The organism is Streptomyces anulatus (genome assembly GCF_014650675.1).
Lineage (GTDB): Bacteria > Actinomycetota > Actinomycetes > Streptomycetales > Streptomycetaceae > Streptomyces > Streptomyces anulatus.
Window position 1 is genome coordinate 1 of the sequence record NZ_BMVK01000023.1, and the last position, 57,671, is coordinate 57,671.

The 57,671-nt window shown below is 69.7% G+C and carries 38 protein-coding genes and 2 pseudogenes (1 of these 40 running past the window's edge); 28 read left to right on the forward strand and 12 right to left on the reverse strand.

All coding sequences use genetic code 11. The features are described from left to right. Nucleotides 1-54 precede the first annotated feature (54 nt). Nucleotides 55-363, reverse strand: a complete 309-nt coding sequence (locus IE272_RS35150; protein WP_190009695.1) for a hypothetical protein — start codon at nt 361-363, stop codon at nt 55-57. A gap of 168 nt (nt 364-531) precedes the next feature. Here IE272_RS35150 and IE272_RS38945 point away from each other — a divergent pair, with 168 nt between their 5' ends. Further along, nucleotides 532-822 (forward strand): hypothetical protein, encoded by a 291-nt coding sequence (locus tag IE272_RS38945; RefSeq protein ID WP_229897948.1) that lies wholly within the window; start codon nt 532-534, stop codon nt 820-822. A gap of 101 nt (nt 823-923) precedes the next feature. Continuing rightward, nucleotides 924-1,787 carry an NsdA family TPR-like regulatory protein gene (locus IE272_RS35155; RefSeq protein WP_229897949.1) on the forward strand — a complete coding sequence of 288 codons (864 nt, stop codon included), beginning with the start codon at nt 924-926 and terminating at the stop codon, nt 1,785-1,787. Here IE272_RS35155 and IE272_RS35160 read toward each other — a convergent pair. Together IE272_RS35160 and IE272_RS35165 are read right to left on the reverse strand one after the other, a co-directional pair. Then, nucleotides 1,776-2,651 carry a hypothetical protein gene (locus IE272_RS35160; RefSeq protein ID WP_190009697.1) on the reverse strand — a complete coding sequence of 292 codons (876 nt, stop codon included), beginning with the start codon at nt 2,649-2,651 and terminating at the stop codon, nt 1,776-1,778. The two genes, IE272_RS35155 and IE272_RS35160, sit on opposite strands and share 12 nt — an antisense overlap. Before the next feature lie 91 nt (nt 2,652-2,742). Further along, nucleotides 2,743-3,125 (reverse strand): annotated as a pseudogene (locus IE272_RS35165) (transposase); the annotation flags it as partial. 61 nt (nt 3,126-3,186) lie between these two features. Here IE272_RS35165 and IE272_RS35170 point away from each other — a divergent pair. Then, nucleotides 3,187-3,546 carry a hypothetical protein gene (locus IE272_RS35170; protein ID WP_190009699.1) on the forward strand — a complete coding sequence of 120 codons (360 nt, stop codon included), beginning with the start codon at nt 3,187-3,189 and terminating at the stop codon, nt 3,544-3,546. 446 nt (nt 3,547-3,992) lie between these two features. On the opposite strand, the gene IE272_RS35175 is transcribed toward IE272_RS35170, so the two are convergent. Further along, nucleotides 3,993-4,157, reverse strand: coding sequence for a hypothetical protein (locus tag IE272_RS35175; RefSeq protein WP_190009701.1), 165 nt, complete (start codon nt 4,155-4,157; stop codon nt 3,993-3,995). Between the two features lie 642 nt (nt 4,158-4,799). Between IE272_RS35175 and IE272_RS35180 the strand changes: the two genes are divergently transcribed. The 5 genes from IE272_RS35180 (at nt 4,800) to IE272_RS35200 (ending at nt 8,868) form a co-directional block, all read left to right on the forward strand. Then, a complete protein-coding gene (locus tag IE272_RS35180) occupies nt 4,800-5,216 on the forward strand; it encodes a hypothetical protein (RefSeq protein ID WP_143674075.1) in 417 nt (138 codons plus the stop codon). 66 nt (nt 5,217-5,282) lie between these two features. Further along, nucleotides 5,283-6,032, forward strand: a complete 750-nt coding sequence (locus IE272_RS35185; protein ID WP_190009703.1) for an ATP-binding cassette domain-containing protein — start codon at nt 5,283-5,285, stop codon at nt 6,030-6,032. A gap of 62 nt (nt 6,033-6,094) precedes the next feature. Beyond that, nucleotides 6,095-7,264, forward strand: a complete 1,170-nt coding sequence (locus IE272_RS35190) for a DUF7224 domain-containing protein (protein ID WP_190009705.1) — start codon at nt 6,095-6,097, stop codon at nt 7,262-7,264. After that, nucleotides 7,261-7,839 carry a hypothetical protein gene (locus tag IE272_RS35195; protein ID WP_190009707.1) on the forward strand — a complete coding sequence of 193 codons (579 nt, stop codon included), beginning with the start codon at nt 7,261-7,263 and terminating at the stop codon, nt 7,837-7,839. The genes IE272_RS35190 and IE272_RS35195 overlap by 4 nt, the downstream gene beginning before the upstream one ends. Nucleotides 7,840-7,988: 149 nt before the next feature. Next, a protein-coding gene (locus tag IE272_RS35200; protein WP_373304231.1) for an IS5 family transposase occupies nt 7,989-8,868 on the forward strand; the annotation gives its coding sequence in 2 pieces (ribosomal slippage) (nt 7,989-8,329 and nt 8,328-8,868; 882 coding nt in all). A gap of 20 nt (nt 8,869-8,888) precedes the next feature. On the opposite strand, the gene IE272_RS35205 is transcribed toward IE272_RS35200, so the two are convergent. Next, the gene (locus tag IE272_RS35205) at nt 8,889-9,533 is read right to left on the reverse strand and encodes a hypothetical protein (RefSeq protein WP_190009709.1); all 645 of its coding nucleotides are present in this window, start codon (nt 9,531-9,533) and stop codon (nt 8,889-8,891) included. A gap of 777 nt (nt 9,534-10,310) precedes the next feature. On the opposite strand from IE272_RS35205, the gene IE272_RS35210 reads away from it, so the two are divergent. Beyond that, a complete protein-coding gene (locus IE272_RS35210) occupies nt 10,311-10,493 on the forward strand; it encodes a hypothetical protein (protein WP_190009710.1) in 183 nt (60 codons plus the stop codon). Between the two features lie 71 nt (nt 10,494-10,564). Here the strand turns inward: IE272_RS35210 and IE272_RS35215 are convergent, their stop codons facing one another. The 5 genes from IE272_RS35215 to IE272_RS35230 form a co-directional block, all read right to left on the reverse strand. After that, nucleotides 10,565-11,062 carry a hypothetical protein gene (locus IE272_RS35215; RefSeq protein WP_190009712.1) on the reverse strand — a complete coding sequence of 166 codons (498 nt, stop codon included), beginning with the start codon at nt 11,060-11,062 and terminating at the stop codon, nt 10,565-10,567. A 25-nt stretch (nt 11,063-11,087) separates the two neighbouring features. Next, entirely contained in the window at nt 11,088-11,600 is a 513-nt protein-coding gene (locus tag IE272_RS35220; protein ID WP_190009714.1) for a DNA polymerase thumb domain-containing protein, read from the reverse strand. A gap of 135 nt (nt 11,601-11,735) precedes the next feature. Continuing rightward, a complete protein-coding gene (locus IE272_RS35225) occupies nt 11,736-12,269 on the reverse strand; it encodes an Imm1 family immunity protein (RefSeq protein WP_229897951.1) in 534 nt (177 codons plus the stop codon). Then, nucleotides 12,199-12,408, reverse strand: a complete 210-nt coding sequence (locus tag IE272_RS38950; protein ID WP_229897953.1) for a recombinase family protein — start codon at nt 12,406-12,408, stop codon at nt 12,199-12,201. The genes IE272_RS35225 and IE272_RS38950 overlap by 71 nt, the downstream gene beginning before the upstream one ends. Beyond that, nucleotides 12,351-12,539, reverse strand: a complete 189-nt coding sequence (locus IE272_RS35230) for a recombinase family protein (RefSeq protein ID WP_229897971.1) — start codon at nt 12,537-12,539, stop codon at nt 12,351-12,353. The genes IE272_RS38950 and IE272_RS35230 overlap by 58 nt, the downstream gene beginning before the upstream one ends. Before the next feature lie 125 nt (nt 12,540-12,664). On the opposite strand from IE272_RS35230, the gene IE272_RS35235 reads away from it, so the two are divergent. The 4 genes from IE272_RS35235 to IE272_RS35250 all read left to right on the forward strand — a co-directional run bounded on the left by IE272_RS35235 (nt 12,665) and on the right by IE272_RS35250 (nt 17,284). Further along, entirely contained in the window at nt 12,665-14,029 is a 1,365-nt protein-coding gene (locus tag IE272_RS35235) for a tetratricopeptide repeat protein (RefSeq protein WP_190009717.1), read from the forward strand. A 393-nt stretch (nt 14,030-14,422) separates the two neighbouring features. After that, the gene (locus IE272_RS35240) at nt 14,423-14,704 is read left to right on the forward strand and encodes a site-specific integrase (protein WP_190009719.1); all 282 of its coding nucleotides are present in this window, start codon (nt 14,423-14,425) and stop codon (nt 14,702-14,704) included. Nucleotides 14,705-14,826: 122 nt separating this feature from the next. Next, nucleotides 14,827-15,282 (forward strand): hypothetical protein, encoded by a 456-nt coding sequence (locus tag IE272_RS35245; protein WP_190009721.1) that lies wholly within the window; start codon nt 14,827-14,829, stop codon nt 15,280-15,282. 1,199 nt (nt 15,283-16,481) lie between these two features. Further along, nucleotides 16,482-17,284, forward strand: a protein-coding gene (locus IE272_RS35250; RefSeq protein WP_190009804.1) for an IS5 family transposase whose coding sequence is annotated in 2 segments (ribosomal slippage) — nt 16,482-16,830 and nt 16,830-17,284 — 804 coding nt in all. Because the reading frame shifts where the segments join, the coding sequence is not laid out codon by codon here. Nucleotides 17,285-17,326: 42 nt separating this feature from the next. Here IE272_RS35250 and IE272_RS35255 read toward each other — a convergent pair. After that, a complete protein-coding gene (locus IE272_RS35255; RefSeq protein ID WP_229897955.1) occupies nt 17,327-17,899 on the reverse strand; it encodes a hypothetical protein in 573 nt (190 codons plus the stop codon). 258 nt (nt 17,900-18,157) lie between these two features. On the opposite strand from IE272_RS35255, the gene IE272_RS35260 reads away from it, so the two are divergent. The 4 genes and pseudogenes from IE272_RS35260 (at nt 18,158) to IE272_RS35270 (ending at nt 22,665) form a co-directional block, all read left to right on the forward strand. Next, complete coding sequence (locus tag IE272_RS35260) at nt 18,158-19,384, forward strand: tetratricopeptide repeat protein (protein WP_190009723.1); 1,227 nt, start codon at nt 18,158-18,160, stop codon at nt 19,382-19,384. A 263-nt stretch (nt 19,385-19,647) separates the two neighbouring features. Continuing rightward, a pseudogene (locus tag IE272_RS39250) lies at nt 19,648-19,814 on the forward strand (HNH endonuclease); the annotation flags it as partial. A 1,405-nt stretch (nt 19,815-21,219) separates the two neighbouring features. Beyond that, on the forward strand, nt 21,220-21,750 hold the full coding sequence (locus IE272_RS35265; protein WP_190009725.1) for a hypothetical protein: 531 nt from the start codon (nt 21,220-21,222) through the stop codon (nt 21,748-21,750). A 111-nt stretch (nt 21,751-21,861) separates the two neighbouring features. After that, nucleotides 21,862-22,665 carry an alpha/beta fold hydrolase gene (locus IE272_RS35270; protein ID WP_229897957.1) on the forward strand — a complete coding sequence of 268 codons (804 nt, stop codon included), beginning with the start codon at nt 21,862-21,864 and terminating at the stop codon, nt 22,663-22,665. Nucleotides 22,666-22,692: 27 nt separating this feature from the next. Here the strand turns inward: IE272_RS35270 and IE272_RS35275 are convergent, their stop codons facing one another. Further along, nucleotides 22,693-23,175: a GbsR/MarR family transcriptional regulator gene (locus IE272_RS35275; protein ID WP_229897959.1), complete on the reverse strand. Its 483-nt coding sequence runs from the start codon at nt 23,173-23,175 to the stop codon at nt 22,693-22,695. A 94-nt stretch (nt 23,176-23,269) separates the two neighbouring features. Here IE272_RS35275 and IE272_RS35280 point away from each other — a divergent pair, with 94 nt between their 5' ends. The 11 genes from IE272_RS35280 to IE272_RS35330 form a co-directional block, all read left to right on the forward strand. Beyond that, a complete protein-coding gene (locus IE272_RS35280; protein ID WP_190009728.1) occupies nt 23,270-24,199 on the forward strand; it encodes an ABC transporter ATP-binding protein in 930 nt (309 codons plus the stop codon). A 50-nt stretch (nt 24,200-24,249) separates the two neighbouring features. Then, nucleotides 24,250-25,023 carry an ABC transporter permease subunit gene (locus IE272_RS35285; RefSeq protein WP_190009730.1) on the forward strand — a complete coding sequence of 258 codons (774 nt, stop codon included), beginning with the start codon at nt 24,250-24,252 and terminating at the stop codon, nt 25,021-25,023. 129 nt (nt 25,024-25,152) lie between these two features. Then, a complete protein-coding gene (locus IE272_RS35290) occupies nt 25,153-26,343 on the forward strand; it encodes a cytochrome P450 (RefSeq protein WP_190009732.1) in 1,191 nt (396 codons plus the stop codon). A 220-nt stretch (nt 26,344-26,563) separates the two neighbouring features. Continuing rightward, a complete protein-coding gene (locus tag IE272_RS35295) occupies nt 26,564-29,380 on the forward strand; it encodes an ATP-binding protein (RefSeq protein ID WP_190009734.1) in 2,817 nt (938 codons plus the stop codon). Nucleotides 29,381-29,543: 163 nt separating this feature from the next. Further along, nucleotides 29,544-30,044, forward strand: a complete 501-nt coding sequence (locus IE272_RS35300) for a hypothetical protein (protein WP_190009736.1) — start codon at nt 29,544-29,546, stop codon at nt 30,042-30,044. A 31-nt stretch (nt 30,045-30,075) separates the two neighbouring features. Beyond that, nucleotides 30,076-30,588, forward strand: a complete 513-nt coding sequence (locus tag IE272_RS35305; protein WP_190009738.1) for a hypothetical protein — start codon at nt 30,076-30,078, stop codon at nt 30,586-30,588. A 41-nt stretch (nt 30,589-30,629) separates the two neighbouring features. After that, nucleotides 30,630-32,057: a PfaD family polyunsaturated fatty acid/polyketide biosynthesis protein gene (locus IE272_RS35310; protein ID WP_215101266.1), complete on the forward strand. Its 1,428-nt coding sequence runs from the start codon at nt 30,630-30,632 to the stop codon at nt 32,055-32,057. Continuing rightward, nucleotides 32,054-32,917 (forward strand): ACP S-malonyltransferase, encoded by an 864-nt coding sequence (fabD, locus tag IE272_RS35315; RefSeq protein ID WP_229897960.1) that lies wholly within the window; start codon nt 32,054-32,056, stop codon nt 32,915-32,917. Before IE272_RS35310 ends, fabD begins: the two co-directional genes overlap by 4 nt. A gap of 54 nt (nt 32,918-32,971) precedes the next feature. Beyond that, nucleotides 32,972-45,295: an SDR family NAD(P)-dependent oxidoreductase gene (locus tag IE272_RS35320; protein ID WP_190009740.1), complete on the forward strand. Its 12,324-nt coding sequence runs from the start codon at nt 32,972-32,974 to the stop codon at nt 45,293-45,295. A gap of 2 nt (nt 45,296-45,297) precedes the next feature. Further along, the gene (locus IE272_RS35325; protein ID WP_190009742.1) at nt 45,298-55,515 is read left to right on the forward strand and encodes an SDR family NAD(P)-dependent oxidoreductase; all 10,218 of its coding nucleotides are present in this window, start codon (nt 45,298-45,300) and stop codon (nt 55,513-55,515) included. An 8-nt stretch (nt 55,516-55,523) separates the two neighbouring features. Continuing rightward, nucleotides 55,524-57,671 carry the 5' portion of an SDR family NAD(P)-dependent oxidoreductase gene (locus IE272_RS35330; RefSeq protein ID WP_190009745.1) on the forward strand. 11,772 nt of this gene lie beyond the right edge of the window, so only the first 2,148 of its 13,920 coding nucleotides appear in the window; the start codon lies at nt 55,524-55,526; its stop codon lies beyond the right edge, outside the window.

Consider the following 57,671-nt stretch of genomic DNA (forward strand, 5'->3'; position numbering starts at 1 on the left):
TGCCCAACGGCCGCGGGGTGGTGTAGTACTTCCAGCACCGCCCCCACCCGCCGTTCACGCAGGGATGCACGGCCCGCAGGGATGCACGGCCCGGGAGCCGCACCTCCAGGTGTCCAGGGCGCGGTAGCCGGAGACGACGCGCAAGTCGCCGGTCTTCTCGATGACGTAGGCGGGGAGGTTGTCGGAGCGGGTCCACTGCGTGTCGTTCCGGATGGCGTAAGCGGAGCGGCCGGTGTGCCAGGCGGGGGTGATGCCGTTGCTGATGGCCTTCTGGGCGCGGGCTCGAATGCTGCGTGGCCCTTCGCGGCCCGCGGTCGAGAGCTGGATCTCCCAGCCGATGCGGAGGTCGCCGGCCCTCTGCACGAGGCCGAGACCGTTCCGGCGGCGAGCCGAGGGGTCGGCGGCGTTCGCCCATTGAACTGCCGGGGAACACAAGGAATGAGGGGCCACGAAGGGGTGCGTTTCCCGGCGGGGCCGCTCCGGGGGGGCCAGGATGAGGGCCGCACCCGACGGCGACGGAGGGAAAGTGTCATGGTGGCCCCGGACGGCATCGGCGCCTTACTTCGATCGATCCGCGAACACGCTGGACGCACCCGAGATCAGCAGGCCAAGGTCGTTCAACAGACCCAGGGCGGACGGTGGTTCGACTGGGAGAACATCAAGCGGTGGGAACTGGAGAAGCGGCTGCCGATCCCGGACTGGCACGAGACGATCGCCCACGCATACGGGCTGAGCGCCACGGACGTGCAGCGGGCAGTCGCCGCATCGCGACAGCACCGACGCAGCCAGCACAGGGGAGAAAGAGGACGTGAAGCGACGTAATTTCTTCGGGGTGGCGGCCGCCGTCGTAGGTACGACCGCGTTGCCGGGCATCGCGCAGGCGCGCGAGGGCATCGACGGGGCCCTCACAGGCTCCAGAGCCGGTGACCTGGCTTACCTGGAGTCGGCCATTCGAGCGGCACCGGGGCGGCTACCACGGCCGGGCGCCCGACGACGTGTTGAGCGAAATGCAGGCGGACCTCGATCTCCTCGGTCAGGTCCTCAACCAGCCCCACCCCGCCGGCGCACGTGCTGATCTCGCCCGTACCGCTGCAGGCATTGCCGGTCTCGTCGCCATCGTCCAGCACGATCGCGGCGACAAAGGGGACGCCTTCCGATGGTTCGCGACGGCGGAGAAGGCGGCTCACGAGTCCGGTGACCGCAGGATGACCGCCTGGGTGCTGGCACGGCACGCGATGGTGCCGCTGAACTACGGCGCCCCCGAGGCGGCCGTACGGATCGCCTCCCGAGCTCGCAGGGCCGCCGGTCGGACGCCCACCGCCGCCGGCGCGCTGGCGGCGGCGGTCACGGCCCGCTCCCTGGCCGCCATCGGTGACCTTCGGGGCGCCCGGATGGCGGTCACAGATGTACGGAACCTCGTGGAACACCTCGACGGGCAGGAAACAGCAGACACCTGGTTCGGCTATCCGGGACAGAAGCACTTCGTCCACCTCTCCCAGGCGTACACCCTCCTCGGGGACACGGAGGCTGCCTACGCGGCCCAGGACAATGCCCTCGACCTCACCGACTCCCCATCAGTGATGACCCGGGCCCTGATCGCGATGGACACCGCTGCCTGTCTGCGCCTCGGCGGCGACCTTTCAGCCTCTGCCGAAATGGCGACAGGCATCTTCGACCGTCTCCCTGTCCCCTACCGTGACGGTCTGATCCGATCTCGGGCCGAGGCCCTGCACCAAGCACTTCACGGCCGCCCCCGAGACCTCCTCGGCCAGGCCCTAATGACCTGAGTCAGAGGTTGGGGGGGGCGGGGAGGCCGTCTTCGTGGTCCGGGGTGCGCCGACGGATGCAAGGAGCACGGGGTACGGGCTGCCGGGATCACTGTCGGCTTCGCCGTCGGACGTCCGGATCCGCAGCAGGGGGTGGGGTTCGGGGCGGGCTGCGGCTGCTGTCTGCTCGTGAGGTTCGGCGAGTTGCCAGGTTCCGGCGGCGGGCTCGGCCGGCTCCTCGGCGACCTGGAGCGCGTGGAGGTACTGCCGGTACTGCTCGTCGGTCAGCCGCTGCAGCTGCACCGGCTCCTCACCGAGCTGGGGGAGCATCACCGGGGTGCCGGGCGCGGTGGCGATGTTCTCGGCGGCCGGGAACGCGGCGCGGGTGGCGTCGTTGGCGGGCAGGACGATCGCGATGGGCAGGTCCCGGGCGGCCGAAACGGCGTCGGCGAGCTGCCAGGCCTGCTCGGCGTCGACGTCTCCGGCGCAGACCAGGATCCACGGCAGCGGTTCGGGCATGTCCGTGTCGCCGGTCTGCTGGTGGACTTCCAGGAGCAGCGCTCCGAGGTCGGCGACGACGGCGGACACATGGGGCAGCGGCCGGACCCGGCCGCGGGGCAGCAGCGTCGCGAGGCGGGTCCCGAGCCCGACGGTCATGATCTCGGTGTGGTCGGTCCACTCGCACGTTCCGGCTTCCAGGGCCATCGCCCTGCCGACGGCGAGGACGTCGTCGGCGGTGCCGTCGAGGAGCAGTGCCCCGGTGTGCAGGAAGTCGGCGAGCAGCAGGTCCCCGTTTTCCGTCGCTCCGAGGGTGACGAGCCCCGGGGTAGGGGGCGGTGGGGATGTCCGCCGTGGTTTCGAGGTCGAGGAGCGTGGCCTTCGCATCGAGGACCCACCGCCCGGCGCGGGGGACCATCCCCGCACGCGCGGGGATGGTCCCGGGGCACCGGGGTCGTCGACGATCACCGCGTCCTGCTCCCCGCGCCCGCGGGGATGGTCCCCTCATCCTGAAACGATCAGTAAGGCCCTGACGTGGGAACCGTCGATCGCGCAGTCGTCCATGTCCAGCAAGTCGGCACGTCGCAGCTCGACAAGCAGCGCTTCGTGCAGTCGGGCCCACACCCCAGCCTCGGTCCAGTCCCGCAACCGCCGCCAGGAGGTGACCCCGGAGCAGCCGATCCGTTCGGCAGGGACGTCCGCCCACGAGACGCCCTTGCGCAGGACATACACGATCCCGGCCAGCGCGGTGCGGTCGTCGGCCGGTTTCCGTCCGGGAAACCGGTGCCGCCGCGGTGGCCGGGGCGGGATCAGCGGGGCTATCCGCTCCCACAGGTCATCGGGCACAAGATCACTGTCCACGCCGGAAGCGTGCCAGAACAAAGCAGTTGAGGAGGGGCGATCGGCCCGGCACACTCACCCGATGAGCCACAGCACACCATCTGGCAGCTGGGATGAACCCTATTACCGCGTCCACACCGAGCACTTTGAAGCTGCGTTCCTGCCGGACGCCGACGAGGACCTCGACGCGGTGACCGACATAGACGTTGAGGTGCAGCTGCGGGACGGATCTCGGTGGAGCGCAAGCATGTGCACGGTTGGTCACGTTGAAACGCTGATGGAGCGGTGGGCGGCGAGCGGCGAAGCTCTGGGAGGACGCTACTTCTGGTGCTCGGACGGGCTCATCGTGCGCGACGCCGGCATCAGCAACATGATCCAGGTCCTCACCGGCCTGGTCGAGAACGGCGAGTTCACGCAGATCCTGCAACGCCTCGAGGACTGACCCCGCTCAGCCCGCCCCTCTCATTCTGAAACGATCAGTAATAAGCCTGTAAGGCACCGGGCCTGTCCCACACACTCCATGTCGGTGCGGTCTGAGGATGAGCGTATTCGTCGTCGGATCTTCAGCGCAGGCGTTCGAGAGCGAACGCAGAAGGGTCCAGCCCGGCATTTGCAGAAAGCTGGGTGACCAGGCACCGAGAACCGTGCTGCGGCATACGGGTGACTGTGCTGCACCGTATGCCGGCTGCGGTCTCACGGCATCGCATACTCGTAGCGGGAAGACTTCTCCAGCCGATAGCCATTCGGGGGGCCTCTCCCCTCGGTGCGGCGGCCGACCTCTTCTGATGACCCCAGCTCGGCCGCCGCATCAGCTCTCGTGGCCATCGGCGTACGGGACCAGGCCCGCCGCCGTACGCCGATGGCCACGCCGGGCACTGGCCGGAGGTCTCAGGCCGCACCGCTGCGAGGCCGGCCCTGCTTGGCGTTGTCGACGCGGCGTCCGAGGAGGAGAGCCGTGTACTCGATCTCCTGCTCGGTGGTGGTGGAGTAGTCGATGCGGCCGGTGCGGTGGCCGGGCTCCCGGTACAGGCAGCGGGCCAGGCCCCGGCACACGAGATGACGGCGCCGGTTGGGGGTTGTGGTGCCGGCGGGGACGATGATCGCGGTGCCGCCGCGGGCCGGGACTCCAGCGCCCCGTTGATGATGCTGTCGTTCTCCGTGGTCACCACGGTGATGGAGTAGCGCAGGCGCTCCTCGAACACGGCGACCAGGTTCCCGAGCGGGTCCGTGACGGATCTGTCGGCGTTGATCACCGCGGACGCCTGGGGTGCTGACTCTCACTTCAGCGCAGGAGTACGTTCCCGCCCCGGAGTCTGAGACATCGGGCTCTGAGCGGCGCTTTCTCAGCCCGAGGTGAGACGACGGTCGACGCCTCGCGGGAGGGCACCCGCCCAGCGGCACGAGAGTCAGCACTTGAGTGCGGTCCGTTCGCCACGTTGGGGCGCGCGAGGGTGCCGGCGAGGTGAGAGCCAGGGCCTGGGGATTTCGCTGTATTCCAAGCCATGACCAAAAGTGACCGTTGATCAATTTTGCCTATCAACTTACGATCTCACCGTTTGGCATGTGACAGGAGCATGGCGCTCTTGTCGGGGCGGGCATGCCTTTCCGGGGGAGGGGGACATTCCTCTTTCGCGTGCCCGGATTCGACCCGCGAACGAATGGGATGAACCTGTGAGATCTCTCCACACGCGTGTCATGGCTCTGCGAGCCTCGGTCCGTCGGGCAGCCGTAGTGCTGCTCAGCGCCGTCACGATCGTCGGCATCTTCGCCTCGCCGGCTCAGGCGGGGAGCTGGGACAGCAGCCTGACCGGCGTCGGCCCGGGCTTCGAGTCCCGCCGGTGGTACCAGCCGAGCTCCTCCACCGGCACCACGATCAAGTTCACCGGGTGCACGGGAGGGAACACCGTTGTAAACGTCACGCTGTACAAGGTCGTCAACAACTTCCCTGACACGGACTACACCAAGGCAGCGTTCACGAAGTGCTTCGAGAGCCCCACGTCGACCTCCACGGGAAACTGGAACGACCATGGAGCCGGGGACTACTACTTCGTCGTCAATGACGGTGGCGTCGGATCCACCGTTTCGGTCCGGTACCTGGTCGTTTCCTACTAATCACACTGTCCCCGGCCCCGCGTTCACCGCGGGGCCGGGGGCGAGTTCCGTCGATGAGGTTGACTCATGCCGTTGCACTACCAGTCCTGCACGTTCCGCTACAGCCGCAGGACACGTCCTGTCATCGACAGACTCGACCTGAGTTTCTCGCCGGGCAACACCGTCCTTCTGGGTCCGAACGGAGCGGGTAAGAGCACGCTGCTCGCGCTCGGAGCGAGCGCGCACGCTCCATTGGAAGGAAAGGTCCGCTTCGGCGACTTGCGGTCCACCAACAGCAGGACTCTGCGGTCTTACCGGCGCAAGGTCTCCTGGTTGCCCCAGCGTGCCAGCTTCCTTCCGAGAATGACTTGCCGGGAGCACGTTGCCTACGTCGGCTGGCTCAAGGGGATGCGGGAACGCGACGCATGGCGTGCCGCTCCCGCAGCGATCGAGCGTGTCGGACTGACGACGAAGATCAAGGACAAGGTTGGGACCCTATCGGGAGGGCAACAGCAACGGCTGGCCATTGCCCAGGCCTTGGTGCATGACGCGGAACTCTTGCTTCTCGACGAACCCACGGTCGGCCTGGACCCTGCCCAGCGACGCCGGTTCCATGATCTGCTCGTCGAACTGCGAGGCAGCGTGCACGTCATCGTGTCCACACATGACATTGCCGACCTGGATCAAGCCTTCGACCAGGTTGTGGTCCTGGAGAACGGGGCCCCAAGGTTTCAGGGCGGAGTAGCGGAATTCGCCGACTATGCCGATCCGCAGAGTGTTCCAGGGCGACGACTTGAGAGCGCCTATTCAGCTCTGCTGGGATCGGTGGAACAGTGATTTCTCTCGGGAATCTTCGTGCGTCCTCCGTTCCCTGGTTGATCCTCCCGGCGCTTTTCTACTTGAACAGCTTCGTCACGGCGGAGAACTTCTGGGGAGTTCACGGCTACGGTCTGGCGTCGGGCGAGTTCGCCTCGTGGGGCATCACAGCGATCGCTCCGGCAGTGGCCGGTGCTGCCGCCTGGGAAGCCGGTCGCCAGCGGCACGTGGAAGACCTGCGAAGGGTCAGCTCTCGGGGTCCTGTGCGCCAGTGGTTGTGGGCGTCCCGACCGGTCTTCGCACTGCACCTTGTTCTTGTCGCTGGCGCACTGATCATGACCAGGATGACCGTAGGGGTCTGGCCGAGCACTCCTGGTCTGCTTGCCGTCGGGCACCTGTTGGTAATCCCGTGCGCCTGGATAGTCATCGGCTGGGTGGTGGGGCTGCTGTGTCCACGTGCTGTCGCCGCGTTGATCGCTGCGGTCGGTAGCTGGGTTTGGCTCGCCATTCCGCAGTCCATGAGTGCCCCGGCATGGCGACACCTGAATGGCTTCATTACCGAGAACTCGACCCTCACCGACACCCTGGACGCACTCGTCTATCTTGTTCCCTGGCTGGTCACCGCAGGACTCACTGTGGCTGTCGTGCTCATCGTGGGCGTCCGCCGCAGGCCCTGGCTGGTTGTGGTAAGCGTGGCCGTTCTGGCAGCGACGATCCTCACAGGCAGGATTCTTGTATCGGACTGGGGGCACAGCCCGCTTGCGAATGCACGTGTCGGCCACACCGTATGCGTCGGCAAGTCGCCGACGCTCTGCCTCCCCGAAGAGTACGCGGAGAAGGCATCCAGTCTGCGCAAAAGCTCTCTGCCTGCCCTGGAAAAACTGCACGCCTCTGGAGTGCCCCTGCCACGGACGCTACGACTGGCCTCCGATGAACTCGATCTCGAACCGGGTACCTGGCCCCTGTACTGGTCTCCGGAAAACAGCACCGAGCAACTCCGCGTCGATCTCGCACGATCGGCCGTTGCCGGCGTCGCCGCCCTCCATGGCATACGCGACTGCCGCCAGCCGTACCTGGCTGACACATGGGCGCTGCTGGTCGTAGGCATAGACGAAGAAGACGTGCGGGCGAGCGTCCCTGAGCAGGACTGGAAACAGGTCCAGCGCATCCGTCAGCTTCCGGCCGAGCAGCAGGCCCAGTGGTTCAGCAAGGCCGCCCAGGACCAGACCCACTGTGTGGGGGGGACGACGTGAAGCTCTACTTCTCCGTCGTGCGACGCTGGTGGACCGTACCCTTGGCCCTCCTGCTGCTGGCAGCGATCTGCTGGATACTCGGCGGGACGGAAGTCCCCGTACCAGCGTTTCTGGGCGGCATGGTCAGTACGCGTGTCCAGTACTTCACGCCGCTCCTCGTTATCGGGGCCGTCCTTTACTGCCTTGAGCGTCGCCTGGACGCTCCCGAGAGGACAGCAGTCGTGCGCGTTGACCGCTGGGACCTCGGGGCCGTCACGGCCGCTGTGACGTTGTCTCATCTACTGGGCTTCATCCTGGGCATGGACATCCCGCGCAACCTCATGCTGCTCCTCGCTGTGGCTCTGGTCGTACGACGAGTCAGTAACGAGGCTGCAGCCGGCGCGGTCTGCCTTCTGCTCCTGTTGATCAGCGCCAGTCTCGGCCGCGCGTTCCACCCTTCCGGGAAGCCAGCAGCTGAGTGGTGGGCTCTCACGCTCTATCCATCCGAGAGTCTGCCCGCGTGGACTGCCGCTCTTGTTCTGTTCGCATTGGGACTACTGGCATCCAGTCGGCGTCAGTCAGCAGCCCGTAGCTGACTCGCCACCATGCACAAACTAATACCTCAGCCGTAGATCGTGACCTTGCTTGCGAACGGGGCCCAGGCCCGCTCGGCCACCCCGGCGAACAGTGCCCCCGGCTAGGGCCTGTTGCGAAAGTGGATCTTGTTCGTTGATGATCACTCGTTGTGGGACGTGGGGATCTGACGAACGACCAGTGGGCCCGGCTTGAGCCGCTGCTGCCACAGGGCATCAAGCTGGGCAGGCCGCAGGTATGGACACGGCGGCAGTTGATGGATGGGATTCGGTGGCGGACCCGGACGGGCGCCCCGTGGCGGGATGTGCCGGAACGGTATGGGCCGTGGGACCGGGTCTATGACCTATTCCGGCGTTGGCAGCGGGACGGGACCTGGGCCAGGATCCTCACCCAGCTTCAGGCCGAGGCGGATGCGAAGGGTCTGATCACCTGGGAGGTGAACGTCGACTCGACCGTCTGCCGGGCCCACCAGCACGCCCCGCCGGAGCGGTAAAAAGGGGGATCTACAGAAGGAGCCGCCCGGCGGAGTCTGTGCCGAGCCGGCCGACCACGGCCTTGGACGTTCCCGGGGCGGCCTGACCAGCAAGATCCACCTTGCCGTCGAGCAGGGGCAGAAGCCCTTGTCGGTAGTGATCACGGCCGGGCACCGGGGTGACTCTCCGCAGTTCGAGCCAGTCCTGGAAGCGATCCGGGTGCCCCGGCTCGGGCTCGGCAGGCCACGCAAGCGGCCGGACCGGGTGCGGGCAGACAAGGCGTACGACTCCCGCAGTAACCGTTCCTACCTGCGTAGACGCGGGATTAGGGCCACGATCCCGGTCCCGGCGGACCGGGTCCGCAACCGCCTGGGTCGCGGATCACGCGGAGGTCGGCCGCCAAAGTTCGACAAGGACGACTACAAGCAGCGGCACGCTGTGGAGTGCGGGATCAACCGGCTCAAGCGCCACCGGGCTGTCGCCACTCGTTACGACAAACTCGCCGTCCGCTTCGAAGCGACCGTGCTGGTCGCCGCCATCAACGAATGGCTTTGTTGACCACCACTTCCACGCGGGTCCTAATCGTACGGCGGGCCGATGACCGCCTGGCCGATCTGCTCGGCTAGCCAGGCGGCGTAGCTCTGTGAGACCTCGGTCTTGTGGACGTCGACGCATACAGTGTGGGTCCCGATTTGTCGGGTGGTTCCTGCGTCGTCGCAGTTGAACACGAGGGTGACCCCGTCGTGATTGACTCGCCCGTCGTACCCGCGCTCTGGCACCGCTGGCCAGATCACCTGGTCCCAGCGGATCGATCCGTATCTCGCACCAACCAACGCGGTGAAGGCGTCCTCGACACTGCCGACCGGCTGGTCCAGCATCGACGCCCAGAGCGGGAGCAGGAGAACGAGGCCATCCGCATCCTCAGAAAGCTCGGCCGCGTGCCAGTCGCACCGCAAGCCCGCCTGCGCATCAAACTCCCTCGCCCAGAACTCTTCGTTCTCCGTGCGGAACCAGGCGTCCGGCAGCACCTGACGCAGTTCCAACACCTCCGCGACCGTGCAGAGCTCCACGTCCACCGATACCTGGGCATAGTCCCGATCGCCCAGCGCGAGGAGCCGGCGCCCCGTGGCGAGGGCCGCTGCCGGGTCGGACGTACGGAAGACGGGATAGGAGACGCCGTTGGACATGTGAGCACCCTGCCACACATCAATGTTGGCCAGCATCTGCGTTTCAAATGCCTGTGACCAGCACTTTCGCACCAGGCCCTAGCAGAGCGTAGGCCAACCGTGGGGCAGCGGAAGCCCGGCCCGGGGCTGTTCTCAGTGGTTTGCCGGGCGTACGCCCGGGCCATGACCACCACGCCGAACCCGCGCACCGCCCGACAGGACCAGGACCCCGGATGGGGCGTCACCGCCTCCTGAACGACCGCCGCCGTGCCTCGGAGCTCTTCTCCGGGGCGCGGCGCGACCCGCGTCCTGCTCTACCGCCTCACCTACCGCGTCGACGACCAGGCTCCTCGCCCTCGGCCCCAGCCCCGACCCCGAAGACGAACACCGCCACCAGTGGTGGGAGGAACTGACCACCGAACTCCGCCCCTGGTAACCCGCACTACCAGCAGACACCCACGCCGGGCGCCGTCGTCGGCCTCCCAGTGCTCCGTTGATGATGCTGTCGTTCTCGGGTCACCTGACCGGGGCTTCCCCGGCCGCCCGGGAGCGAATACCCGTACCGGTGAACAACCGTCGGCGGGGCTGGCCCGCCTACCCCGTGGCGAAGTACGACGTTGCCTGTCGAACGGTGCGGGCCCCGGCCCGGTGCCCGGGCAGAGGTACGCGGTGGAGATGCGGACGGCCCCGCCCGGCGTGAGGATCAAAGGTGCGGGCAGCAACCCGGGGCGCACCTCACCCCGACGGGTGGCCTCCCCTTCCGGTGTTTCCGGTCCGCTTCCCCTCCGACACCGCCGTGGGGCCTGGAGGTAAAAGAGATACCGCGAGTTCCGCATGGCCTCCACCTATGAGGGCGCGGCGCGCGCGCAGTTCGAAGGAACGGAGTACACGGATGCATTCTCCGTTCGTTACATGGATCGGATCGAGAACCAGGAGGCTGGGCGCCGCCTGAATGCCTGGTACGACAACGACCGGATCTTGAATCACGATCCCTTCATTCTCGTTATCGGCGACTGACGGCACGGCACACCAGTAAGCTAATGGACTGTGGGGCCGAAGCAGTTCGGCCCCACAGTCCATCATTCCCTCTATGTATAGGCAAGTGTGCGCCACATCTGCACAAGGCAGTACTGATCTTTACCTTTCAATTCTCTCTCCTGGCCTGGCGGGACAGGCAACGCGCGCGCTCCCCCGATCGGCGACAGGAAAGGCCCTCGATCCCCATTGAACATCCACTGCCACCGCATCTCGTACAGCCCAGCTGAGGGAAGAATTAAAGGGATGTCCTGAACCCCGCCATCAATGGTGTGAATTCCGATCTCCCCGGTGGGAAGTTCTACTTCCACTTCTTCCCGGCCGAACCATTTGGCCCGACTTTCCGGGGGTTTGCTGGACCAGCTCTCCAGACGCACGGCCGACTCAATAACTGCTGATGGCACTTGGAGATAGACCAGCCCAGGGACGGAGAGAAGCCAATGCGTATCATCTGGGTCCAGCCCGTACGGCTCAATACTCATGTCCATCAATCCAAATAAGCGATAGCTGGGACTGACTACCATTTCGTGCGTGTCCAAAATTCTGCTCAAAGTACACCTCTTTGATAGCTCGACCTCATGCTCCGACAGTGACTCGACCGTACAAGGCGCCGACAGGGTCCCTTCCCCGGAAAGCCAGGCGGGTGAAGCGGTGCTCGGCGCTCGTGGAGCGGGCGACGGGTTCGGTGACGACGGGCCGGTGGTCGTGTCCGTGGGCGCGGTCGTGGAGGGTGCGTCCGGTGCGCGCGCCGAGGAGGCGCTGGACGGTGGCGAGGGGGAGGCAGGCGAGGTCGCCGACGGTGTGGACGCCGTGCTGGATGAGGAGGCGGGCGGTGGTGGGGCCGACGCCGGGCAGCTCCCGGACCCGCCGGGGCCGCAGGAACGCGCTCACCCCGGCGGGTTCCACGGCGAGGAGGCGTCCGGGGGGTGTGAGGGCGCAGGCCATGGCGGCGACCATCCGGCTCGGCCCGGCAGCGGCGGCGGCCCGGACACCGAGGAGCTGTTCGGCCCGCTGCTCACGGTCGTGGACGGGATCAGCTCCCGCATCGAGCCTCCTCCCCGCCGACTGCCCCGCGTACGTTGACCTCACCAGCGCCCCGCGGAGGCAGCAGCGCGCGGACCACTTTTACGGGAAAGCACTGCCGGGCGTTCGCCCCAAGAAACGACTGTGCTGTGGCCACCCATGGAAAGGATGACCACAGCACAATTCTGGCAACTTCGGCTTCTACGTCTCAGTCACCTCTGTGTCAAGCTCGCCGGTGTAGTGCCCCTTCGCCCATTGCACCTTCGCAGGACGAAAACCGGTTCCCGCCTGAAAATACTCTTCCACCACAGCGCGAATTACCGGCAACGGAACAGCGCTAATCCGATCGAAGAAGGTAGGACACGATGGATCAGACAATACCCTGGGATCACGATGTGGAGGATCGGGATTCAAGGATACCCAAGGGTGGTACGCAACGTCCTGACCGAACTCTGCGGACACTTGACGAGAAAGGCTTCCGTCGCAGTACCAGATGAGCCCCCCGTACCCCGCAGCAAAGTTAATCCCGACTGAGAGCATGTTGTCGGGAGCCGGCGCGTACACCCTATCGCCTGCTACGTCCTTGACGATTTGGAAAGCGAGATCCGCGTGTGAGCTACTGCGAGATTCTCCCGCGAAAACCTCATCGAGATAGCCATCGACCTCACTTTGGCTTTCCAGATACAGCGGTATGCTCCCCAGGACTTTCAGCGTCATTTTGGTCTTGCTCCCCACAGAGTCTTCTTGCCTCCAGGATCCGGTCCAGCGACGGCACGACGAGAGAGTCCCCGGCCTCGAGGAAGGCGTGGCACGCCTTCAGCTCCGGCCGGGCGTCGTTCTTGCCCGACTTCTTCTCCTTGAAATCCGCCGGCACCGCGCGAGGGTGAGCGCGTCGACTTGCCGGTCCAGGTTCTGCCCGCCGGTCGACACCCGCGCGTAGCCGATGCGGATCTCACTCGGCCGCGCGGGGAAGGCGGCCAAGAGGTCGTCGTCCATGTCGAACACATCGGTCAGAGTAGTCACGCACGGCAGTGGGCCCTCAAGTAGCCATGGTTTTTTGACGTCTACCCTCACATGCGATGGCTCCAACGTGCGGGCCGTGTGGGTGGAGAGGGCTAAGGTGCGCTGTCGTGGACGCTGCTGATCTTGACTGCCGCACCCGAACGCTGACGGGCTGCATTCCTCCGCTGCTGGTGTCGCGGCTTCTCGAACTCGGCCATGAGCGGGAAGTGGAGTTCCAGGCCGGTCGCGGGGAGTGGTTCTGCGCGCTGGAGTGGGCACGGCTGCTCGGCCATCGGGGCCGGCACGAAGAGGCATTGGAGGTGCTCGCTCCGTACATCGCCACGAACTGGTGGCCGGCGGCCCGAGCCCGGGCGGAGCTGTTGGAGGGCTGGGGCCGGGTGGAGGAGGCGATCGCGCTGTCCCGCCCGTACGCGGAGGCCGGTGACCGGCTGGCGCTGGTCTTCTTCGCGCGCCTGCTGGCCCGCCACGACCGTGGCGGTGAGGCATTCATGCTGCTGCGTGACGGGATCCAGGACTGGTTCCTCGCCCAGTGCCTGGTCGACATCGCCGAAGCGGCCGACATGGATGAGGAAGCGGCGGCCCTGTTGGAGGTCCGGATAGAAGGGGCGGTCCCCGCTTGCAACGACCCCGACTGCAACAACCTCCGGATGGAACCGTCCAACGCAGTCGACCTGCTCGCCACGATCAGGGAACGCCAGGGCCAGATCAAGGAGGCAATCACCCTGCTGCACACCCGCGAGACCACTTCTGTCAACGGCCGTGACCAACTGGCGGACATGCTGGCTAGGCACGACCGGATCACGGAGCTGCGTGCGTACGCAGCGTCCGAGCACCACGGGCACGCCGCACAGCGCCTTGCCGAAGTGCTGGAGGAACGCGGTGACGTGCAAGGCGCGATCGCCGCCTACCGCACCTTCGGTGCTACGCCGGATGGAATGTGGCATGTGGCTGTACCGCTGTCCGAGCTCCTGGTGCGGCTCGGACGGGGCGACGAGGCGATCGAGGTGATGCGCGCGCTCGCCGAACGGCCCGGCGGCGCCGAGGACTGGGTCGTCCACACTCTTTGCACCCTGTACGCCGACCATGACCGGCCCCAGGACGGCCTGGCCTACCTTGATGCTCTCAGGGGTCGCCGCGGCGGCAAGGAGGACTGGGACTTCTTCCGGATGCGGCTTCCGCTCATGGCCGACTGCGGCCTGCTCGATGAAGCGATCGAGCATGCGCGGTCTCACCCCGAGGGCGACACCTGGTACGCGGCCTGGGTCCTGTCCGACGTGCTTGCTGAAGCTGGCCGCACTGAGGAAGCCGCCGCAGTCCTCGAACGGCACCCGACAGTCGGCGGCTCTCTCCGTGCCGAGCGTCTCATCGACCTCGGCCGCATCGAAGACGCTGTACGAGTCCTCCAGCAGCCGATGAGCAAACCGACCACACCCGCCTGGGACGGCGACTACTTCACCGAACCACCGTTCTGACAGCTCGGGCTGGTATGTGCCACGTCTCCACTGTACGTAGCGGGCCCGTTCAGTTGGACGCGGGCAGGCGGTCGGCGCCGACGTCGACGGCCTGCGCGCCATCGTCCGCGCCTGCCCCGACACCCTCACCGGCGACCGGGACAAGGCCCTGGTCCTGAGCGGCTTCCACTACGCCTCGCGCAGCCAGGACCCGGCCGGGCTGCTGACCGGCGATGTCACCCTGCACCCGCGCGGCCTGGTCGTCGCCGTGCTCACCGGCAAGACCAAGCACTCCGTACGCAACGCGAGATCCGCTACGCCGACGACCCCGAGCTCTGCCCGGTACGGGCCTGGATCGCCTACCGCACCCGCCTGGTCGCCGAACACGGCGAGCAGTGGGCCGACCCGTCGACGATGGCGTTCGTCGGCATCGACAAGTGGGGCCACGTCACCGGCGGGATGGTGCCCGACTCCGTCACACGCGCCATCAAGCGGATCTCGGAGCGGGCCGGGGTGCCGATCCACTGGACCGGGCACTCCCTGCGCATCGGCCTCGCCTCCGTCGGCCGCCGCAACGGCAAGGACGGCATCGCCATCGCCGACCAGGGCGGCTGGGCCCGCCACTCCCGCTCGATGCTCGGCTACATGCAGCGCGACGACGGCTGGGACGACAACGCCTCCGCCGGCCTCACCTGACCACGCACGGCTCAGCCCCGGTCAGACCCGTTAGAGCTAGACCACGGTCACCGCGAGTCAGTCGCCGCCGGGGGTCCCGAAACCCATTGCCCTGGCGTCCGCAGGGCGGGCACGCTTCCAGCATGCGATTCCCCGCCGAAGCCCGCCGCGACGTCCACGTCCGCTACACACGGCCCAGCTGCATGGGCGGCTTCGCGGTGTTCACCGTGGACTTCGAGCCGCTCCCGGAGGGGCGGCTCGGCTTCGAGTTCGTCAACCCGCTCGGCCCCGACGACATCGACGCCGAGTGCGCGCAGGAGGTGAGCAACGGGATACTGCTGTGGCTGATCGGAGCAGGACCGCAGAACGTCTACTTCGACCGCCCGCTGCTCCCCACGGCGAAGGAGCTCGCTGCGGGAGTACCCGTCCGCCCGGACGCCGGGCCGGGGCTCATCGCCCTGCGCGCGGTCCTCCGGCATTCACGCCTGCACCCCATCGACTCCCTGCCCTGGACCCATACTTGCGCCGGGTGGCGAGCCGCCGACAAGACCTGGCGGGGCGAGGAGGCAACCGGCGACCCGATGGACCTCGCACCGTAGAACCGTGCGGTCGTTCGGGGACTCCCACGAAGTCGCTCCGGCTTTGTTCGTCGAATGCAACGACCTCAACGGTTCTGTTCGCGTCGCAGAGCAGCGTCTCGACCTCATCTGCAGGCCACGGGATGCTGCTGTGACGCCCAGCGGTGGGCGGGCTGGAGCCGGTGGTGCCGATCCGGTTCGGGCAGTGTCCGTTCTCGCCCTCGGCTCCGGCCCGGATCGTGGAGTATGAGGTCGGAAGTGCGCGCGGAAATGGGGGAGGGTGCGGAGTGGGAGGGAAAGTGCCGGGGACAAGTAACAGGATCTCCGGCGGCCGGCAGGAAAACGTGGTCATGGCTGGGACCATCACTGGTCCTGTCACCTTCACCACTGCGGGCAAGCATGTCCCCGTGTATCTGCAGGATCCTCTCCGGTGGCCGCTGGCCGGCGGCTGGGATGCGCTCGCGGCGGGTACTCACCGCTCACGGCCTGACGACTTCGGCGACGCGGTGCCCCCCTACGTCCCCCGGGACCAGGACGCGGTCATCCGCACCAGGCTCACGCGCGCCGCGCACGAGGGCGGCCTGGTCCTGGTGGTCGGGGACTCCACCGCGGGCAAAACACGGGCCTGCTTCGAAGCGCTCCGTGCAGAGCTTCCGGAGTACCGGGTGGTGGCTCCTGCCGGTGGCGCGGACCTGCTGACCGCGGTGGAGGTGATCGACCGCACCGCGGTCCGGTGCGTCGTATGGCTGGACGACCTGGAATCGTGCCTCGGCCCCGACGGACTGGAACCCGGGCTGCTCGCCGAGCTCATCCGTCTGCGTATCCCGGTGCTGGCCACGATGCGACACCAGCAGTTCGAAATCTTCGCCGCCCCGGAGACCACCTCCGAGATGGGAACGGAGCACGCCCGGACTGCGACCGCAGGAGCACGCGTGCTACGGCAACTGGATCCCGTGGAACTCAACCGAATCTGGACACCCGGCGAACTGGAACGGGCCGGAGAGGGAGAGGACGACCGGATCGCCGACGCACTGGCCCACCACGGAACTTACGGAATCGCCGAGTACCTCGCCGCCGGCCCCGCGCTGCTCCAGGAATGGCGCCGCGCCCACCGCCCCGGCGGACACCCCCGTGCCGCAGCCCTCATCGCAGCAGCCGTCGACCTCGCCCGCACCGGCCTTAGACGGTGTCTCGATTGGTGCTGGATCGTTGCTCCCGGCATGGACATAGTTCTGCGTCTGGTGCCGGACAGGCTGTGGGAGATCTTTCAGGATGTGGTGCCGGAGCCTCCGGTACGCGCCCAAGGCGGAGGCCGCCGGAGATGTGACGATCGTGCAGTGCTGGCCGCGATCATCTTCGTCGCCACGTCGGGCTGCACCTGGCGGCAAGTGCCACCAGTCTTCGGAGCTTCCTGGCAGACGGTCCACCGCCGCTTCACCGATTGGTCCACTGCGAGGGTCTGGGCAAAGTTGCACCGTGTGGTCCTTGACCAGCTCGGCAGGAACGGTGAGCTGGACTGGTCGCGCTGCGCGATCGACTCGGCCAGCGTCCGAGCGGTCAAAGGGGGCCTCTGACCGGACCGAATCCGACCGATCGCGGCAAGCTCGGATCGAAGATGCACGTCGTCTGTGACCGCAACGGGCTGCCGATCTCGGTGGGTATCTCCGGCGCCAACGTCCATGACAGCCAGGCGTTGGTCCCGCTGATGCGCGGTATCCCGCCGATCCGCTCCCGCTTCGGGCCGCGGCGTCGCCGCCCGGCCAAGCTCCATGCTGACAAGGGGTACGACTTCGACCACCTACGCGGATGGCTTCGGCGTCGGCAGATCGTGCCGCGCATTGCCCGCCGCGGCATCGAACCCTCCGACCGTCTCGGCCGGCACCGCTGGGTGGTCGAGAGGACGATGTCCTGGCTGAACGGCTGCCGCCGCCTGCACCGACGCTACGAGCGCAAGGCCGAGCATTTCCTAGCCTTCGTTGGCATAGCCAGCACCCTCATCTGCTTCCGCCGACTCATCCGATGAGATTGGCCGCCTTCCGCGGCTCGGCGCTGGAAGCTCAGCGGCCTACTGGTGACGCCAGACTTCCGCAGGAGTGATGTCCCAAGAGGTACCGGCGATCTCTCCTGTGTTGAAGAACGATGCCCAGCTCACGACCGCATCGCCCGCACGCTGCCCGCCTCGATCGAACTCGAAGCCGGGCCAGCAAAGGTCACCAGAGAGGCAATACATGATGCCGAGGCCACGTTCGACAGCGCACGCTTCCATCTCCGAGTCCAGCTCCGACGGCACGCGGCCGATCAGGCGGATCCCCTCGCAGGTGACTTGGGGACCGCGGATCCCATCAACAAGCACGCAAGTCAATCCCACGCCCTCGACGAAGTAGGACTTCACTGCAGGTCGATGCTTGTCCGACCCCATCCTGCCGAACTCCACGCGCCACTGAGCCCTCTGCGGACTCCACCGGTCAATCTCGCGCTCTTCGGCAGCGAAGCCATGTCCCGCCATGACCGCCACCGCTTCACGTCGATCGACTCCGAAGGCCAGGGGGCCAACCAACTGACGCGGAACATAACCCCACTGCTCTCGCTTCGAGTCCTCGAGCACCGCCCAACCGTTCATGTCCATGTCCATGCCCATTGGCTCATGATCGTCTACCCGGCGCCGCCGACACAATCCGGCCGAGAATCAAGGAAGCACACGGGTTCGTCCTCCCCACTCCCGTCTCGTCTCAGCCAATCAAGACGACGTCTTAGACCCCCCTACTCACACGACATCCTCACGTCCGCCCACGAGCCCTACCTCACCGCCGCCGGCGGACCCCTCCTGCGCCCCGAACCACTCGACCTCGCCCTGGAATGGGCGACCCGGCGCCGCCACGGCGTTACCAGCATGCTCGTGCCCACCCAGGACCCGAACGCCTGGGACGTCTTCGACTACCTCACCGACCACACCCACACCTCCGTCCCCGACATCACCTGGCACACGGCCCTCCAGCACACAACAGACCCTGACGAACTGACGACCCTTGGGTACCACGCCCACGAAGCGGCCCCGGTCATCGCCGAGGTCTTCTACCGCCAGGCCGTCGACGCCGGGAACGTCATCGCTGGGTTCAACCTTGGTCTGCTGTTGGCTGAGGCGGGCCGTGCGGACGAAGCCGAGGGCTTCTACCGCCGGGCCGCCGAAGCCGGCCACTGCGGCGCCATGGTCAACCTCGGCAACCTGCTGGCTGACGTGGGCCTTGCGGACGAGGCCGAGAGCTTCTACCGCCAGGCAGCCGACGCCGGAGATGCCATCGCTATGTACGGTCTCGGCGTGCTGTTGGCTGAGGCGGGCCGTACGGACGAGGCCGAGGGCTTCTACCGCCAGGCCGTCGATGCCGGGTATAGCGGCGCCGTGGTCAACCTCGGCCTGCTGCTGGAGAGAGCGGGTCGTGCGGACGAGGCCGAGAGCCTCTACTGCCAGGCCGTCGACGCCGGAGATGCCACTGCTATGTACGGTCTCGGCGTGCTGTTGGCTGAGGCGGGCCGTACGGACGAGGCCGAGGGCTTCTACCAGCAGGCGGTCGACGCCGGACACAGAAGCAGCATGGTCAACCTCGGCAACCTGCTGGTTGGGATGGGGCGTGAGGACGAGGCCGAGACCCTCTATCGACAGGCGGTCGACGCCGGACACAGCAGGGCCATGTTCAATCTCGGCCTGCTGCTGGAGAGGACGAGCCGCACGGACGAGGCCGAGAGCCTCTACCGACAGGCGGTCGACGCCGGACACAGAAGCAGCATGGTCAACCTCGGCGTGCTGCTGAGCGAGGCGGGTCGCACGGACGAGGCCGAGGGCTTCTACCGACAGGCCGCCGAAGCCGGACACAGCAGCGGCATGTTCAACCTCGGCAACCGGCTGGCTGAGGCGGGTCGCACGGACGAGGCCGAGAGCTTCTACCGACAGGCCGCCGAAGCCGGACACAGCAGCAGCATGTTCAACCTCGGCGTGCTGCTGGAGAGAGCGGGCCGTACAGACGAAGCCGAAAGCCTCTACCGCCGTGCAGCCGATGCGGGAAACTCCGACGCCATGGTCAATCTCGGAAACCTGGTGGCTGAGGCGGACCGTACAGACGAGGCCTAGATCCTTCTTCCGTCAGCCCGTCGATGCCGTCCGCAGAGGCACGGGGGACTGACTGTACATACGTGGCTCGGATCGACTACCCACGGCAGGGCAGGATTTGGGTACTGAACCTTGACGGGCCATGCCCACCTGTCTGGCCAGGCCCGGTGCTCATGAGGCCGGGTGCGGGCAGAGGAAGCGTTCCTGTGGTGAACCTTCTCCCCCGCGCGGGTGACAGCCGGAGCCCTGGGCTTCGCGGCGGGCCGGAGTGCCGGTAGAACGCGATGGTGATCAAGAACCTGGTGCGTGGCTTCAGCGTACTTTCCCTCACCCTTGTGCCCTTCTCTCCGCGCCCGCCGTTCAGGCCGCTCCGGCTGCTGAGGTGACAACCTTGGCCGACGCGGTCGGCTTGGTACAGGTCACCGAAGAGGACCGCACCGGCTACACCCGCCACGGGCGACCCCGAACTACCGTGGGCCAACCGCGATGACTGCCAGTACGACGGCGAGACCTGGCCATGCGAAGACCTGCTCGACCTCGTGTCACCTTACGGCGATCACCCTGACTACCCCCGACGCCCCTGAGACCGAGATCGTTTACGGGACAGCCCTTAGCTAACGCTGCCGCGATCATGGTGCCCATCGACCGCCGGGCGGCGATCATCATGACGACTCCCCGAGATGGAGACGGCCTATTTCCAGCCAACACCAAGGTAGCGAGGGAGCTGAACCATCGCTTCGCGTGGAACTCGCGCTCAGAGCTGTTCCATCACCCGGATGACGATCCTGTTGCCGGAATCAAGTTGCCACCCGTCCGCGATTGTGAGGCCGAGTTCAGCCAGACCGCCGAGCGCTTCCTCATGCCTGAGGGCCCGTCGGAGGCGTTCAAGTCCGTCACGTTCGATGGGCCTCCCGCTCACGCCAGAGCACCTCGACGCGGTCCGGGTTCCAGACGTTGAAGGGCCGGGGCGTGGCGTGGAAGGATCTCCTTGATCAGGCCGTGGTACGTCAACTGCTTCCAGGCGACGGAGTAGTTTACCCGCTCGCCGAGAAGCGAGCGAAGCACAGCGCGGATTTCGACACAGCCGACCTGTGTTGGTCCACCGTGAACGTCGTCCTCAATGACCTGGCGGCCAGTCGCGTCTGACTACCTCCCCAAAAGCCTGGCTGCGCCTCGGCGCTGCCGCGCAGCCCGCCACCAGGGCGCAGCCAGGCAGTGTTCAGGTTCAGTTCGTAGTGGTCACCTTCGTGTCCGGAGGGAGCCAGGCCACTTCTGGGAGCGGGTCCGCCGATCGATCCGTGGGGACGTGACCAGGTAGCGTGACGGTTGCCTTAACGGAGATTGGTGGACACAAACACGAGCAATACCAACCGTCAGGTTCGGTTGAGCTTCTTCGGCGGGTGAGCCGATCTGGTTGCACGATAGGCGGTAAGTCCGGCCGCACCAACCGGATGCTCGGGCCGTGCCCGAACCTGTCACGCAGGCCTGCTTGAGCTCTCTCCGTGCAATCTGGTTGGTCACTAAACTTCGCCACCGGCTCTCGGTAAGGTGCCCGTAAAGACATGCGGAGCGGTTCTTGAGCACGTAACCACGAGCGGCTCTGGCGTTTGACCCTCGCGTGTCTCATCGCCCACACGGCTGATGTCGGCGCCCGCGGGCACCGAGCCATCCTGTCCCGCGCATCGCACGACCGCCCAGGAGCCTGCTGGCATGGAACGCTGGACTCCGTCTGGAGCGTGAGTTCGTCGAGTACGGCGTGGGCCTGCCATCAGGCATCTGTCAGAATCCGGCGTGAGCGCGTATGACTTACGTATGGGGGTGCCGCGCCCTTCCCGGTGTTCCCTAACGTGACCGGGATGCACGATCCAACTCCCGCGCCCGCAGGGGCCGACGGGCACGAGGACGTTCTGTGGCGTCCGGAAGCGCGCCCGGCCGTCGTCATCGGAACGGCTTTCCTCGTGGCCGCTCTGCTCATCGACGCGGTCGGCCCCGGTGTGACCATGGCCCCTACGGCGTGCTGGGGCTGTCTGGCGGCGGTGCTGCTCCTGGTTCTCTTCCCGCCGAGGATCAGTCTGGCCCCCGGACGACTGCTCGTCCGGGGGCTGTTCACCACGAGAGTCGTCCACACGGACCGGCTGTCCGCTCTCCAATGGCCTGCCGACGTGTCCGAGCGCGTGGTCCTGACCGATGTCCGCGGCACCCGGGCCCAACTGGACTTCTGCCTGCTGCGCGCCAACCCGTCTCTCTGGCTCCAACTGGAGGCCGATGCCCGCGAGTCACGCCGGTGTGGCAGCCTCGTACGGGGTACGGCCTGTCTCGACCGGCTCGCCCGCCGGATGGACGAGGAAGCGGCGCGGTCGGTCTTCCGGTCGTCCGGGATCGATTAGGGGCTCACGGTGGCTGTACGAGGCGACGGTACGACTGCGGATCTTCCGACGAACGTCATCAGGACCTCATCCGGTTCCCTGGAATACCGGTGGGAGCCACGTGATGGTCCGGTGATCGTCGTGCTGCACGGGGGCCATATGCGGGCCGGGCTGTCACTGGGGGAGAAGGTCTACCGTGCGGCGGGATACTCGCTGCTGGTTCCCTCGCGGCCCGGCTACGGCGCCACGGACCTGTCGGTCGGGGCGGCTCCTGAGGACTTCGCCGACGCCGTGGCCGCCCTCTGCGGGCTTCTGGGGATCGATCAGGTCGAGGCGTGCGCCGGGGTGTCGGCGGGGGGTCCGACCGCCGTGGCCCTGGCTGCCCGGCATCCCGACCTGGTCCGCCGGCTGGTCCTGGAATCCGCTGTCGGACCGCTCTCCTGGCCGGGAGCGGGAACGAGAAGGCTCGGACGTGTCGTGTTCTCGCCCCGGTCCGAAGGCGCGGTCTGGCGGCTGACCCGGTGGTTGCTCGAGCGACGCCCGGAGGCAGCGTTGCGCATGTTGCTCGCGGAGCTGACCACGGGGCGCCCCCAGGATGTCCTCGACCAGCTGTCCGGGGAGCACCGGGCCGAAGTGACCGCGCTGCTGTCGTCGATGCGTTCCGGCCGAGGATTCGTGAACGACCTGGCTCAGCTCGGTGGGGGACGGAAGTCCTGGGAGGGGCGCGTCGCGCAGCCGGCGCTCGTCATCGCATCGAGGCGCGATGGTTCCGTTGCTTACGGCCATGCGGTCGAACTCGCGCGGATCCTACCCCGGGCCGAGCTGGTGGACAGCGAGGCGGCCGGTCATTTCGTGTGGTTCGGCCCCGATCGGAACCGCATCGAACAGCTGATCACCGCGTTCCTGGCGCAAGGCGCCACGGCAGGCGGAGGGTGAGACGGGCGGGTGGGGTGACTGCGGAGGTCAGGCCTGGCCGCCGTCGTACTGTTCCCGCCAACGGTCGATCAGCGCCGCCATCTCCCGCTGCATGAAACCGTAGAAGTCCTGCATCTCGTCCAGGCGCAGACCCACGACGCTTTCCCTGCCCGCGATCTTGATGCCGCCCGCAGCGGCGTCCCACATGCTGGCCAGCAGCGTGTTCTGGTTGCCCATCAGGGTCGACCAGGCGTGCTTGCGGAAGCGGTAGTGATCGCGACGGCTCCCGGGGGCGGGTACGCGCTCGATCATGCCGGTCGGAATCAGCTGGTTCACCGCCCCTGACACTGCACCCGAACTGATGCGCAGCGACTCGCAGAGTTCGCCGGCGGTCATGGTCTCGTGCCGGCTGAACAGCAGTGCCGTCATCACCCGTGCCGTGGTCTTCTGCATGCCGCCTTGGGAGAGGGTCAGCGCCAGCTTCTCTGCGTGTTCGCGCAGTTCCTGGTCCACGTCCTCCGTGTCATGCATGCCGAGCCTCCTCCTGAGCCGGATCCCCAGGATACATACAAACCTTAACGCTCTGAGCGTTCAAAGATCTCTGAAACTAGGCTATGTTTCGGGTATGGAAAACGTGATTGAGCTCCGCGACCTCACCAAGACGTACGGCACGCGGCGCGGTCTCACCGGCCTCACCCTCGATGTGGTCCAGGGTGAGGTGTTCGGCTTCCTCGGTCCGAACGGCGCGGGGAAGTCCACCACGATCCGGCTGCTGCTGGACCTCATCCGGCCCACGGCCGGCCGGGCTACCGTCCTCGGGCTCGACCCGCGGGGCGACGGCGTCCAGTTGCGCCGTCGTGTCGGATATTTGGCCGGTGACTTCGTGTGCGACGGGCGCCAGAACGTCCGGGCCTACCTGCGGTTCCTGGCGGAGTTGCGGGGAGGTGTCCCGCAGACCCGTATCGACGCTCTGGCCGACCGGCTCGGCCTGGACCAGTCGACGAAGATCAAGAAGCTGTCGAAGGGCAACCGGCAGAAGGTCGGACTCGTGCAGGCGTTCATGCACACCCCGGAACTGCTCATCCTCGACGAGCCGAGCTCCGGACTTGACCCACTGGTCCAGCAGGCGTTCCTCGACATGGTGACGGAGGCCGCCGCGGGCGGCCAGACGGTGTTCATGTCCAGTCACATCATGAGCGAGGTGGAGGCCGTCGCCGACCGGGTCGGCATCATCCGCGACGGGAGCCTGGTCGCCCTGGACACCGTGGCGAACCTCCGCACCGGAGCGATCTGTGATGTCGAGATCACCTTCGAGGCAAGCGTCCCGGTGAGCGCCTTCGAGGGGCTGCCCGGTGTGGGCCGACTCCACCTCGACGAGGCGGGCACGCGGCTCACCGGTCAGATCTCGGGGCCGCCGGACGCCTTCATCAAGGCTCTGGCCCACTTCTCCGTCACCGGCCTGCGCGCCACCGAGCCCGCTCTCGACGAGGTCTTCCACGCGTACTACGACGGGGCCGAAGCGGCGCCGCGCACCGACTCGACCACTCTCGCCTGACTCGGCACTCTCGCAGCTCCACCACACCGGTACGGAAAGGATCCACCCCCATGAGCGCCGCCGCAATCCTCACCAAGACGCTGTCGGACAGCCGTCGAGGTCTGATCGGCTGGTCTGTCGGCACAGCACTGGTGGGGATGGTGTACGCCAGCACCTACCCCTCCCAGCGCGAGAACGTGGACAGCATCCCCGAGGCCCTTCGTCAGAGCCTCAACGTCGACGGCACGGCTGCCGGCTATCTGCAGGCCTCCGTGTTCGGCATCATTGTCCCGCTCCTCGCGATGATCTACGGCGTGACCATGGGGGCGAGGGCCATCGCCGGAGATGAGGAATCAGGGCAGCTCGATCTGCTGCTCGCGCACCCCATCACACGGACCCAGCTGGTCCTTCAGCGGTTCGGCGCTCTGGTGGCCGGAGCGCTGGGCATCTCCGCCCTAGTCTGGCTCGCGGTCCTAGCCGTGCGCGGCAGCGCCGAGCTGACCAGCGTCAGCCCCCTCCAGTTCCTGGCCCAGTGCTTCAACCTGGCTCTCCTGGCGATCACCTTCGGTGCTCTCGCCGTCGGGGTCGGAGCCGCTGTGGGCCGACGCGCGGTGGCCCTGGTCGTCGTGGCCATCGTGGGGGTGCTCTCGTACACCGCCAGCACCTTCGCCACGCAGATCGGCGCCGACTGGATCGCCCACCTGTCACCCTTCCACTACTACATCGGTGGAGAGCCGCTGCGGAACGGTTTCCAATGGGGTGATGCCGCTGTGCTCGTCATCGCCTCGGCGATCTTCGTCGCGGCCGGTCTCGCTCGTTTCAACCGTCGAGACATCAACAGCTGAGGCTCCGCCGCAAGGGCACTCCCACCATTGCTGGGGTCGACTCTGGGGGGCACCCTGATGCACTGATCGATGGGTGGGAGCCAGACTTTCCGGCAACGACCCGACTTATCGGAGTGGGAAGGTGATGGGGTGTCCACCGTCGACAGCGGGATTGCGCCGCAACCCAACGTGAACGATCCGGCGATCTACGACTGGTATCGCATGATGCGGGACAACCATCCGGTGCACCAGGATCCGGGTACCGGATGGTGGGTGGTCTACCGTTACGCCGACGCGCGCAATGTCCTGACCAATCCGGGCACGTTCTCTTCCGAAATGCATCGGATGGGGTTCCCCGAGTCGGGGCTGGAGAGTCTTCCGCAGATGGATCCGCCCCGGCACACGCGCGTCCGGAGGATTCTTGGTACCACTTTCACGCCCAGTTCCATCGCGGCGTACGAGCCCCAGATCGTTCGGATCACCAACGAGATACTCGACGACCTCTCCGACCGGGATGAAATCGACCTCGTCGCTGATCTGGCGTACACCGTGCCCATCGCGGTCATTCTGGAGATCCTCGGCCTGCCGGCCGAGGACCGCCATCTCTTCTACAACTGGGCTCGCAAGGTCATGAGCGTAACGCCCGAGGAGATGGCGCAGGAGGGATACCTGGAGGCCCTGGGCGAGCTGCAGCAGGAAGCGATCACCTACCTTCGGGAGAAGGTCCGCTCACGCAAGAACAAGACCGGCGACGACATGCTGACGCGGCTCGCCAACGCCGAACTCGACGGTGATCGACTCACCGAGGACGAAACGGTCAACTTCGCGAACGTGATGTTCGCCGGCGGCCACATCAGTACGACGATGACCATCGCCAACTCGGTGGATCTTCTTGATCTGAACCCGCAGGCGCAGGCCGACGTGCGGGCTGACCGGAAGCTGATAGGCCCGGCGGTCGAGGAGGTGCTCCGACATCGGCCTCCGATCACGACCGGGCTGCGTGCATCGACCAAGGATGTCGAGGTTGCCGGCGTCACGATCCCGGCACACCAGCATGTCGCTGCCAGCTTCTGCTCCGCCAACCGGGACGAACGACAATTCCCCGATCCGGAAACGTACGACATCCACCGGAACAGCGAGGGGCGCCACTTCGGGTTCGGCTTCGGGACGCACCATTGCATTGGCAATGCTCTGGGTAGGCTTGAGGCGAGGCTGGTCCTCGGCGTGCTCTTCGATCGTTTCAAAGAAATCACGGTCGAACGTGACGGCGACCTCGTCTGGGCCATCCCGCCGCAGATGGTCGGCTTCGAGAAGCTGCCGGTCACGCTGCGCAGAGCCTGACAGGCTCGCATGAGGGTGCTCGGAGGCATGACAGCTCCGAGCGCCCCCATGCTGTCGGGTGGTGAGTCGGGGAGGCGCGGGGTGCAGCCGGCAGCGACAAGCCTGCGTTAATTTTGGCTGCGTTCCTTTTCTTCCGGCGTCAATCGCCCATAGCTTCCCCCTGTTCGTTCGTCGGCAGGTTCTGGAGCCTTACCGGGTTCCTCTTCAGGGGGTGTGGCGAATGTGGCGTGACTGCGGGCTTCTGGAGCGCGAACGTGAGATCGATCTGCTGGATGACTCCTTGCGTCGAGCGCGGGAGGGCAAGGGCCGTCTGGTCCTTATAGAGGGTGAACAAGGTTCTGGCAAGACAAGTCTCTTGCACGCTCTGCGCACTGCGGCGGAGGAAAGAGGATTTCGCGTGCTTCGCGCATGCGGAAGTGAGTTCGAGAGCGATTTTTCCTGGGCTGTTCTGAGGCAGCTCTTCTGTGATGCGGCTGATGGGGAGCGGTCAGAAGGGGCATACCGGAATTCCGGGGCGGCCTCGATCGAGAAGGTTCTCTCCGGCTGCGGGGCGGGAGAGGGTGCGACGGGGCCCGTCGCGACAGATCTCCACCCCGCTTTTCGGAGCATGTTCGGTACATGTCGCGAGATATCTGCCGCTGAGCCGTTGCTACTCATCATCGACGAGGCCCAGTGGGGTGACGTCGAATCCATGCGTTTCCTTGCATACCTGGCGAACCGCATCGAGGACTACGGCATACTGATCGTTCTCACGGCGACCTGTGCGAAACGCGGACCGATTTCGGATCTGCTTATGACGGCGAGCGCCTCGGCGTCGGCGTCCTACCACCGGCTGTCGCCGCTGACCAGGGAAGGCGCACGGCGACAGATCGTGGAACGGGTCGGCCGCGAGGTGCCCGAGAGTGTCCTGCGAACCTGCTTCGAACTCACGGAGGGCAACCCGCTCCACCTGGCCGAGCTCCTCGACGAGATTGTCGGGCAGGGGCTGGAGCCCGATGAGGCGGCGGTTGCGGTGATCTCCCTGATCACTCCCGTACGCATCTCGTGGAATGTCGGGAGCCGGCTCCGGAAACTTCCCGCCAACGCGACCGTGTTGGCGGAGGCCATCGCCGTGCTCGACGACCAGGCCGAGCCGCGGCACTGCGTCGGAGTGACCGGGCTGGGCGAGGCGGAGCTGCTCGACGCGGCAGGATGCCTCAGAGACGCCGACGTGCTCAGACCGGGAACACCGTACAGATTCCGGCACCCTGTGGTCAGGCAGGTCACCTACACACAGATGTCTCCGCGGGATCGCGGCAGCGTCCACCGCAGATCGGCTCGAACGCTCCAAGCCGCAGGAGCCTCGGCGCGTGAGGTCGCGGAGCATCTGGTCCGCACCGATCCGCTCGGTGACACGTGGAGCGTGTCCGTGCTGCACTCCGCTTCCTCCGGGGCGATGAAGGAGGGCGACCCGAACGCGGCGATCCGCTATCTCCGGCACGCCCTCGCGGAGCCTCTCTCTGAGGAGCGTGAACTGGCCACGCTGGCGCGGCTCGGTTCTGCGGAACTGCGTGCCCACGACCCGTCGGCCATAGAGCGTCTGCGGGAGGTGAAGACACGCGGGGGGGAGCCGGAGGGGCGGAGATTAGTCCGTACCGAACTGGGCGTTGCACTCGCCGCTTCGGCCCGGTACGAGGAGGCTCTGATCCTTCTCGGCCAGGACCGGGAGCAGATGCCCGAGGACACACGCGCGTTCGCGGCGGTGCTGTCCCGGCTTGCCCCGTCGATGTCCGAGCGTACGCACCCCTCCTTCGTGCCCAGCGGGGGAACGCGGTCTCGCGCCGCTGTCGAGGCTCTCCTGCGGTGCGCCCCGCTGCGGCGCGTCCGCCGACTGGCCTCCGCCGCGCTGTCGGCCGGTGAGCGAGAGGCCTTGCACGACACCGGCCTCACCCCGGGCTCCATCGCCGCGTGGGCGCTCTCCGAATGCGACGAACTGGACGGCGCGGAAAGGGCGCTGGACGATCAGCTGCGCCGGGCGACGCGGGCGGGACAGCTCCTGACCGTGGACACGGTCAGGAGTTTGCGGGCCCGGGTCCTCTACAGCAGCGGACGACTTGCCGAGGCCGAAGCCGCCGCACGTTCCGTACTCCGGCATCAGCGCGCGACTTCCCTGCGCCCCCTGTCCGTGCCCCTGGCGGCCGCCGTCCTTGTGCACTGCCTGGTCGACACCTGCCGGCCCGATGAGGCCGAGGCCTTCCTGGGGAAGACGGGGTTGAGCGGGGAGCTGCCCGAAGCCGCCATGTTCCTTCCCCTGCGCGCCGCCCGGGGCCGGTTGCGGATCAGACTCGACCGCTTCGACGACGGTCTCGCCGACATTCGCAGTTATCGTGAACTCGCCGCCCGGCATGGGTGGTGGCACCCCTCCGCCGTCTGCGACTACCTGTCTGACGGCGTTCGCGCCGTGGTCCGCTCCGACGGATCGGAGCAGGCGATCGACCTGGTCACCGACGAACTGGCCCGAGCACGGGCCTTCGGTGCCGCCAGGCCTCTCGCTGTGACCCTGCGTACCTATGGGGAGCTGCAGGGCGGAGCGGGAGGCCTCGCCCTCATCGAACAGGCCCAGAGCATGCTGGCCGGGCTCCCCGACACCCTCGAACACGCCCGCACGTTGATAGCGCTGGGAGCCGCGAGGCGTCGCGCCGGACAGCGCAGCGAGGCCCGCCGACGGCTCACCGCTGGCATGAACCTGGCCGGGAGCATCGGGGCCGTGGATCTCGAGAACGAGGCCCGACAGGAGCTGCGGCTCGCGGGATCACGATCCGTTCGCGGTGAGGTGTCCGCCCCTGTTCCCCTGACTCCGGCAGAGGAACGCGTCGCCTGGCAGGCGGCCAAGGGGCTGAGCAACCGCGAAATCGCCCAGGCGCTCTTCGTCACCGTCAAGACCGTCGAATGGCACCTGAGCCAGACCTACGCCAAGCTCGGCATCGGCAGACGGTCCGAGCTGCCGGACGTGCTGGACCCGGCCTCCGACGCCGAAAACACCGCCAGGTCCGCCTGATTCCGTCCCCCGGCTCTCATGGACTCCGCGGACTGGGGTCTCTGCTGGGGCTGTACCTGGGGCGGAGACGGCGCTGCTCGGCGAGGCTTGCCGACAGTTCACCGGGGGTGAGCGAACACCGCTCGCCCCCGGAACCTCTTCCCTCGACGGAAAGGCGGGATCAGTGCACAGCACTGGCGAGAAGCGGCACGAGGAACTGTCCGACGCCGAGCGTTCCTTCGTCGACGCGGTCGCGCGGCATTACCACGAGGCACACGGGGTGACGTGGGAGAAAGGCCGCGTCATGGCCTGGATGATCATCAGTGATCCGGTCGAGCAGACCCTGCCCCAGATCTGCGCGGCCGTCGACGCCACCCCCGACCAGATCGAGCAGCTCATCGAGCAACTCGTTCTGGCAGGCCTGTATCAGCGCATCGAGACTCAGGGAGCGGAGACGCGCTACCGGCTCGTCGACGACGGATACCCGAAGGCGGTGTCCGACACCTTCGCGAGCTGGCCGGAGTACCGGGGCATCTTCCAGTACGGACTGGAGGCGCTGAAGGATGCCAGCGCGGAACGCCGCAGGCGCATAGCGGAGATCGAGGAGCTCTTCGGGCACATCGTCGGCGACCTCGCCGACATGTCGCGGCGCTGGGAGCAGCACCGCGAGAACGCCTCCGTCTGACCCCCGACCCGCGCAACGAGGAGACCCCGCCATGGCCACGGAAACCGCCCCCACCGCTCTCACGGAGAGCGAGAAGATCTTCGTGGAGAAGGTCGCGCAGTACTACTACGAGAACGACGGCATGCCCCATGAACGAGGCCGTGTCGTCGGCTACATGATGATCTGTGATCCGGCGGCACAGACCGCGGACGAGATCGCCCTGATGCTCGGCGTGGAGCGTGCGGCGATCGACCGTATCGTCGACCAGCTCACCCCCGAGAACGACCCGGTGAGCGTCTTCGAACGAACCGGCGCTCTCAGCGAGAACTACACGCTGCGCCTGCGCGAGAACAGCTGGGCGCCGAAGGTACGGGGCATCTTCTCGGAGTTCCCCGACTTCCACCGGATCGCGGCCACCGGCCTGCGAGAGCTGCGCGCGGAGGGCGCGTCCGACGAGCGGCTGCGGCGGCTGGCCAACATGGAGCGCTTCCTCGGATTCGTCAGCTCGGAGATGCCCGTGATCCTCGAACGCTACGAGAAGAACCGGTCGTCCGGGAACGCCTGATCCGCGACAGAGGCGCGCCGAGGAGCGGAAAGGAGACGACGGTGTCGGTGACGGAGATCGGGCCCGTGAGTCAGCGCCGCAGAGCAGCCGTGGACATCCCCCCGGAGGCTCTGGGAAGCGAGGAGTTCCGAGCGGACCACCAGGTGCGCTACGCCTACGTGGCCGGCTCCATGTACAAGGCCGTCGCGTCGGAGGACATGGTCGTCCGCATGGGCAGGGCCGGACTCCTGTCGTACTTCGGTGCGGGAGGGCTGAACCAGGAGCGGACCGCCGCCGCGGTACGGCGCTTCCAGCGGGAACTGGGTGACGGCCCCTGGGGACTGAACCTGCTCGCGAGCCTGGAGAACCCGGCGAAGGAGGAGGAGCAGGTCGACCTGCTCCTCCGCCACCGGGTTCGCCGGGTGGAGGCCGCCTCCTTCCTGCGTCCGACCGCCGATCTGGTCCGGTACCGGCTCTCCGGGGTGAGCCAGGGGCGCGACGGCAGGGTGTGCGTCCCCAGCCGGGTCATGGCGAAGGTGTCCAGGCCCGAGGTCGCCGACGGCTTCCTCGGACCCGCGCCCAGGGAACTCGTCGACGGGCTCCTGGCGGAAGGGCGCATCACCGCGGCGGAGGCCGAACTCGCCGACCGGGTGCCTCTCGCGGACGACATCGTCGCCGAGGCCGATTCGGGAGGCCACACCGACCAGCGCCAACTGGTCATCCTGCTCCCCGAACTCATCGCCCTGCGGGACCGGACAGCCCGGAGGTTTCCCGCCGCCGCCCGGATCCGGGTCGGCGCGGCAGGAGGTATCGGGGTTCCCCGCGCGGCCGCCGCGGCGTTCGTGCTCGGTGCCGACTTCGTGCTCACCGGCAGCATCAACCAGTGCACGGCGGAGTGCGGCACCAGCGATCGCGTCAAGGACATGCTCCAGCGGGCCGAGGCCCACGACATGGCGATCGTGCCCGCCGGCGACATGCTGGAGACCGGTGCGCGCGCCCAGGTACTCCGGCGCGGTCTGTTCTATCCGGCCCGGGCCAACAAGCTGTACGAGCTCTACCGGCGCCACGACTCCCTGGAGGACCTGGACCCGCGGACCGCCGAGCAGCTGCAACGCCGTTACTTCCGGAGGAGTTTCGACGAGGTCTGGGAGGAGACGCGCACCTACTACCGGCGCGCCAACCCCAAGGCCCTCGCCCTGGCGGAGAGTGACCCGAAGCACAAGATGCTCCTGGTCTTCAAGGCCTACTTCGTGCAGTCCATCCGGCTGGCCATGAGCGGCTCCGAAGCCCACCAGGTGGACTACCAGATCAACTGCGGACCGGCGCTCGGAGCCTTCAACGAGCTCGTGCGCGGCACGGACCGCGAGAACTGGCGCGACCGGCACGTGGACGACCTAGGAGAGATGATCATGCGGGGCGCCGCCTCGATACTCAGCGAACGGTTCGAAGCTCTGACGTCCGCGAACATCCATCGGGGGCAGCGCCCGTGACACTCATCCACCTCTTCGCCGGTCAGGGCTCCCAACGCGTCGGCATGGGAAGGGATCTGCTCGCCGCCTATCCCAACCTCGTCCGGCAGGCGGACTCCGTCCTGGGGTACTCGGTCGCCGAACTCTGCCTCGATGGACCCGCCGAGCGCCTCGCGGACACGCGCTACACACAGTGCGCGGTGTATGTCGTCGACGCTTTGGCGTACATCGATTCCGTGCGGACCAGCGGCCGGATCCCGGAGGCGCTGGCCGGGCACAGCCTCGGGGAGTACGCGGCACTCTTCGCCGCCGGCGTCTTCGACTTCCGTACCGGTCTTGAGATCGTCGCCAAGCGCGCGGAGTTGATGGCGGACGCGGGCCCCGGCGCGATGTCGGCCGTCATCGGGCTGGGCGAGGACCGCGTCCGGGCCCTCCTGGACTCCTCCGGGCTCCCCGTCGACATCGCCAACCTCAACGCTCCGGACCAGATCGTGGTCTCGGGGCCGCGTGAAGCCGTGGGGGAGGTGCCGGCCCTGATGTCCGGGCACGCCCAGACCGTCGTTCCGCTCCGGGTCAGCGGCGCCTTCCACTCCCGCTCCATGGCACCGGCCACCCGTGAGTTCGCGTCGTTCCTCGACGGCTACGTGCTGGCCCGGCTGAAGATTCCCGTCATCGCGAACACCACCGGGCGCCCTTACGACGACGACATCGCGGGCACCCTGTGCCGCCAGCTCCACCTGCCTGTCCGCTGGAGCGACACGGTCGTCCACCTGCTCGGGCTGCCCGACCCGGAGTTCCGTGAGATCGGGCCCGGCAACACGCTCACCGGGTTGACCCGGCGCATCCAGGCGTCACTGCGTGCATCGGTCGTCACCGCTTAGCCGCGTCCGGCCGCAAGGGCCCCGCGCCTCCGTGGAGAGGAACAACGGCGAATCATGGACTCCACGTCCGCCACCGGAAGTCTGCATGTCACCCCCCAGGAGGTCCTGGCCTTTGCCGAGGCCACCGGCGACCGCAGCCCGCTGCACCTGGACACCGCATACGCTCGGCGCACGCCTTTCGGTGAGCCCGTGGCCCACGGACTGCTGTGCCTGCTGAAAGTGCTGACGCGGGCTCGCGTGCCACAGGGCCGGACGCTGGCCGCTCTGCGCTCCCGGTTCGCGGCTCCGGTGCTTCCCGGGCAGGACTACCGGTGCACAGCACGGGAGACCGTCTCGGACGACGGCGACGTGCGAGTCGACTTCCAGGTGCTCGACGGCGACAGGACCGTCATCGAAGGGGAAGCCACCTTCACCGGCGGCGAGGTGCGGCCGGCTCCGGCGCGCGCCGCCCGCCCCAGAGCTGCGGCCCGGGCCACGGTGGCCGCTTTCGAGGACATCTCCCCGGGAGATCTGGCGGGCGGCGACTACCGCCCGGACTGGAAGGCGCTGGAGGCGCTGGTGTCCGGTCTCCGCTTGCCGGACCACGGTGTCGGAGTCGAACACACTGCCGTCCTGGGCTGGGTCAGCCACGTCGCGGGCATGGAGGTGCCAGGGCGCGCGGCCATGATCAGCGGTCTGGACCTGGTCTTCCTGGAGGCTCCGAAACCACGGGGGTTCAGGGGACAGGCGGAGGTCACCGACCTCGACGACCGTTTCCGCACGGTCCGGCTGACCGGGGAGGCGAACGCCGGACGGACCGCGGCCGAGGTCGAGGTGCGTGTCGTCGTGCGGCGTGAGGCTGCGGCGCCGTCGGCCGAGGACGTACGCCGAGAGGTGGCGGATCTGGTCGAAGGGCGGCAGCTGGCAGGCCGGTCCGCCCTCGTCACGGGCGGAAGCCGAGGGCTCGGCGCCGCCCTGGTCCAGGCTCTGGCCGTCGCGGGCTGCACGGTCCACGCGATGTTCCGCGAGAGCAGGACCGAGGCGGAGGCCCTCGTCACGGCTCTCGGGCGGGACGGTGAGAGGGTCCGCCTGCACCAGGGGGACGCGGCCGACGCCGACTGGTGCCTGCGGACAGGGCGGGCCATCGAGTCGGAGTACGGCCCCGTCGACTACGTCTTCCTGAACGCGGGACCGGCAGCGAACTCGCTCGGCCTCCATCCGGCGACGGCCGCCCGTGCACGCGACCATGTCAGCAACGGCATGCAGCTCGCCCAGGCCCCGCTCAGCGCCTTCGCGGAGGGCCTGGCTCACCGGCAGGGCCGGGTGATCGCCGTGTCGTCGTCCTACGTCACCTCCCCACGTCGCGGCTTCGGTCACTACGTGGCGGCGAAGAGCGCCTGGGAAGGGCTCGTGCGGGCGAGCGCCGTGGAGTGCCCCGGCCTCGGGGTCTCCATCGTCAGGCCGCCCAGACTGGCCACCACCTTCGCCGACAGCGTCACCGGGGCGGAGGAGGCGCTGTCCGTCGAACCAGTCGCCGGCGCGATCCTGCGGCATGTGGCCGGGTGCGCACCGGGCTCCGTGGAGGTGCTGGAGGAGTTCGCCGGCCTCGGCCCGTCGCCCGCCGGGGCCCCCGGGCCGGACGCCTCCGCCGTATCCCGGGCGGACGGACTCCTGGTCGTGGCCGCGACGTTCACGACGGATCCGCTGCGACCGGTGCTGTCCCACTGGGTCGAGCGCCTGGGGCTCGACCTCGATGTGCATCTCGAGTCCTACAACCAGGTTTTCCAGGAGCTCCTCGATCCCCGGAGCTCCTTCGCCTCGAACCGCCGTGGGTGCAACGTCGCGTTGATCCGGCTGGAGGACTGGCCTTCGGGTGCGGCGGGGCGGCGTACCGTCGACGAGTTCGGTGAGGCGGCGTCCGAGGCCGCCGCACGGGGGGCCGTTCCGCTGGTCGTCGCCCTGTGCCCGCCCTCTCCGGGAGCTCGGGCGCTTCGCGGTCCCGAACTGGCGGAGTGGGAGGACCGGCTGTCCGCTGTGCTGGGTGACCGCGCGGGACTCCACCTCATCCCCAGTGCCGAGTGGAGCGGGGCCTACCCGGTGGTGGACCACCACGACGCCGCACGGGAGGAGCACGCCCACATTCCCTACACCCCGGCCGCCTGGACAGCGCTCGGCACGTCGGTCGTCCGCACGGTCCACGCGCTTGTCTCCCCGCCGTACAAAGTGCTGGTCCTGGACTGCGACAACACCCTCTGGAGCGGAGTCTGCGGGGAGGACGGGGCGCGCGGGATCACCATCGGGCCCGCGCGACGACGGCTCCAGGAATGGGCGCTGACCCAGCACGACAACGGTGTGCTCATCTGCCTGGCCAGCAAGAACGAGGAGGAGGACGTCGACGCCGTCTTCCGGCAGCGTGACGACCTGCTCCTGAGGCCGGAACACATCACCGCGCGCCGTGTGAACTGGGACCCGAAGCCGGACAACCTCCGGGAGCTCGCACGCGAACTCGGGCTCGGCCTCGACAGCATGGTCTTCCTGGACGACAACCCCGTCGAGACCGCCGCCGTCCGGGCGGCCTGCCCCGGCGTGCTCGCCCTGACCCTGCCGGCGGACGAGCAGGACCTTCCCGGCTTTCTCGACCGGTTGTGGGCCTTCGACCGGGGCCGGGTCACCGACGAGGACCGCCGGCGCGGCGCGATGTACCGCGAGGGGAGGTCCAGGGAGACGTTGCGCGCCTCCACCACGACCCTCGCGGAGTTCGTGGCCGGACTGGAGCTGCGGATCGACGTACACGAAGCCCGTCCGGACGAGCTTGCCCGCGTCGCCCAGCTCACCCAGCGCACGAACCAGTTCAACCTCAGTACGGTGCGTCGGTCCGAGCCCGCTCTGCGCGAACTGCTGGACGCCGGGGCACGCTGCCGCGTGGTCGAGGTCAGCGACCGCTTCGGAGAGTACGGGCTCGTCGGCGCGGCCATCACACGGCCGGGCGCGCAGGTGGTGAACCTGGACACCTTCCTGCTCAGCTGCCGTGTCCTGGGACGCGGCGTCGAACACGCGTTTCTGGCCGCGGTCGCCGCCGAGGAAGCGGGGGAGGGGAAGGCGACCACGCTGGAGGCCGTGCAGCGGCCGACGGCGAAGAATCGTCCGGCCCGGATGTTCTTCGACCAGGCGATGGGAGCGGGAACATCCCGGCCCGGGGCCGTCGACGGGGAGATCGTCCACCGGGCGGATCTCGGCGTGCTCACCGGACTCACCTTCCGGCCCGACGACGGAGCGGACACCGGTGTCGCGTCTCCCGTCCCGGACGCCTCACCGGCGGACGCCCCGCACGGGACGGCGGACGCGCAGCGCATCGCGGCCCTGACCGCACTCGCGGTCGACCTCACGGATTCCGCGGCGCTTCACCGATCGGTGACGGGTGACCCGGACGTGATCACCGGCCCGGCCCCGCTCCGTTCCCAGAAGTCGGCCCACGCCGCGCTCGACGCGGTGCGGGACGTCCTCAGCGCGTTGCTGCACGTCCCGCGATCTCAGCTGCGCCGGGACAGCACGATGGAATCCCTGCGGCTGGAATCCCTCCAGATCGTCGATGCCACCGTGGCCCTGGAGAAGCGGTTCGGACGCCTGCCGGGAACCCTCTTCTTCGAACACCGCACCCTGGGGGCCCTGGCGGATGCCATCGCTCCGGCCCGCGCCGCCCACCGGACCCCGGCCGGCGCCGGCCCCTCCGGCGTCCGCGTACCGGCTGCGACCACGCTGCCGCCGGACACCGACGCCATTGCCGTCGTCGGCATCGCCGGCCGCTATCCGGGAGCCGAGGACATCACCCAGCTCTGGGACAACCTGGTCCAGGGCACCGACTCGCTCGGCGACATCGCCGAGCGCTGGGACCGGCTCGGTACGGCCGCCGCGCGCGTCGCCGCCGACCGCCGCACGTCCGGCGGACTCATCGACGGGGTCGACGCGTTCGACTCCCTGTTCTTCTCCATCGCACCGAGCGAAGCGGCGACCATGGATCCGCAGCAGCGGCTCTTCCTCCAGACGGCCTACCACGCCATGGAGGACGCCGGGCACACCCCACGCACCCTGGGGCGGAACGTCTCCGTCCATGTGGCCTCCATGGGGCCCGACTACGCCGTGCTCAATGCCGATGCCGCACTGCGCGGCGGCAGCAGGTATCCGAACAGCGATCTGTACCAACTCGCCAACCGTGTCTCCTACTTCTTCGACTTCACCGGTCCGAGCATTGCCGTCGACACCGCCTGCTCCGGCTCCGGCGTCGCGCTCAAGCTCGCCTGCGACACGCTGCGGTCGGGCAGCGCGTCGGCCGCCATCGCCGGCGGCGTCAACCTCATCCTGCACCCGGCACGCCGCCTCCAGTACACGGAACTGGGCATGATCTCCCCGACCGGCCGGTGCCGGCCGTTCGGCGAGGGCGCCGACGGCATGGTCACCAGCGAAGGCGTCGGCGCCGTCCTGCTCCGGCCGTTGAGCGCCGCGTTGGCCGACGGCGATCACATCTACGGCGTCATCAGGTCGGTGGAGACCAACAGCGGTGGCCGGACGGGCGGATTCACCGTACCCAGCCCCGACGCGCAGGCGGCGCTCATCGCCAGTGCGCTCCGCCGCGCGGACGTCGACCCCGCGACGATCGGCTACGTGGAGGCGCACGGTACCGGGACACCGCTGGGCGACCCCATCGAGATCCGGGGACTCACCACGGCCTTCGGTACGGAGCTGCCCCGGGCGTCCATACCGATCGGGAGCGTCAAGGGGAACATCGGCCACACCGAGGCGACGGCCGCTGTCGCCGGGCTCACCAAGACCCTGCTCCAGTTCGAGCACCGCACCCTGGTGCCCTCGTTGCACGCGGCCGCGCCGAATCCGGTCATCGACTTCGCGGCGACGCCCTTCCACGTCCAGCAGACCGTCGCCGACTGGAGCACCGGCAGGCACGATGCGCCGCGGCGCGCGGCGCTCAGCTCCTTCGGCGCCGGCGGAGTCAACGTCCACATGATCCTGGAGGAGGCGCCCAGCCCCCGGCGGGCCGACGCAGCGGCCCACCCGGGAAGCGACCTGCTCCTCCTCTCCGCACCGGACGAGGAGCGGCTGCGGCTGATGGCCGGGCGGCTCGGCTCCTGGGCGCGGGCCGCGGGCCGGCGCACATCCCTGGCTGACATCACGCACACACTGCGTGTGGGCCGAGCCGAATTCGATGCTCGTCTGGCCGTCCCGGTCAGCGGTCACCAGGCGTTCGTGGAGTGCCTCGACCGCCTGGCCGACCCGGCCGCGGATCTCGCCGAAGCGGTGGGCGAGGCCGGCGGAAGCCTCGGCCGGGTGACCCCCGGGCAGAGCCTGGCCGATGTCTTCGACGGCAGCCCCGACATGACCGAGGTGCTGCGCGGCCTGGCAGAGGGCGGCGACCTCGCCGCCCTCGGCCGACTCTGGTGCCAGGGGGCGGCTGTCGACTGGCAGGCGCTCCTCGGGGCGGAGGACCGCCGCCGGGTCTCGCTGCCCGGGTTCCCGTTCCGGCGCACCCGCCACTGGCTGCCGCGGGCCGAGCCGACGCCCGGCCGACGCCCGGCGGAACCTTCCGGCGAGGCCGCAGCAGTGACGTACTACGCCCCGCACTGGGCCCCCGAGTCCGACGGGCCGACTCCCGCCCGCACCGGACGGCACGTGATCGTCCTCGGAGCCGACGGCCCCTGGACACGGGAGGCCGACGGACGGGTCGCCGACGCCTCCGACCTGCTCGGGCACACGACCGAGCCCGGAACCCCCCTGGTCGTCGTCGACCGACGTGGACTCGACGCAGCGGGCGGCGACACCCCGGCTGAGCTGCCCCGTGAGATCGAGACCCTCCGGCTCCTGGCCCGGATGGCCGACGACGGGCGTCAGGTGACCTACGTCTGCGTGGACCGAACCGGCCGGCGTGACCCCGGCAGCGCGCTGGTCCCCGGCTTCGGCCGTGCGCTCGCACAGGAGAGTCCGCACATCCGGACCCTGCGCGTCGAAGTGTCCGGGACAGCGCAGCCGCCGACTCTCCCGGCCGTTCTCGACGAGGTGGCTCGCGGCACCGCCGAGGTGCTGTACGACGGGGAGCGCCGGGTCCGCAGATGGCAGCGGGTCGCCCGGGCCGTCACCGCCGAGGCTCCCTTCGCAGCGGGAGGCCACTACCTGATCACGGGGGGAGACGGCGGTATCGCGCGGCTCCTGACCGAGCACCTCACGACCCGGTTCGGGGCATCGGTGACCCTGCTCGCGCGCACGGAGGCACAGCCCGGTACCGACGGGCCCCGCCCCGCGGAGCCGGCCGTAGGAGGCAGCGTTCTGCGGCTGCGGGCCGACGTCTGCGACGCCCGTTCGCTGGAGCGGGCCCTGCGGGCCGCGCGTGAGCAGCACGGGCCCGTCCGGGGCGTCATCCACGCGGCCGGTGTCCTGCGTGACGGAGCGGTGAGGGACACGACCGACGAGGAGACCTCGGCGGTCCTGGCCCCGAAGGTCCGGGGCACACGGCTGCTCGACGAGGCGACCTCCGGGGACGAGCTCGACTTCTTCCTCGTCATGTCCTCGTTCGTCGGCACGTTCGGCAACAGGGGACAGGCCGCCTACTGCGCGGGCAACCGCTATCTCGACGCGTTCGCCGAACACCGCGCGGCCAGGGCGGTCCGAGGCGAGCGGCACGGCCGGTCGATATCGGCGATCTGGCCGCTGTGGGAGCAGGGCGGCATGGAGATGCCGCCCGCCGTGCGGCAGTTGACCGCCGTGACCGTGGGTCTGGAACCGATCGACACCCCCACGGCGCTGGCCGCCTTCGAAGACGTCGTAACGCTGGGAGCGCCCGTGGTGCTCATCGGCCGGGGCACGCCCGACAGGGTCACCGCGGCCCTCACCGCCCTGGAGCCGGCGCCCGATGCCGTGGTGGGTCCGGCGGCCTCGGCGCGAGAGAGCGACGCGTCGGACCGGGACGTGCTCCGTGGGTGGCTCCGGAGCGAGGCCGCGGCTTTGGCCGGTGTCCCCGCCGAACAGGTCGACACGGCAGCCGATTTCGGCGCGTACGGACTCAACTCCGTCCTGTTCACCGACTTCACCAACCGCATCAACGCAAGGTTCCGGCTGGCCCTGACCCCTGTCGTGTTCTACGAGGCCCCGACGATCGACGCGCTGGCCGGAGAACTGACGTGCCGTCATGGCGCTTCGTTCACCGCCGACCACGAGCAGCCCGCATCGCGGGCCACATCCGACGTCGCCTCGCCGCACACGGGCTCCCGGACGCCGTCACTGAAGGACGAGCGGCCCTCCTCACCCGCGGTCGCGGTGATCGGGATGGCCGGACGCTTTCCGGGCGCGTCGGACCTGGACGCGTACTGGTCCCATCTCCTGGCGGGCCGGAACCTCGTCGGGCGTGCCGCGGCCGGCCGGTTCGGCGAACTGCGGCCCGTCGGCGGATTCCTGGACCGGGTACTGGCCTTCGACGCCGGGTTCTTCGGGGTCTCCCCGCGTGAGGCACGGCTGATGGACCCCCAGCAGCGGCTGTTCCTGGAGGAAGCCTGGCACGCCATCGAGGACGCGGGCACGGCTCCCCGCTCCCTGGCCGGGAGCCGGACCGGCGTGTTCGTCGGCGCGACCCTGTCCGACTACGCCGAGCTTCTCCACCGGTCCGCCGAGGAGGTGGCCGCCCACAGCGTCACCGGACACGTCCAGAGCATCATCGCCAACCGGCTGTCGTACCTGCTCGACCTGCGTGGCCCGAGCGAGGTGGTCGACACAGCCTGCTCCAGCTCGCTGACCGCTCTGCACCGGGCCCTCAACGCCCTGGCGGCGGGCGAGTGCGACCTGGCCGTGGCCGGCGGTGTCAACGTCCTGTTCTCCCCGCAGTGGTTCACCTCCCTGGACGCGGCGGGCATGCTGTCGGCCAGCGGACGGTGCTGGGCCTTCGACGAGCGGGCCGACGGATTCGTCCGGGGCGAAGGCGTCGGGGTCGTCGTTCTCAAACCCCTGGACGCGGCCCTCAGGGACGGGGACGAGATCCGGGCGGTCATCAGGGGAAGCGCGGTCAACCACGGAGGCAGGGCTCACTCCCTCACCGCCCCCAACCCGGAGGCCCAGGCGGACGTCGTCGCCACCGCGCTGAAGCGGGCCGGCCTCGCGCCCCGTTCCGTTTCGTACGTCGAGACCCACGGAACGGGGACGAAGCTCGGCGATCCGATCGAGGCCGCCGGGCTCACCAAGGCGTTCGGCGGCCCCGCGCCCGCACCGTGGTGTCACCTCGGGGCGGTGAAGGGAAACCTCGGCCATCTGGAGTCGGCGGCCGGCATGGCCGGTCTGCTGAAGGTTCTCCTGGCGCTGCGACACCGCACCCTTGCGCCCAACGCGGTCGGCGATCGCCCCAACCCTCATCTGCGCCTCGCGGACGGGCCGTTCGAGGTGCTCACCGAACCGCGGGCCTGGCGTCCCGCGGACGACTCCGGCACGCCGCTCCCGCTCCGGGCCGGCGTGAGCGCCTTCGGGTTCGGAGGAGCCAACGCCCATGTGGTGGTCGAGGAGCCGCCGACACGCCGCGCACCCGAGGCGGACCGGCCCGCGACGACTCGGGACCGGGACGGCCACCTGGTTGTGCTCTCCGCGACGGACACCGTGCGGCTGGGGGAGTATGCCCGGCTGCTGCGGGACAGCGTCGCGCGGGCGACAGTCCCGCTGGCGGATCTCGCCTACACCTCCCGGGTCGCCCGGGACGCGCTGCCGGTACGGCTGGCGGCCGCGGCCGTCGACCACGACCACCTGCTCACGCTGCTGGACGCCTACCTCGCCGGCGAGGACGCCGACGGGCTGTTCACCGGTGACAGCGCGCCGGAGGCAGCACCGTCCCGGGGCGTCCGCCGTGAGGCCGTCGCCTGGGTGACCGGGGCGGACATCGACCGCACACCGGATCCGGCCCGTCGCCGTGTGCCGTTCCCGCTCTACCCCTTCGACCACACCACGGAGCACGGACCGATGGCGGAAGCCGACCCGGACGGACGACCGGCCGCACCGAGCGAGCACACCGACAACCCGCTCGCCGCCCCCGTACCGCAGTTGCTGGCACGGCGCTGGATTCCGCAGCCCGCCCCGGCCCCGGAGACCGACGCTCGCCGCCCTTCCTGTGTTCTGGTGATCGGCCGGGAAGCGGAGGCGTCCTTCGCCGAGGCCCTCGCCGGACACGACGCGATGCACTGGATCGTCGTACGCGAACCGTCCAGGCTTCCGGCCCTCTCGGCCGACCAGTACGAGATGGAGTTCGACGACCACGGGGCCGGACAGCGGGCGGCGGCTGACATCCTCGCCTCCCACCCGGGGCCTTTCTGTCTGGTCGACCTGGTCGACGCCACGGGCGGGATGGTCCCCGACCGGGAGAACGCCCGTCTGGGGCTGCTGAAGGGCTTGCTGGACGACGGTCGCACGGCTGAGCTGCGCCTGGTGCACCTGCGCCGGACGGCCGGTTCGGTGACGAGCGAGGGGCAGCCGGACACCGGGGTGGGCGGAGCCAGGCTGGCCGGTCTGGTGCGTGCGGTCGGGGCCGAGTACTCCGCCGTTCGAGCCGTCACGGTCGAGACTGACGGGGGCGACCTGGCCGCCGGACTGGACCGAGCGCTGCGGGAGTTGGGCACCGCGGGGCAGGAGCCCGAGGTCCGCCGGCGCGGCGGGGTACGGGAGGTGGCCCGGTTCTCGCGGGTGGCCCCCGAAGCCGCCGCGCGGCCCGGTGCCCTCGGCGCGTTCACCCTGAGCGCGGAAAGGCCCTACCTCATCACCGGCGGTACCGGCGGTCTGGGGCTGGCGGCGGCTGAGCTGCTGGTGGCGCGCGGAGCCAGGAAGCTGGTCCTCACCGGACGCCGGGAACTGCCTCCGCGTCAGCTCTGGTCCGAGACGCCGGAGAACGCCTGGTGGGCGGACCGGGTCGCGGCCCTGCGCCGCCTGGAAGCCGCGGGCGCCGACATCCTGCTGCATAGCGGCCCGCTCCGCGGCGGCACGGAGACGGCACGCCTGCTGGCCGACGTACGACAGCGGATGGGCCGACCCGCCGGTGTGCTCCACTGCGCCGGATCAGTCGCCCCGACGCCGGCGTTCGTCCGCAAGCCGTTGGACGAGATCCTGTCGTGCTGGGAACCGAAGGGGAGCGGGCTGGCCGAACTGGACCGGGCGCTCACCGAGGACGAGCCGGACTTTGTCGTCCTGTACTCGTCACTCTCCGCCGCCGTGCCCGCGCTGGGCGCGGGACTCAGTGACTACGCGGGAGCCAACGCCGCGCTCGACGCGTACGCCGGGTACGCCGCGCGACGCGCAGCCGCTCGCGGGTCGCGCACCCACTGGGTCTCCATCGGCTGGGGGAGCTGGTCGGGAACGGGAATGGGCGAAGTCACCGGCCCCCGCTACCGCGGCCTCGGGCTCTCGGCGATGACACCGGAACAGGGTCTCGGGCTGCTCGACGCCGCGCTGTCCGTGACGGGACATCCCCAACTGCTGGCGGTGGTGGGCGAACCCGACACGGCCAGGACGCTCCACCGGCCCGAACCCGTCGACGCCGCGCGCCGGTCGCCCGGGACCACGACCACGAAACCGGACCTGCCGGTGCCGGGCACGCCGATGGACACCAGCGGCCGGGACGACTTCGACGAGCTGAAGGCGCGGTGCTCGGCCCATATCACCGAGACCCTCGCCGCGACGCTGCTCCTCGACCGGGACCGTGTCCGGCCGGACAGCGGATTCGCGGACCTGGGTGTCGACTCGATCCTGATCGCCGGCATCGTGAGGGCCCTCGAACCGCTGGCGGGCGCTCCCCTGGAGCCCTCGGTCGTCCTCGAACACCCCAGCGTTTCCCGGCTCGCCGAACACCTCTGCCTCAGCCACCCCGAGGGAGTCGCCCGCTGGGCCGGACGCGACCGCACCCAGTCCGCTTCGGACCCGGTCCCGCCCGTACCGGCCACGCCGCCGAGCACGGCCACCGCGATGCCGCTCGCGGTCATCGGCATGGCGGGCCGCTTCCCGGGCGCCCCCGACACGGAACGGTTCTGGGACCTGCTGCGCCGAGGCGGTTCAGGGGTGACGGAAGTGCCCCGGTCCCGCTGGGACGTGGCGACGCTGTACGCCCCGGAACACGCCGAAGGCCGGAGCATCAGCAAGTGGGGCGGGTTCCTCGACGGGATCGAGGAGTTCGACGCCGACTACTTCGGGGTGGCGCGGGAGCACGCCGCCCACATGGACCCGCTGACACGCCTGTTCCTGGAGGTCGCCGAGCAGACGTTCGCGGACGCCGGATACCGAGGAGAGGAACTGGCCGCCGGACGCGTCGGCGTCTTCGTCGGCTCGGGCACGAGCAGCTACGGCGGCAGGATCACCGTCCCGCACCGGGCCACCGCCACGGGACTCAACCCGAACTTCATCGGAGCCCACCTGGCGCACTTCCGCGATCTGCGCGGCCCCAACCTGGTGGTCGACACAGCGTGTTCGTCCTCGCTCACCAGCCTGCACCTGGCCCGCCAGGCGCTGCAGCTCGGGGAGTGCGAGACGGCTCTGGTCGGCGGCGCCGACCTGATCCTGGACGAAAGTCCCTACCTCTCGCTCAGCGCGGCACGCGCCCTGTCGCCGAACGGCGTCTGCCGGGTCTTCGACGCCCGAGCGGACGGGTTCGTGCCGGGAGAGGGCGTGGGAGCCGTCCTCCTCAAGCCCCTGGACAGGGCTCTGGCCGACGGCGACCGGATCTACGGCGTCATCGAGGCCACGGCCATGAACAACGACGGCCGCACCATGGGTCTGACCACGCCGAACCCGCAAGCACAGCAGGCTGTGGTGCGGGACGCCCTGCGGCAGGCGGGCACGGACGCCTCGACGCTGTCGTACGTGGAAGCGCACGGCACCGGCACCATGATCGGCGATCCGATCGAGCTGAAGGCGCTGACCGGGGTGTTCGACGAGGCCACGGCCGAGCGCGGATTCTGCGCCGTGGGCAGTGTGAAGTCCAACGTCGGGCACCTGCTGATGGCGGCCGGAATGGCCGGCCTGCACAAGGTGCTCCTCTCCCTCCGGAACGAGGCCCTTCCGCCCACCCTGCACTGCGAGCACCCCAATCCGCGGTTCGCCTTCGAAGCGTCCCCGTTCCGGCTCCAGCGCGAGCTGCAGCCGTGGACCCCCCGGAACGGAATCCGGCGGGCGGGCATCAGCGCCTTCGGATTCGGCGGCACCAACTGCCATGTGGTCCTGCGGGGGCTGACCGATTCCGAACGCGCCGCCCGCACCACCCCGCGCAGTCCGCTGCCTACTCCGGTGTTCCGCCGGACGCGGCACTGGATCGAACGGTCCGCGACGCCCGCTCCCCTGCCCGTAGACGACCCCCGTCCTTTGCTCCAGCTGGAGGAACTGATCTAGCCATGGCGGACAACCTGAGTCCCGAGTCCACCGAGGACCTCCTGAGCACCCTGGCGGGCCGACGCGCGACGACGACGATCGACGCCGAGGACGCGGCCGTGCGCGATCACTTGGTGCACGACGTTCCCGTGCTGCCCGGCGTCTTCCTCCTCGACCTCGTGCTCCGCCTGGTGGGCCGGGCCGGAGTCGACCCCGCGGCCGTGCAACTGCGGCGCGTCACCTTCCTCGCTCCCGTCCTGGGCACCGCCGAAGGACGCCGGATCGACGTGGAGATCGGTCCCGGCGGCACGGGGCGGCTGCCCGTCACCGTGCGCAGCAGGCCCGCCGGCTCCGACGGGGCCTGGGAGACCAACTGCCGCGCCGAGATCCACCCCGCAGCCCGCGAACCCCGGCCGGGGCGCGTCGATCACGTCGTGCTGGAAGCCGCGGGCACCGAGGTCGTCGATGTCGAGGACCTCTACGGTCTCGCACGGCGGATCGAGATCCGGCACCGCGGATTCATGAAGGCGACCGGTCTGGTGCACGTGGGCCGGGACCACGCCCTGGCCCGTATGCGTGTCGCTGCCGAGGCCGAGCCCTATCTGGAGCGGTTCCACGCCCACCCGGCGGTGCTCGACTTCGCCACCCTGGTGCCGATGCTGCTCCTCCGACAGGACCGGCGCGCCGACGCCGATCACGCCTTCATTCCCATCTACGTCGATTCCTTCCACGCCACCAGCGGCGTCGGGGCGGAGAACCTCGTCCACGTGCCGGGGCCGGTGACAGGGCGGCTGGACGGCGAACTGTTCGAGGCGGACCTGGAGGTGTGCTCACTCGACGGAACCGTCGTCGCACGACTCGGTGGCTTCCGGGCCAAGCGGGTACGCTCCGCGGATCTGATCACCCACCGGCCCCCGCAGACCGGGAAGCAGCGCGATGGGGCGACCACTCCCTCGCACGCCGCCGCCGACACGCCCCGCCCCCGTGCCGGGGGTCTTCGCGAGACCGTGGAAGCGCTGGTGGCGGCCAAGCTCGGGCTCGACCCGGACGAGATCGACCCCGACCGCGGCTTCTACGACCTCGGACTGAACTCCCTCGACCTGCTGGGCATCGCCGACGCTCTGGAGGACGGGCTGAGCACGGAGCTCTACCCGACGCTGCTCTTCGAGTACCCGACCGTGCGCTCCCTCGTCGACCACCTCGGCGGGATCGGCCTCGGAGCGCCGGTCCAGGAGGAGACCGCGCCGACTGCCCCGGTGACGGCGCCCCCGCCCGCACGCCGGCCGTCGGCGGCTTCGCCGGCCGGGGAGGAAGGGCACCGCGAACCCGTCGCGATCGTGGGCATGGCGGGCCGCTACCCGGGGGCCGCGACGGCCGAGGACCTCTGGGAGGTGCTGCGCGACGGCGTCGACCAGGTCACCGGCGTCCCCCGTGAGCGCTGGGATGACACCGCCCGGACCGGGGCCTTCTGTGCGGGCGTGGCCGACTTCGACGCACCCTTCTTCCATCTGTCCGCCGAGCAGGCGCTGACGATGGATCCGCACGAACGCCTCCTCCTCCAGACCGCGTGGGAAGCGCTGGAGAACGCCGGACACACCCCCGAGGGACTGGCGGAACAGACCGGCGGAGCGGTCGGGGTGTTCGCCGGGGCGATGTGGAACGACTACCAGCTGACGGGGCTCGACCGGTGGCGTGGTGGAGGGGGCGAGATCGTCGGATCGTGGTCCTCCGCCCTCACCAACCGGATCTCCTACGCCTTCGACTTCGAAGGGCCCAGCGTGACCGTGGACACCGCGTGTTCCGCGTCGCTCGCCGCACTGCACCTCGCGGTCCAGAGCATCCGGCGCGGCGAGTGCCGGGCCGCTTTGGCGGGAGGCGTGAACCTCTCGCTGCACCCGTACAAGTACCTGCGGCTCGGGGAACTCGGGCTGCTCTCCGAGAGCGGTCGGTGCCGTCCCTTCGACGCTGAAGCCGACGGCTACGTCCCCGGAGAAGGGGTCGGCGTCGTCGTCCTCCGGCCGCTCGCCGACGCACTCGCCTCCGGGGATCGCGTCCTCGGGATCGTCCGGGGCTCCGCGCTCCGGCACAGCGGGCGGACCGGTGGCTACACCGTGCCCAGCCCCGACGCACAGGCCAAGGTGATCTCCGCTGCCCTCACCGACGCGGACGCCACGGCCGACACCGTCGGCTACGTGGAGGCGCATGCGAGCAGCACGACGCTGGGCGACCGGATCGAGGTGGAGGCGCTCACCTCCGCCTACCGGCAGCACGGTGCCGTCACCCCCGGCGCCTGCGCCATCGGATCGGCCAAAGGAACCATCGGGCACCTGGAGGCCGCCTCAGGGATGGCCGCGCTGGCCAAGGTACTTCTGGCCCTGCGGCACCGGACGATCCCGGCGGGGCCCGGCATCGGCCGCCCCAACCCCGGGATCTCCTTCGACGGAACTCCGTTCCGCCTGCCCGCGCACGAGGAGCCATGGGCCGCCCCGGTCGACCCGGCGACCGGCGCCGTGGGCCCCAGGCGGGCCGCGCTCAGCACCTTCGGCGCGGGCGGAGCCAACGTCCACCTCGTCGTCGAGGAGTTCACCCAGGCCGCGCCCCCGCCACCGGCCCACGGGGCCGGTCAACCCCGCACCGTACCGCTGTCCGCGCGGACCGAGGACGAGCTGCGTCGACAGGCGCACCGACTGGCGGTGCACCTCCGGGCCGCTGCCGGACCGTGCCTCGACGACGTGGCGCACACTCTCCGGGCCGGCCGCCGGCCGATGGAGCACCGACTGGCGGTCGTGGTGCGAGACCTCGACGAACTCGCCGCGAGCCTCCAGGACTTCGCCGACGGGCGGGCGCCCGGGTCGCCGCTCCACACCGGCCGGGTGCGCCCCGGCCGGAGCGGCCACGGCGTCGCCGCACCCGACGAGGCCGCTCTGGCCGGACTCTGGGTCGGCGGAGAGCTCGCAGCGTGGCCCGTGATCGAAGGAGCCGGCCGGGTGCCCCTGCCCACCTATCCCTTCACGCTCCGCCGCTACTGGCTCGCCCCCCGGGACACGTCGACGGCCCCTGTCGCACCCGCCCCCTCCGCCGACGCGGTCCCGTCGGCCACCGACACCCCCCTGCTGTACGCGCCGCGCCGGCTGCCCGAGCCGCTGCCCGCGGAATCCGGCTCCGGCGCCTTCGCCGACGCCGTCGTCATCGCCCTCGACACCGACGACGCGCGGGTGGCGGAACTGCGCACCCGATGCCGGCGCGTGGTGCGGGTACAGCCCGGCATGGCGTACGCGCGCACGGGACCGGACAGTTTCGAGGTCCGGCCGGGCGACGAGGAGCACGCCTTCGCCCTCGCCGCCGACCTGAGGGCGGAGGGCGCCGAGCCCTCGGCGCTCCTCCACCTGTGGGCATGGGGGAGGGGCGAGTCACCCCGCGCCCAGGACGTCGGCGGGCTCCTCTCCCTGTTCCCGGTGTGCCGCGCCTGGGCCCTCGGCCGGACGGCCCCGCTCGCCCTGATCTACGCCTACCCCTGCGCGAAGGAGAACCCCCCGGACGCGGCCGTCGGCGGATTCGCCCGCAGCGTACGGCTGGAGCAGCCCAAGCTGGCCCTGCGGACGGTCGGCTTCGGCGGCGGACGGGTCGACACGGAGACCCTTTTGAGGGAGGCGGCCGACGCCCTGGCGGACCGGCCCGGGCGTGAGACGGAGAGCGACGCCGAGGTCCGGTACGCCGAGGGCGAGCGCACCGTCACCGGGTTCGTGCCGGTGAGCGCGACCGCGTCCGGCGACCGGCGCACGGACCGCCCGGTGCTCGCCCGTACCGGCGGCACCTACATGATCAGCGGCGGGGCGGGCGCGCTCGGCCTGCACACCGCGCGGTTCCTGGCGCGGACGCCCGGGGTGGCGATCGTTCTGACGGGACGCTCGCCCTCCGGCCCGGGAACCGAGGCGGCGGTCGCCGAACTGGAGGGGCTCGGCGCTCGCGCCGCGTATCTCTCCTGCGACCTGACGGACCGGGACGCGGCGAGGGTCCTGGTCCGTGAGATCACCGAACGCTTCGGACCGCTCACCGGGGTCATCCACGCGGCGGGCGTCGTGGAGGACGCCCTGCTGGTCAACAAGACGGCCGAGTCCTTCCGCAGAGTTCTCGCTCCCAAGATCACCGGCACCGTCCTGCTCGACGCCGCCACCGAGGACCAGGACCTCGACTACTTCCTCCTCTACTCGTCCGTCGCGTCGGTCGTGGGCAACGCGGGCGCGAGTGACTACGCGGCCGCCAACCGCTACCTGGACGCGTTCGCGGACTGGCGGGAGGACCTACGGCGCTCCGGCCGACGCGCGGGCCGGACGCTGGCGGTCAACTGGCCGCTCTGGCGGGACGGTGGCATGCGCGTCGACCCGTCGATGCAGGACAAGGTGCTGGCCCGCATCGGAGCACGTCCCTTGGAGACGTCGGAAGGCCTGGTCGCGCTGGAAAGGGCTCTCGCCGCCGACGAGAGCCGGGTCGTGGTCCTCTGCGGCGACCGGGAGCTGCTGGAGCGCCGACTCGGTGTCACCGCGTCGAGGACCCAACCGGGGCGCGACGTCACGTGGGAGGAACTGCTCGTGACCGCGGAGTCGTCGCTGGAGGAACTGGTCCTCGGCCTGGTCCCCACCTGGGCCGGCCCCGGGCACCGGTCCCTCGGTGACACCGGGTTCATGGAACTGGGCCTGTCCTCCGTCCAGGTCGTCGACCTGGTGCGCCGGCTCTCCGAGCGGCTCGGCGTCGACCTCCAGCCGACCCTGCTGTTCCGGCACAGCAACGTCTCCAGCCTCGCCCGGTACCTGACCGACACGCACCCCGACGCGGTACGTGAACTTTGCCCGGCCCGGGGGGAGACGGCCGGTGGCGCGGATCGCGGCGCGACGGCGGTACCCGAGCGAGCCGGGGCCCGGCCCCGCGCCACTGCCTCCGACGACCTCCGGCCCACGGAGCAGCCCATCGCCGTCATCGGCATGGCAGGGCGCTTCCCCGGCGCCGCGAACCCGTCCCAGCTCTGGGACCGGCTCGTCCAGGGGCACGACCTGGTGAGCGAGGTCCCCGCCGACCGCTGGGACCACCGGGAGCACCACGACCCCACCGGGACACTCGCCTCCGGTACCGACTGCGGCCACGGTGCCTTTCTCGACGACGTCACCCGGTTCGACGCCGCCTTCTTCGGCGTCCGGGACGCCGAGGCCCGGGGCATGGACCCGCAGTCCCGTCTGTTGCTGGAGGTCCTCTACGAGGCGGCCGAGGACGCGGGTGTCGCCGGAACGCTGAGAGGCACGGCGACCGGCATGTTCGTCGGCCGGTGCTTCAGCGACTACGAAGAGGAGATGGCCCGCCGGGGCGGGGCGCCGGGCGCCTTCGACGTCACCGGCACCTCCGTGTCCATGGCGGCCAACCGCGCGTCCTACGCCTTCGACCTGTCCGGCCCCAGCATGGTCGTCGACACCGCCTGTTCGTCGTCGCTGTACGCCCTGCACCTGGCCGTCAACGCGCTGCGCTCGGGTCAGTGCGCCATGGCGTACGCGGCCGGGACGAACTTGATCCTCAGCCCCCAGCACTATCTGCGCAGTTCGGCGCTGGGCGCCCTGTCCCCGTCCGGGCGCTGCCACACCTTCGACGCCCGTGCCGACGGTTACGTACCCGGGGAGGCCGTCACCGCCGTACTGCTCAAGCCGCTCGACCGGGCGATCGAGGACGGCGACCCCGTCCACGCCGTGATCAAGGCCGTCGCCGTCAGCCACGGGGGCAACGCCGCGTCTGTCACAGCACCCCAACCGGCCAGGCAGAGCGAGCTGTTGGCAGCTGCGTGGCAGCAGGCGGGCATCGACCCCGGCACCCTGAGCTACCTGGAGGCCCACGGCACCGGCACCGCCCTCGGCGACCCGGTCGAGTTCGAGGCGGCCTCGACGGCGCTGAGGCCGCACACGGACGAGAGAGCAGTCTGCGCGGTCGGCTCCGCCAAGGCCCACCTGGGCCACACCGAGGCCGCCGCCGGCCTCGTCGGAGTGGTGAAGGCCATCCTCTCGCTGCGCAACGAACTCATCCCCGCCATGCCCGCCTTCGAGACCCCCAACCCCGGCTGCCACGTCGACGCCGGCCCGCTGTTCGTCAACCGCGAGCCCCTGGAGTGGAAGCAGGCAGCCGGAACACCGCGCCGTGCCGGGGTGAGCTCCTTCGGGTTCGGCGGGGCCTACGCGCACGCGGTGATCGAGGAGGCTCCCGCACGGTCCGTGCCCCGGCCCACGGCCGGTCCGGTCCTCCTGCCCTTCGCGGCGAAGGACGAGACCGCCCTGCGCGAACTGGTCCGCAGACACCGGGACTTCCTCGCCGAACGCCCCGACACGCGGCTCGACCGCGTCGCCGCGACCCTGCGCCGAGGAAGGGAACACCTGCCCTGCCGCCTCGCGGTCTTCGCGGACTCGATGTCCGACCTGCTTCGCCGGCTGGGCGCCTACGCGGACGCGACGCACCCGCACGACCGGGTCCTGGGAGAGGAACGCGTACGGGCGAGCGACCCGGAAACCGTGCGGGCAGCGGCCGAGTGGGCTCGCGGCAACGCGACGCTGCCGGCGGCGCCCGCGGTGGAGGCACTGCCCCGGCTCTCCCTGCCGACCTACCCCTTCGCGGGGGACACGTACTGGTTCGACGAGGCCACGACGGCCGCCCCGCGCACACCGCCTCGTGACGAGACGACCACCGCATCCGTCATCGCCGCCGTGGACACGTTCGTCTCCCGCAGCGGGTTCCGTGGCGTACAGGCGTCCCGGGGCATGGACCGCCTGGACGCCCTGCTGCGCCGCTGGAGCCGCCATCTACTCGGCGGCGCGGGCGACTCCGGCGCGCCCACGCCGCGGAGTCTGCGCACACGCCTCGCCGACGAGACCCGGTACGGACGACTGGCGGACGCGCTGGCTCTCATGATCGCCCGCGCCCCGGCCACGCCGCACAGCCGCCCCGGTACGCCCGAGGAGTCCGCCTGGCTCTCCGCCGAGGCGGCCGCGCTCGCCGACGACCATCCGGAGCTCCGGCCCTGGGTCGACGTGGTGACCGGATGCGTGCCCCGGCTCCCGGACATTCTGGCCGGTGAGGCCGACCCCTTGGAGGTCTACTTCGCCGAGGCCCAGCCCGACCTGCTGCTGCGCGTCTACGACGGCAACGCGGTGGCCGACCACCACAACGAGATAGTGGCCCGGACCGTGGCCGGACAGGTGCGGGCACTGCTCGCACGACGCCCCGGGCGCCCGGTGCGCCTTCTGGAGATCGGAGGAGGCACCGGCGGGACCACCCGACGACTGCTCGACGCGCTCGGCGACGTCGGGACGAACGTCAGCTTCGTCTTCACGGACGTCTCACCCGGGTTCCTGCCCGCTGCCCGCAGACGCTTTGCCGGCGGGGCGGTCGCCTTCGAGTGCCGGGTCCTGGACCTCGACAGCGAACCGGAGGCACAGGGCTTCGGCCAGGCGGCCGCGGACATCGTGATAGCGGCCAACTCGGTCCACGCCACCCGGAGCATCGCCGACAGCCTGGCGCGCGTCCGGCGGCTGCTCGCTCCGGGCGGACTTCTCGTCCTGGAGGAACTGGTCCGCAACCGGGACTGCATGACCGCCATGATCGGTGCCCTGCCCGGCTACTGGTCCAGCGTCGACGCGGACGTACGGCTCCCGCACTCCCCGTTCCTGGATGTGGCCGGGTGGCGGCGGGCCATGCGGGAGCAGGGGTTCTCGGCCACCTGGGCCCTCGGCGCACCGGATCTCGCAGAGGCCGAGTTCGACAACGCGGTCATGATCGGTGAGGTACCGGCGGAGCCGCAGCATCCGCGCGCGGCCACCGCCCCCGTCCCGACCGTGGCTGAGAGCCCGCGACCGGAGGCCGATCCCTTGAGGCCCCGACACGCATCGGAGCCCGTGCCCCCCGCCACCGTCGAGGGCAACGCGGTGACCGCCACCCCCGAACGGGACGTCGACGCGGTCCGCACCCTGCTGCGCGCCGTCTTCGCCCGCTTCTTCGGGATGGCGGAAGAGGACGTGGACTCCGGGGCCTCGTTCGACGCCTTCGGCATGGACTCGCTCAGCGCCATCCAACTGGTCCGCACCCTGGAGCCCGATTTCGGCAAGCTCCCCAAAGTCCTGCTGTACGAGCACGCGACGATCGACTCCCTCGCCGAACACCTGGCCCGCCACGCCACCGGTCCCGAAGCGACGCCCGACAAGGAGACGCGGGAGTCGGCGGAGCGGCCGGCCAATGAGGAACTGACCGCTGGGCCCGCGCCCAGGGCCGGGGCACGGGCGGAGAACCGTCCGGCTGCCGAGCCCCTCGCCATCGTCGGCATGGCCGGCCGCTTCGCCCGGTCGCCCGACCTGGCGACCTGGTGGCGTCATCTCCGGGACGGCGTGCACCTGGTGTCGGAGATCCCGGCGGAACGCTTCGACTGGCGGGAGTTCTTCGGCGATCCGCACCGCGACGAGGGGAAGGTGAACAGCCGCTGGGGGTCCTTCATCGAGGGGGTCGACCGGTTCGACGCCGACTTCTTCGCCATGACCCCGCTGGAGGCGGAGCTCATGGACCCGCAGCAGCGGATCATGCTGGAGACGGCGTGGAAGGCGGTCGAGGACTCCGGCCACCGCCCGTCGGAGATCCGCGGCAGCCGGACGGGTGTGTTCGTCGGCGCGACCTCGCGCGACTACGACTGGCTCCTGCACCGCGCGGGCCGTCATCGTGAGGGCCATGTCGTCAGCGGCAGCGGACACTGCCTCATCGCCAACCGGGTGTCCCACCAACTCGACCTGCGCGGACCGAGCGAGGCCGTCGACACGGCGTGCTCCAGCTCCCTCACCGCCCTCCATCGCGCGGTGCGTGCCGTACGCGGCGGAGAGTGCGACAGCGCGATCGTCGGCGGCGTGCACCTCTTCCTCACCCCCGATCTCTTCGTCGCGCTCGGCCAGTTGGGCATCATCTCGCCGGACGGGCGGTGCGCCGCCTTCGACCGCCGTGCCAACGGGATGGTGCGCGGCGAAGGCGCCGTCGCCGTCGTGATCAAACCCCTCTCCCGGGCGCTCGCGGACGGCGACACCGTCCACGCGCTGATCCGGGGCAGCGGGGTCTCCCACGGCGGCGGAGACCGGCGGGACTCCCTGATGATGCCCAACCCCACGGCACAGGCGGAGCTGATCGCCTCCGTCCACCGCGACGCGGCGGTGGACCCGCGCACCATCACCTACATCGAGGCCCACGGCACCGGTACCGAGGTCGGCGACCCGATCGAGGTACGCGGTCTGCGCAAGGCGTTCGCCGCGGGGACCGGCACGGCCGAGGACGAACGGACGGAATCCTGGTGCGCCCTCGGCACCGTCAAGTCCAACGTGGGGCACACGGAGGCGGCGGCCGGTCTCACCGGAGTGGTCAAGACCGTCCTCGCCATGCGGGCCGGCGCGCTCCCGCCGACGCTCCACTTCACCGAGGCCAACCCGCTGCTCGACCTGGAAGGCAGCCCCTTCCGTGTCGTGGACCGGCTCACCCCGTGGCAACCGCCGAGCGGCCTTCCACGACGTGCCGGCGTGAGTGCCTTCGGACTCGGGGGCACCAACGCGCATGTGCTGCTGGAGGACTACCCGCAATCCTCGCCTGCCGTGGACGCAGCGCAGGTACGCCCCTGTGTCGTCCCGCTGTCGGCCCGTACCGACGAGCGCCTCACGGCCTACGCCGGCGAGCTCCACGACTTCCTTGAGGACCTGCGTGAGGACGGAGCGGCCCTGCCGCCCCTGACGGACATCGCCTACACCCTGACCGTGGGAAGGGACCCGATGGCCAGTCGTCTGGCCGTCGTCGCGACCACCGCGCAGGAGTTGACCGCCGCGCTCCGGGCGCACCTGGACGGAGTGCCGGACCCGCGGGTGATCACCGGGACGAGCGCCGGTACCGGGGAAGCGGACGGGAGGAGCCCCGGCTCCGGTCCGCGGTCCGCGGTCCTCGCGGACGCGGTCACCTGGGTGACCGGCGGGATGCTCCCGCCGCCGCCCCCGGGCCGTCGGACACCGCTGCCCACCTACCCGTTCGAGCCCCAACGCCACTGGGCCGGTCCCACGGAGACGGCAGCGTCCGGGAATCCGCCTCCCGCCGCCGCGTCGGGTGATGGCGGGGAGGAGACGCTGCCCGACGTCCTGCAAGCACTCAGCGAGGGCCGTGTCTCGGTCGAGCACGTGGAACAGTTCATGGAAGGTGTGTTGTGAAAGAGCAGATGTCGAGACGGCGCATCCTCGAACTGGTCCGGAGCGGTGAGCTTCCGGCGGCCGAGGCAGCCGCCCTCATCGCCGTTGGCGCCGCGCCCCGGGAGGACGCCGGCCACGGGACGCTTCCCACGGTGCGGTGCTTCGCCCCGGGATGGGAGCAGGGCGACCGATCCGCCGTGTCCGTGGCCGGGACCAGAGCCGGGACCGTGTTCGTCCTCGACCGGACCGGCGGCGGGCTTCCCACCTTCGTCCCGCCCACGGGCGCCGTCCTCGTCCACGCGACGCACGACGCCGGCCTCCACCGCGAGGACGACTCCACCTACCGGGTCGGAGCGCGGGACGAATCGGCATGGGCACGCCTGTGGCGGGAGACCGGCCTGAACGGCCCCGCCCCGGAACGGATCGTGATCATCACAGCATCCGGTCCCGAGCGCTGTCTGGACGCGGTGTACCCCGCACTCGCGACACTCGTCCGCGAGCGGGTCCATGACCGTCTCGCCGTGGCCTGCGTCGCCGTGGGCGACGACCGGGACCTCTCCGCCGACGCGCTCGGCGGCTTCTGCGGTATCGCCGCCCAGGAGGACCGCCGGCTGCGCATGGTCTCCCTGTCGGTCGACCCGTCGGCGGACCTCGCGACCCTGGCCCTGGGAGAGCTGGCACGCACGGACCAGCCCCTCTCGCAGGTGCGGTACGACGGCGGGGGACGCTGGGTCCGGGTGATGCCGTCGGTGGAGCTCGCCTGGGACAAGGAGGCAGAACTGGCCGACGAGGGCGTCTACCTCGTCACGGGGGGCGCGGGCGGAATCGGACTGGCTCTCGCGGAGCTGCTGGCGAGCCGCTTCCGGGCGCGTTGCGTCCTCATGGGCCGCACGGGGGAAGCGGACATCCCGCCTGCCGCTCTCGCACGCATCCAGCGGGTCGGTGGCCGGGCACGGTACGTCAGCGGGGACGTGACCAGGCTGGACGACGTCCGGGCCGCGGTCGCGGTGGCCCGCGAGGAGTTCGGCCCGCTCACCGGAGTGCTGCATCTCGCCGGCGTCAACGCCGACTCCTACATCGCCAACAAGGCGCCCTCGGCGCACCACGGCGTCCTGGACCCCAAGGTGATGGGGGCGCGAAACCTCGACGAGGCGACCCGCGACGAACCTCTCACGTCCTTCGTGCTCTTCTCCTCCATGGCCGCCTACCTCGGCCATCCCGGGCAGAGCGACTACGCCGCGGCCGGACGGGCGCTCGGCGGCTTCGCCGCGCGCCGGGCCGCCCAGGTCGCCGGGGGCCACCGGTCCGGCACCACGGTCGCCATCGGCTGGCCGCTGTGGGACGGCGGCGGGATGCGGCTGAGCGCGAGCGACGAACTGGCCGTCGCGACGCTGCAGGGCATGACCGCGATGCCCGCCGAGACCGGTCTCGCGGTCATGTCCGCCGCGCTGCGGGCCGACCGCCCGGAGACCGTCGTGGTGTACGGGGACGGCCGGCGCATCGACCGCTTCGTGGCGGACCGCCTCGCCTCCGGCCGCACCTCCGGGGCCGTCGCGCCGTCCGTCACCCCCGCGGCCGTGAGGTCCGAGGACGACGACCTTGTCCGGGCGGCGAGCGCGCACCTCGTCGAAGTCGTGTCAGGTCTCGCCCGGATGCGTCCGGGACAACTCGCTCCCGACCAGGAGTTCTCGGCGCTCGGCATCGACTCGGTCATGATCAAGCGTCTCTCCGTGTCGCTGGAGGACTTCCTGGGATGCCCGATGCCGGTGACGCTCCTGTTCGAGCACCGCACCGTGAACGAGCTGGCCCGACACCTCGCCACGGCCTTCGAGGAGCCGCTGCGTTCAGCGCTCCACCGCCCGGACCCGCTCACGACCGGCTCGTCGACGGCCTTCGCACCGGATGCCGCGCCCGCGCCCCCTGCCCCGGAAGGCGCGAGCGCCGACGAGGCCGTCGCCATCGTCGGACTGGCCGGCCGCTACCCCGGAGCCGACGACGTCGGCGACCTGTGGGAACTGCTCAGCGGCGGCCGTGACAGCACGGGCGAGATCCCCGCGGACCGCTGGGACAAGGACCTGTGGCACGACACCGGGGACCGCAGGCCCGGCTCCAGCTACGGACGTTGGGGCGGCTTCCTCTCCGGCGTCACCCGCTTCGACTCCCTGTTCTTCTCCATA

What these genes read in the sequence shown, in the direction of transcription:
- IE272_RS38945 (WP_229897948.1), top strand. Translation starts at nt 532, where the DNA reads ATGGTGGCCCCGGACGGCATCGGCGCCTTACTTCGATCGATCCGCGAA.
- IE272_RS35160 (WP_190009697.1), bottom strand. Translation starts at nt 2,651, where the DNA reads ATGCGAAGGCCACGCTCCTCGACCTCGAAACCACGGCGGACATCCCCA.
- IE272_RS35170 (WP_190009699.1), top strand. Translation starts at nt 3,187, where the DNA reads ATGAGCCACAGCACACCATCTGGCAGCTGGGATGAACCCTATTACCGC.
- IE272_RS35180 (WP_143674075.1), top strand. Translation starts at nt 4,800, where the DNA reads ATGGCTCTGCGAGCCTCGGTCCGTCGGGCAGCCGTAGTGCTGCTCAGC.
- IE272_RS35185 (WP_190009703.1), top strand. Translation starts at nt 5,283, where the DNA reads ATGCCGTTGCACTACCAGTCCTGCACGTTCCGCTACAGCCGCAGGACA.
- IE272_RS35205 (WP_190009709.1), bottom strand. Translation starts at nt 9,533, where the DNA reads ATGCTGGCCAACATTGATGTGTGGCAGGGTGCTCACATGTCCAACGGC.
- IE272_RS35210 (WP_190009710.1), top strand. Translation starts at nt 10,311, where the DNA reads ATGGCCTCCACCTATGAGGGCGCGGCGCGCGCGCAGTTCGAAGGAACG.
- IE272_RS35240 (WP_190009719.1), top strand. Translation starts at nt 14,423, where the DNA reads ATGGCGTTCGTCGGCATCGACAAGTGGGGCCACGTCACCGGCGGGATG.
- IE272_RS35245 (WP_190009721.1), top strand. Translation starts at nt 14,827, where the DNA reads ATGCGATTCCCCGCCGAAGCCCGCCGCGACGTCCACGTCCGCTACACA.
- IE272_RS35255 (WP_229897955.1), bottom strand. Translation starts at nt 17,899, where the DNA reads ATGGGCATGGACATGGACATGAACGGTTGGGCGGTGCTCGAGGACTCG.
- IE272_RS35265 (WP_190009725.1), top strand. Translation starts at nt 21,220, where the DNA reads ATGCACGATCCAACTCCCGCGCCCGCAGGGGCCGACGGGCACGAGGAC.
- IE272_RS35275 (WP_229897959.1), bottom strand. Translation starts at nt 23,175, where the DNA reads ATGCATGACACGGAGGACGTGGACCAGGAACTGCGCGAACACGCAGAG.
- IE272_RS35280 (WP_190009728.1), top strand. Translation starts at nt 23,270, where the DNA reads ATGGAAAACGTGATTGAGCTCCGCGACCTCACCAAGACGTACGGCACG.
- IE272_RS35285 (WP_190009730.1), top strand. Translation starts at nt 24,250, where the DNA reads ATGAGCGCCGCCGCAATCCTCACCAAGACGCTGTCGGACAGCCGTCGA.
- IE272_RS35295 (WP_190009734.1), top strand. Translation starts at nt 26,564, where the DNA reads ATGTGGCGTGACTGCGGGCTTCTGGAGCGCGAACGTGAGATCGATCTG.
- IE272_RS35305 (WP_190009738.1), top strand. Translation starts at nt 30,076, where the DNA reads ATGGCCACGGAAACCGCCCCCACCGCTCTCACGGAGAGCGAGAAGATC.
- IE272_RS35320 (WP_190009740.1), top strand. Translation starts at nt 32,972, where the DNA reads ATGGACTCCACGTCCGCCACCGGAAGTCTGCATGTCACCCCCCAGGAG.
- IE272_RS35325 (WP_190009742.1), top strand. Translation starts at nt 45,298, where the DNA reads ATGGCGGACAACCTGAGTCCCGAGTCCACCGAGGACCTCCTGAGCACC.